This is a genomic window from Pseudomonas sp. 2FG, from assembly GCF_005502935.1.
GTDB lineage: Bacteria > Pseudomonadota > Gammaproteobacteria > Pseudomonadales > Pseudomonadaceae > Aquipseudomonas.
This window is the reverse complement of record NZ_SCMP01000015.1, coordinates 1-57671: the sequence shown is the minus strand read 5'-3', so window position 1 is coordinate 57671 and position 57671 is coordinate 1. Positions and strand designations below refer to the sequence as shown.

Here is a 57671-nt window from a genome sequence, read left to right as displayed (position 1 = left end):
AATGTAGGCGACCTGCGCTTTGGCGGTTATGCCGGCATGGACTCCGACACCGCCGCCTGGGCCTATCTCCCCAGTGGCGCGCCGGCTTCCGGTGATGTCTGGATCGGCCCGGCGACTTCTGAGGCCAATCCCACGACTGGAACTTACGACTACCTCACCTTCGTGCACGAGATCGGCCATGCCCTGGGCCTGAAGCATCCGTTCGAGAACGGTGACAGCAATTCCACCGTGCTTCCCGCGGAATACGACGACGTCCGCTATACGGTGATGAGTTATACCGACCCTTATTCCTACGAGCCGACGACGCCCATGTTGTTGGACATAGCGGCCATTCAGTACCTGTATGGCGCGAATATGCAGTGGCATACCGGGAACGACACCTACCAGTGGAGCGCCGGCAAGCCCGTTTTCGAAACCATTTGGGATGCGGGCGGCATCGACACCCTGAGTGCCAGCAACCAGAGCCAAGCGGTGACCCTCAACCTCAACCCCGGCACCTTCAGCAGTATCGGCGCTACCTTCTGGAGCGGCTCCGCCTATATCAATAATGGGTTGGCCATCGCCTATGGGGCGCAGATCGAGAATGCAGTGGGCTCGGCATATGCCGATACCCTGATCGGCAATACGCTGGCCAATATGCTGAACGGCGGCGCGGGCAACGACACACTGATCGGCGATCTCGGTAACGACACCTATGTGGTCGACAGCGCGTCTGATGTCATCAGCGAAACCAGCACCCTGGCCAGCGAAATCGATACGGTGCACGCCTCGGTGTCCTGGACCCTGGGCGCCAATCTTGAGAATTTGCTGTTGACCGGCTCCTTAGCCATCAATGGCACCGGCAACAGCCTGAACAATGTCATCTATGCCAATGCGGGCAACAATCTACTCGATGGCGGGGCGGGTCTCGATAGCCTCAGCTATGCCTATGCTGCTGCCGGCGTCACCGTCAGCCTAGCCAGCACCACAGCGCAGGCGACCGGTGGTTCCGCCAGCGATACCCTGCTGAACTTCGAGAACCTGATCGGCAGCAAATACAACGACACCCTGACCGGCAGCGCCATTACCAATGTGCTGAATGGCGGCGCGGGCAACGACACACTGATCGGCGGCCTCGGCAACGACACCTATGTGGTCGACAGCGCGTCTGATGTCATCAGCGAAACCAGCACCCTGGCCACCGAAATCGATACGGTGCACTCCTCGGTGTCCTGGACCCTGGGCGCCAATCTCGAGAAGCTAGTACTGAACGGCAGTGCGGCCATCAATGGCAACGGCAACGCCTTGAACAACTCCCTGACCGGCAATACCGCCGCCAACATCCTGAATGGCGGCAGCGGCAACGACACACTGGTCGGCGGCCTCGGTAACGACACCTACATAGTCGACAGCAGCGTCGACGTCATCAGCGAAACCAGCGTGTTGACCAGTGAAATCGACTCGGTGTGGTCGTCGGTAAACTGGACCTTGGGCGCCAACTTCGAGAGCTTGGTGCTGATCGGCTCTGCAGCCATCAACGGCACCGGCAATAACCTCAACAACACCCTCTATGCCAGCGCCGGCAACAATGTGCTGGACGGCGGGGCCGGGGTCGATCTGCTCAATTACGACCTTGCCACCACGGCCGTTAGCGTTAACCTGGCCAGCACCGCAGCACAAGCCACCGGCGGCTCTGGCTCCGATACTTTGTCGAACTTCGAAAACCTCACTGGCAGTCAGTACAACGACACACTGACGGGTAGCACTGTCGCCAACGTTTTAATTGGCGGTACAGGAAATGACACCCTATCGGGAGGCGCTGGCAACGACCTTCTGGTTGGCGGTGCAGGCGTAGACAGGCTCAATGGTGGCACCGGAGCAGATCGCTTCGACTTCAACGCCTTAACCGAAATGGGCCTGGGGTCGCTGCGCGATGTGCTGGGTGATTTCAAAAGCAGTGAAGGCGACAAGATTGACCTGTCGACCCTGGATGCCAACACGGCAACCGCGGCCAATGATGTCTTCGCCTTTATCGGTACATCCACATTCAGCAGTACCAACGCGGCCGGCCAACTGCGCTTCGCTGGCAGCGTGCTGTACGGCAGCACCGATACCGATGCGGCGGCTGAATTTGAAATCCAGTTGCTGGGCGTGACCTCTCTGAGCAACACCGATCTGCTTGCCTGATCGGCCTTGCGATGCAGCCTCTGTCCGCTTCACCTAGCGGCAGAGGCCCGCTAAAACAATCCCTGAACCTCTTGCAGCACGGCGTGGGTCATCTGGCCGGTGCGGGTATGCAGGTTAACGTAGCTTTGCAGCATCACCAGTTTGGTGTTGAGCAGGTCGCGCTTCGCGGCAAACAGGCGCTGCTGCGCATCGAGAATCTCCACGGTCGAACGCACGCCGGCCTGGTAGCCTTTTTCCGCAGAGGTCAGCGCCCGCTGGTTGGAACGCACCGCCGTCAGCATCGCCTTGCTCTTCTCGAAACCGCTCACCACCCCGAGGTAGTCGCGTTCGATATCCTCGGTTAACTGCTGTTGCTCGGCGTCATATTCCGAACGGGCGCCGTAGAGGGCCGAGTGGGCGCGCTCGGCCGAGGCGCTGACGGCGCCGCCCTGATAGAGGGGAATATCAACCAGCAGGCCCACATAGTAAGTGGACTGGCGCTGGGAGAATTCATTGAGATCGCTCTTGTCGGTGCGCGACAGCTGGCCGGTCAGCGCCACTGTCGGGTAGTGCCCGGCTTGCTGCAGCTTGAGATCGGCCTCGGCCAGCTGAACCGAGGCGCGCCTGGCCTCCAGCAGCGGGCTGGCCTGGTCGGCCTTGAGCAGCCAATAGCCTAGATCCGCATCGGCCGGCAGCAGGTTATTGGCCGGCAGCTGTTCCTGCATGTCGGCGATCCGCATCACCGCAATGCCGGCGCGCCCCGAGAGTTTGCGCAGCGCCGCTTGCCGCTGGGCCTGCAATTCGATTTCCTGGGCGCGGATCAGGTCCAGCCTGGCCTGGGCTTCCTCAGTATCGGTGATCGCCCCTTCGCCGGCCTCGAACAGCCGTTTCGTCTGCTTGGCCAGCCCTTCGATCGCGGATTTCTGCTGGGTCGCCAATTTCAGCTCGTTTTCCACTCGCGCCACGTCGAAATAGGCCTCGGCCACGCGCTCGAAGAGGCCCTGGCCGGCACCCTCGTACTGCACCTCGCCCAGTTGGCCACGCGCCTTGGACTGCTCGTAGAAGGCCCAGCGCCCCTTGTCGAAGAGCGGCTGACGCAGCGCCAGGGTGGCGGTGTCGGCGCTGAACTGATCGCTCTGGTTAGCGACTTGAGACTCACCGCCAAGCTCTCCGCCGCGGCCAAAGCGGGAGCTGATCCCGACCTGGGGCAACAGGCCCCCTCTGCCGATGGCTTCCTCCTGCTGGGAAGCCTGGTAGTCGTAACCCGCCACCTGATAGGTGGCATCGTTCTGCCGGGAGGCATCATAGAGCTCGGTCAGCGACAACTCGGAGTCGCTCGCCCAGATTGGACAGGCCCAGATCAGGGCGATAACGGCAGTCCTGCTTCGCACTCTTACTCTTCCTTAAAGGCACCCACTAAACGCTCGGTGACCGGTTTCATCAGGTAGTTCATCAAGGTGCGCTCGCCCGTCTTGATAATGACTTCGACCTGCATCCCCGGTTTGACGTCGAGACCGGCACGTCTAAGCTCGCTCACCACCTCGGGGCTGACCTCGACCTCTACCGAGAAGTAAGGCAGCCGTGAATGCTCGTCGATCAGCTGATCGGCCGATACGGTGGTCACCTTACCGCTCATGACCGGCGTATTGACCCGCTGCAGCGAGGCGAAGCGCACATCGACCGGCAACCCAGGCTTGAGCCGGTCGGCCACCAGCGGCGGAAACTGCGCCTTGACCACCCAGCTCGAACCTTGTGGCACCAGGTCCATCAGCCGCTGACCCGCCGGCACCACGCCCCCCACCGTATGCACGGCCAACCCCATCACCTGCCCGGCGACGGACGCGAGAATAGAGCCGTTGCGCACCTCGAAGTCGAGTGCCTTGATCCGGTCGGCCAGGCTCGAGGCTTCTGCGGCCACCTGGGTCAGCTGCGACTCCGCCTCGCTGCGAAAAGCCTGCGCCTGCTGCAGCGTCTTCAGTTTGCTCTCGTTGATCGCCTGCCGCGTCCGCCCGATATCGGAAATCGCCGCCGCCTGCTGGGCGCCGAGTTGCGCCGCATTGCGCTCCGCCTCGAACAGGCGGTTGCGCGGCACATAGCCCTCCTGCGCCAACTCGCGCAGACCTTCGAGTTCTTGCCGTTGGTATTTCAGCTGGGCGTCGTGGTTGCGCTTGATCTCTTCGAAACCGGCCAGTTGCTCGGCCAACGACTCCTCCTCGTGCTGGAGGATTTTCAGCCGGCTGGCCAGTTCGTCGCGGCGGGTGGCGAAGAGGTTGCCCTGCAACTCCATGGCCGCCTGTGCCCGCGGGTCGGCCGCCATGGCCAGCAGATTCTGCGGCCAGTCGATGCTATCGCGATCCAGGCGCTCGGCAATCAAGCGCGCCTCGACGCTGCGCGCACTCAGCCACTGCCCCAGCGCGACGTCGAGTTGGGACTGCGCCTGGATGGTGTTGAGTTGCACCACCACCTGGCCCTGGCGCACCTGCTCACCCTCGCGCACCAGGATGCGCTCGATGGCGCCGCCCAGTAGCGACTGCACGGTTTTGCGCTCGCCGGACACCACCACGGTGCCGCTGCCGACCACCCCCTGATCGAGGGGAGCCAGACCGGCCCAGAGCAGAAAACCGCCAAAGCCCAGGGCCAATAGCCACAAGCCAAAACGGGCGATACCCGCCGCATCGGTGTCGGGGGCAGGCGCTTGCGAGTCGGTCTGCAGGTCGTTCTGAATAGGCTTCATCGGCGCCTCAGGCTCCTTGGCTGGCAGATTCGGCGGTTGTATTCACCGCAGCTGGCGGCGGCATGAGGGCCTTGAGCACCTGATCCCGAGGCCCGAACAGTTGCTGCGCCCCGTCTTTGAGGAGCAACAGCTTGTCGACCACCCCGAGAATGCTCGGCCTATGAGTGACCAGTACCACCGTGGAGCCGGCCGCCTTCAACGTGCTGACGGCCCGCACCAGCGCCGCCTCGCCGGCCTCGTCCAGATTGGAGTTGGGCTCATCCAGCACCACCAGTGCCGGCTGACCATAGAGCGCGCGGGCCAGGCCGATGCGCTGCTTCTGCCCGCCGGACAGCCCCAGCCCACCGATGCCCAGCGGCGTGTCGTAGCCCTTGGGGAAATTCAGCACCATCTCGTGAATGCCGGCCAGACGCGCCGCCTCGATCACCTTGAGCGAATCCACCTCGCCAAAACGCGCGATATTCTCCGCGATGGTGCCGTCGAACAGCTCGATATCCTGGGGTAAGTAGCCCAGGTACGGGCCGATCGCCTCGCGTGACCATTGGCCCACTTCCGCGCCGTCCAGCCGCACCGAACCACGGATTGCCGGCCAGATGCCGACCATGGCCCGTGCCAAAGAGGACTTGCCGGAGGCACTGGGGCCGATCACCGCCAACACCTCGCCCTTGGCCAGCGCCACCGTCACCCCATTCACCGCGGGCTGCTGGGCACCGGGCGGGATGACCACCAGTTGATCGGTGCGCAGCGCGCCGGTCGGCGCCGGCAGGGCCATCCGCGGCTGCGGTTTGGGGAACTCTTCGAGGAGGCGGCTAAGGCGCTGGTAGCTGCTCTTGGCGCTGCCCATCTGCCGCCACGAGCCGATGACTTGCTCCACCGGCGCCATGGCTCGGCCCAACAACACCGACACGGCGATCATCACCCCGGCGGAGATCTGGTTCTCCAGCACCAACACGGCGCCCAGCCCCAACGACAGGGATTGCCACGTCACTCGCACGAAGCGGGTCATCGAGGAAATCCGCGCGCTGCGCTCGCTGGCCTCGGCCTGGGCCGTGATGATGCGCTGCTGCAAGGAGAACCAGCGACGGCGCAAGACATTCAGCATGCCCATCGCCTGGATGACTTCGGCGTTCTGCAAGGTGCTGTTCACATAGTTGGCGGAGGTGACGGACAACTGGTTGGCTTCCGCCAGACTCTTGCGCGTGGCCAGCTCGTTCCAGATCGCCAAGACCACCAGGATGGCGGCACCCAGCACGGTGAACAGGCCCAGCCAGGGGTGAAACAAGAAGGCGACGATCAGATAGATTGGCAGCCAGGGCGCGTCGAACAGCGCGATCAGGCCCTGGCCGGTGACGAACTGGCGAATGGCGGTCAGATCGCTCAACACCTGTGCCGGGTTGGCGCTGTGCTCCTTCAGGCTGAGTTCGAAAGCCGCGCCGAACACCCGCTCGCCGAGCTGGGAGTCGATGCCCGCGCTCATCTTGATCATCACCTGGCCACGGACCCATTCCAGCAGACTGCTCAGCAGATAGAGCCCGAGCAGAATCAGGGTCAGCATCAACAGCGTGGTTTCGTTGCGGCTGGTCAGGACCCGGTCGAACACCTGCATCATGTAGATCGAGGGCACCAGCATCAGCAGGTTGATCACGCCGCTGAACAGGGCCAACACCCCGAATAGGCGGCGATAGCACAGGAGCGCGGCATCGATATCCCGCCTGGGGTCAAGAATGAGTCGCATAGGATCCAAGAGTTAATAGATAGCTGGCGAAAGATTTGCGGCGGCGAAGCTTAACATGGCCCTATCGGTCGATATCCAGCCACTTCTTGCTAATGCGGCCTAGCGCCAAATAGAAGAGCTTCAGCAGCGCCAATGGCGGTCCCGCAACTGTCTTGCCTTTACCCCGGGTCCAATAGTGGCACTTTGGCACCAGAAATCTCAACCAGTAGAATCCCCCCTCATTCTGCAAAGGGAACTTGCTATGCCAGCCCTCGTCTACGGCGACACTAACGGCGTCTTCACCCAGCGCTAGCGGCGCCAAGTTGGGGCGAGAAACCCTGGTCAACACCACCTGGCGAGCAGGATGATCCCGAAATCACCGCCCTAGCCAATGACGCCTTTAGCTTTATCGGTTCAGCCGCGTTCAGCAGCACCAATGCGGCCAGACAACTGCGTTTCGCCAACGGCGTGCTGTATGGCAGCACCGACGCCGACTCGGCGGCCGAGTTTGAGATTTCCCTGCTTGGCGTGACCACCCTCAGCGGTGCCGACCTCGACGCCTGACCGGCACCTAAGAGCGGCTGCGCGGCAGGCTCGCGTAGGGTGCGGTGCAAACCGCACCACGGCGGTGAGCGGTGTGGTTCGCCAGCTCACCGCACCCTAAGGCCGCCCCGAAGAGCGAGGAAATTAAGAGCGGCGCCGCAACCACTCACCGAGCCCTTCAGGGAAAAGGACCAGGGGAGAGAGCGCTACTTCAGCTTATGCCGCGCGGCATACAGGCAGACCATCTCCATGGCGATGGTCGCCCCCGCCAACGCAGTCACTTCGGCGTTGTCGTAAGGCGGCGAGACTTCCACCACATCCATGCCGACCAGGTTGATGCCGCGCAATGCACGGAGGATCTCCAGCGCCTGATGGGTGCTCAAGCCACCGCAGACCGGCGTGCCGGTGCCAGGGGCGAAGGCCGGGTCGAGGCAGTCGATGTCGAAGGTCAGGTACACCGGGTTATCACCGACCCGCGCGCGAATCAGCTCGGCGATGGCCTCCGGCGAATTGCGATGCACCTGCCGGGCGTCGAGCACCTGGAAGCCCATGACGTCGTCGTTGGTGGTGCGCAGGCCGATCTGCACCGAGCGCGCCGGATCGACCAGGCCCTCGCGGGCGGCGTGATAGAACATGGTGCCGTGACTGATCCCCTGCACGCTGTCGTCGGCATCCGGCCAGGTATCGCTGTGGGCGTCGAAGTGCACCAGGGACAGCGCGCCGTGCTTCTTCGCATGGGCCTTGAGCAATGGGTAGCTGATGAAGTGATCACCACCCAGGGTCAGCATGCCGCAGCCGGCCTCGAGGATATGCTCGGCATGCGCCTCGATGGCCGCCGGCGTCTGTTGCGGCTGGGCGTGGTCGAAGTTGCAGTCGCCGTAGTCGATCACCGCCAGATGATCGAAGGGATCGAACTCCCAGGGATAGTGGCGCTCCCAGGCACTCTGGATCGAGGCTGCGCGGATCGCCCGTGGCCCGAAGCGGGTACCCGGGCGGTTGGTGGTGGCGGTGTCGAACGGCACGCCGCTGACCACCAGATCGACGCCACGCAGATCCCGCGTGTAGCGCCGGCGCATAAAGCTGGTGACGCCGGCGTAGGTCGGTTCGGAAAAGGTGCCATACAGGCTGTCGCGGGTGATGGCTAGATCGTTACCTTGAAATTCTTCCACGATGAAATCCTCAATATTGGCTGCGGAAACTGGTCCAGATGCGGGTGCGCTCGCGCTGCGTGCGCAGCGACAGCAACTGCTCGCTGAACAGCCGTGCGCGCACCTCCTGCGGCGGGTAGATGTCGGGGTCGCCGCTCACGGCCGGGTCGACCAGCGGGGTGGCGGCGCTGTTGGCGTTGGCGAAGAACACGCTGTTGGTCAGCTCGGCGATGGCCTCCGGGCGTAGCATGTAGTCGATGAAAGCGAGCGCAGCCTGCGGGTGCGGCGCGTCCACCGGGATCGCCATGGTGTCGAACCAGATCAACGTGCCCTCACGCGGAATGCGGTAGAGCACCTCGAACGGCTGCTTGGCCTCGCCGGCGCGGGCGGCGGCCATGGCGGCGTCACCGTTGTAGGTCAGCGCCAGGCAGATCTCGCCCTTGGCCAGGTCGTCGATATGCCGGCCGGTGCCGACATAACGCAGGTTAGGCTGCAGCTCGCTGAGCAGCTGTTGCACCTGTTTCAGCTCGGTTGCGTCGGTGCTGTAGGGGGCGTGACCGAGGTAGTTGAGGGCGATGCTGATCACCTCCTGCGGCGAATCCAGCACGGCGATGCCGCAGTCCTTGAGCTTGCTGGCATATTCCGGCTTGAACAGCAGGTCGAGGCTGTTCAGCGGCGCATCGGGAATGCGCTTGGTCACCGCCTGCTTATTGATACCCAGGCCGACCGTGCCCCAGGTGTAGGGCACGCCGTAGCGGTTGCCCGGATCGGCGCTGGCCAGCTTGGCCAGCAGCTCGGGATCGAGGTTGGCGTAATGCTTCAGTTGCGCCTGTTCGACCGGTTGCACGGCCTTGGCCTTGATCGCCCGCGCCAGCCCGCTGGAGGCCGGGAACACCACGTCGTAGCCACTGCCGCCGGTAAGCAGCTTGCTGTCCAGGGCCTCGGCGCTGTCGAAGATGTCGTATTTGACCTGGATGCCGGTCTCCTGCTTAAAGCTCTTGAGCGCCTGCTCCGGGATATAGGCGGACCAGCTGTAGAGGTTCAGGGCCTTGTCTTCCGCGTGCACGGGCAGCACGCAGCAGAGCAGTAAGGGCCAGAGGGCCATGCGCATGATAGGAATCCTCATTGGGTACTTTTTGTTTTGACGAGCCCATCCTGCGGTGCGCCTCGCTTCGGATAAATATGAAGTGTGCTACTTTGGCATTCATCCCCATCAATGTTTGGAGCTGCCATGCTCAGCCAAGTCCGCGACCTCGACCTGCAGCTGCTGCGGCTGTTCGTCAGTGTGGTGGAATGCGGCGGCTTCAGCGCGGCGCAAGGCGAGTTGGGGATTGGTCAGTCGACCATCAGCACCCAGATGGCCAAACTGGAGACACGGCTGGGTTTCCGTCTGTGCGAGCGCGGCAAGGCCGGCTTTCGCCTGACACCCAAGGGCGACGAGGTGTTGCAGGCCACGCGCAAGCTGTTCGCCGCCATCGAAACCTTCAAGGGCGAAGCCCAGGGCATGGCCGACAAACTGCTCGGCGAGCTCAGCATCGGCCTCTCCGAAGCCCTCGCTGCGCAGGTGCTGGAACGGGTTGGCGCCGCCATCCGGCACTTTCGCCAACGCAACCAGGCGGTGCAGATCGAGCTGATCAGCGCCATGCCCGCCGAACTGGAACGACGCCTGCTGCAGGATCAACTGCACCTGGCCATCGGCTACTTCTCCGGCAAGCAAACTGCCTTGGCTTTCCAACCGCTGTTCAGCGAGGAGCAGTTGCTCTACTGCGGCCGCGGGCATCCGTTATTCAGCCAACAGCAGATCGTCAAAGCCGACCTCGACAGCTGCGACCGCGTGCATCACCCCTATCGCTTCATCAATGCCGACGAACCCGGCCAGTCCAACCTCAGCAGCGCCCGCACCGAACAGGTCGAAGGCAGCCTGGCGTTTATCCTCTCCGGCGCCCATATCGGCCACCTGCCCCGGCATATAGCCACGCCCTGGGAAGCACGCGGGCTATTGCGCGCGCTATTGCCGGAGCAATTTGGCTTCACCGTACAATTCCACCTGGCCAGCCATCGCGGTCGCCAGCCGAGCGAGGCGCAACGGGCCTTCGTCGAGGACTTGCTCGGCGCGTTTGGCCAGTAGCCAGAATCATGCTGCCGGCTGCCCGCTCCAACTGCTGGAAACCGAGCAAGGAAGGGCGTCATTGCCAAGAATGGCAAAGCGACTGAGACGGCCTTCCACACGGGGCGCAGCTATAGTTTTCAGCTCAGGGCTTTTCCGTTCGCCCCTATCCATCGCGCTGCAAGGAGTCATCATGAGCAAGGTTCACCACGTCGCCGTCCTGGTCGGCAGCCTGCGCAAGGCCTCCATCAACCGCAAACTCGCCCTGGCCCTGGCCGACCTGGCACCGTCTTCGCTGAAGCTGGAAATCGTCGAGATCGGCGAACTGCCGCTGTACAACGAAGATATCGATATCGACCCGGCACCGGACGCCTACACCGCCTTCCGCGCCAAGGTCAAAGCAGCCGATGCGCTGCTGTTCGTCACCCCGGAATACAACCGCTCGGTGCCGGCACCGATGAAGAATGCCATCGACGTAGGCTCACGCCCCTATGGCAAGAGCGTGTTCGGCGGCAAGCCGGGCGCGGTGCTCAGCGCCTCGCCGGGAGCGGTGGGCGGCTTCGGCGCCAACCACCACCTGCGCCAGTCCATGGTGTTCCTCGATGTGCCGATGATGCAGCAGCCGGAGGCCTATCTGGGCGGCGCCGGCAGTTTCTTCGAAGAGGCCGGCATGCTCGGCGACGGCATCCGGCCGTTCCTACAGAAGTTCATCAATGCCTATGCGCAATGGGTGGAGCAGCACGTCAGGGGCTGAGTGACGCCAATGATTTGATGGTTTCCAGACCGGCACGTGGGAACCATCAAAAAATAACCGAAGGCATTGCTGGTCGCGAGTGAGAGTCAGGCGCGAGAGGCTGCGTTGGTGTAGCCAGAGAGAGTTGTTGCGCGAGGCGTCGGCTCAATGCCGAAAAAAGAGAACCCCGCCGAGGCGGGGCTTTGCAGACTGAATCCTGACATCCGTAATCGTTCCACCATCCTGGCGGAAATCCAGCGTATCCCTGTTCGTTCCTAGGCGCTTCCTGCGCGACGTCCATGCTTGCAGAGTAGCCGCGCACGGTATGGGGCGATAGCGGCGATCGGCAACACGTCATGTAAGCCTAGGCTTACACAACCAACCAAGCGTCCGCTTGGCTTTCTTTGGTGACGCAGGTCTTGTTAGACTCATCCCGTCCTACAAAAACAACAGACCCCGACACGGCGGTCCAAGGGCCAAGACCATGCGCGCAATTGTGATTGCCCTCTCTTGTCTAGCGGCCTGTGCCGCCTCCCCGGCCTTCGCCGGCGGACAAAACCAACTCTCCGATCCCAAAGTCGCCGTCGAGCAATACTTCTGGAAACAGCTCTACGCGGACGGCGGCAGCTCGCTCTATTGCGGCACGGCCTTCAGCGCCGAACGCGGCCAAGTCACCGCCAGCCTGGTGTACAGCAGCAAACAGATCAAATCGGCACTGCGTTGCCTCACCGACAACCAGTGCACGGTCTCGACCCCGCAATACCCCTATATGCTCGCCGACCTGCATAACCTTTACCCAGAGATGAGCCGGGTCGAACTGGCGCGGCGCAATGCGCTGTTCGGTGAACTCGACGACAGCGTACCGAGCAAGTTCAGCGACATTGGCTGCGACCTGAAGGCCAGCTTCCAACTGGTCGAACCTCGTGATGAGGCCAAGGGCAACGTGGCGCGGGCCATCTTCTATCTGCACAGCGAATATGACCTGCCGATTGTCGGCCAACTGCAGATGTACCAGCGCTGGAATCGGATGGACCCGCCGGATGCGCAAGAGCAAGCCCGGAATGCGCAGATCGAGACGCTTCAAGGCACCCGCAACCGCTTTATCGACGACCCGGCTGCCGCCGACCAGTTGACTCAGAAGTGAAGCCTGGGCGGGGGAGAAAACAGACGGAGCTGAGTGCTACTAGCAGCCTGCGCCCTCCCCAACCCTATCTCTAAAAGGGCAGGGGACTGAAAGCAAAAAGCCCCGCAATTGCGGGGCTTTTCTATCACGACAGGCTTAGAACTGCGCGGCATCCAACAGATACAGCGACTCGCTGCCGGCCTTCACCGAAGCCGTCAACGAGTGAATACGCGGCAGCAAGCGGGCGAAGTAGAAACGTGCAGTACCGAGCTTGCTGGCGTAGAACTCGTCCTGAGTTTCCTTGCCCAGCGCCGCCTTGGCCATCAGTGCCCACATATAGGCGTAAGCGGTGTAGCCGAACACGTGCAGGTACTCGACCGAGGCCGCGCCGATCTCGTTCGGATTGCCTTTGGCGCTGTGCAGCAGCCAATCGGTCAAATCGTCGAGGTTCGCCACCGCAGCTTGCAGCGGCTCGACGAACTCGGCCAATTCAGCGCCGGCGCTGCCGGCAAAAGCCTTGATCTCGTCCGCGAAGTGCTTGTAGAACGCGCCACCGCTGCCGACGATCTTGCGACCGACCAGATCGAGCGCCTGAATACCGTTGGTGCCTTCGTAGATCTGGGTGATGCGCACGTCGCGCACCAGTTGCTCCTGGCCCCACTCGCGGATAAAGCCGTGACCGCCGAATACTTGCTGGCCGTGCACGGTGGTTTCCAGGCCGAGGTCGGTGAGGAAGGCCTTGGCAATCGGCGTCAGCAGCGCCACCAGTTCTTCCGCACGCTTGCGGGTGGTCGGGTCTTCGCTGAACTTGGCGGTGTCCAGCTGCATGGCGACGTAAGTGGAAAACGCGCGCCCACCTTCGTTGCAGGCCTTCATGGTCAGCAGCATGCGGCGCACGTCCGGGTGCACGATGATCGGGTCGGCGACCTTGTCTTTCGCCACAGGGCCGGTCGGCGCGCGGCTTTGCAGACGATCGCGGGCGTATTCAATGGCGTTCTGGTAGGACCGCTCACCGGCCGCCAAGCCTTGGATGCCGACGCCCAGACGTTCGTAGTTCATCATGGTGAACATCGCCGCCAGGCCCTTGTTCGGCCCGTCGATGATGTAGCCGGTGGCGCCGTCGAAGTTCATCACGCAGGTTGCGGAGCCCTGGATGCCCATCTTGTGTTCGATCGAGCCGCAGGTAACGGTGTTGCGTTCGCCCAGGCTGCCATCGGCATTGACCATGAATTTCGGCACCAGGAACAGCGAGATGCCTTTCGAGCCCGCCGGGGCATCCGGCAGCTTGGCCAGCACCAGGTGGATGATGTTCTCAGTGAGATCATGTTCCCCACCGGTGATAAAGATCTTGGTGCCGCTGACCTTGTAGGAACCGTCCGCCTGCGGCTCGGCCTTGGTGCGGATGATGCCCAGATCGGTGCCGGAATGCGGCTCGGTCAGGCACATCGAGCCGGCCCAGACCCCGGCATACATGTTCGGCAGATAGGCTTGCTTGAGCTCTTCGCTGGCGTGCGCGTTGATCGACAGGCAGGCGCCGGCGGTCAGCATCGGGTACAGGCCAAACGACAGGTTGGCCGAGTTGAGCATTTCTTCCACCTGCGCGCCGAGGGCTTTCGGCATGCCCATGCCACCGTAGTTCGGGTCACCGCCCACACCGACCCAGCCACCTTCGCCGTAGATTGTGTAAGCCGCAGGGAAACCGGTCGGGGTGCTGACTGCGGTGTTGTTCCAGCGGCAACCTTCTTCGTCGCCGCTGCGATTCAGCGGGGCGATGGTTTTCGCGGTGACCTTGCCGGCCTCTTCGAGGATCGCCTCGGCGGTATCGGCATCGACGATTTCCGCCAGGGCCGGCAATTCGGCCCAGAGCTTGGCGACCTCGAATACCTCATTGAGGACGAAGCGCATATCGCGCAGGGGTGCTTTGTAGTCAGCCATGTAGCGATCCTCGAACGATCCAACGGAGCGGCCTGATGGCCGTTATGACGCAGGCTTAAGAGTTTACCCGAACAACTTTTCAGACACATAGGGTCGCGTTGTGACCAAAAAGTCACTTACGGCTCGCAGTGCCGCGCGGGCAAAAAGGCCCGCTCTTTAGCGGGCAAAAAGGCCCGCTCTTTAGCGGGCCTCTTACGCCTGGCGACCGTCGGTCAGAGGGCGAACTGCTCGGCCGGCAACTGCATCAGGCAATCACTACCCGCCTCTACCGCAGCCCGATGCGCGGCAGTCCGCGGCAGCAGGCGTTTGAAGTAGAACTCGCAGGTCGCCAGCTTGGCTTGGTAATACGCCGCTTCGCCGCCGCCAGCGCTGAGCCGGCCCTGGGCGACCACGGCCATCCGCAGCCAGAAATAGCCGAGGATGATGTAGCCGGAGTACATCAGGTAATCCAGGGCGGCGGCGCCGACTTCGTCCGGGTTTTTCATTGCCGCCATGCCGACCCTCTGGGTCAGCTCGCCCCACTCCTGGTTGAGCTTGGCCAACTGGGCGAAATAGGCCTGCAACTGCGGGTGTTCGGCATTCGCCGCGCAGAACTGATGCACCCGCTTGGTAAAGCCGCGCAGCAGCTTGCCTTGGCTACCGAGCACCTTGCGGCCGAGCAAGTCGAGGGCCTGGATGCCATTGGTGCCCTCGTAGATCGGCGCGATACGGCAGTCGCGCACCAGCTGCTCCATGCCCCATTCGCGGATAAACCCATGGCCACCGAACACCTGCATGCCCAGGTTGGTCACCTCCAGGCCGGTCTCGGTCATAAAGGCCTTGCAGATCGGCGTGAGGAAGGCCAGCAGGTCCTCGGCCTCCTGGCGTTGTTCGGCGTTGTCACCGCCGTGGGCGATATCCAGCAACTGCGCGGTGAAGTAGGCCAGCGCCCGGTTGCCTTCGTTGAAGGCCTTCATGGTCAGCAGCATGCGCCGCACATCCGGATGCACGATGATCGGGTCGGCTGCTTTGTCCGGCGCCTTCGGCCCGGTCAGCGCGCGCATCTGCAGGCGTTCGTTGGCGTACTTGATCGCGCCCTGGAAGCTCGCCTCACCCAGGCAAAGCCCCTGCATACCGGTGCCCAGGCGCGCGTGGTTCATCATGGTGAACATGCAGTTGAGGCCTTTATTGGCCTCGCCGATCAGGAAGCCCTTGGCGTTATCGAAGTTGATCACGCAGGTGGCCGAGGCCTTGATGCCCATCTTGTGCTCGATCGAGCCGCAGGACACGGCATTGCGTGCGCCCGCCTCGCCCTGGGCATCGGGCAGGAACTTCGGCACGATAAACAGCGAGATGCCCTTGGTGCCGGCCGGTGCGTCGGGCAACTTGGCCAGCACCAGGTGGACGATGTTCTCGCTCATGTCGTGCTCGCCGGCGGAGATGAAGATCTTGCTGCCGGAGATCGCATAGCTGCCGTCCGCCTGGGGCACGGCACGGGTCTTGATGATGCCCAGATCGGTACCGCAATGCGCTTCGGTCAGGCACATGGTGCCGGTCCAGCGGCCGGCGGTCATGCGCGTCAGGTAGGCCTGCTTCTGCTCCTCCGTGCCGTGGGCATGGATCGCCGCCATCGCGCCCTGCGTCAGCCCCGGGTACATACCCCAGGAGGTGTTGCTGGCGCCGACCATTTCGCTGATCAGCAGACCCAGCGAGTGCGGCAAGCCTTGGCCGCCGTAGGCCGGGTCGGCGGCCAGGCTCATCCAGCCGCCTTCGGCATACTGGGCGAAGGCCTCTTTGAAGCCTTTCGGGGTGGTCACCACGCCGTGGTTGAATTGGCATTCTTCCTCATCACCGGAGCGATTCAGCGGCGCCAGCACCTGCTCGCAGAACTTGGCGCCCTCTTCGAGGATGGCGCTGACCATATCCGGGGTCGCGTCGCTCGCACCCAGCGCGGCGTAACTGGCGTGGAAATCGAAGACTTCGTCGAGCAGAAAGCGCATGTCGCGCAGGGGAGCCTTGTAGTCGGGCATGGCAGTTCTCCGTCAGCAGGTACGCAGGAGGCGTAATCGAGTCGATCACGCTACTGCTGACAGCCCGTCGAGAACAATCACCGTGCAGGCGCTGAATGCGCCGCCATAAGCGCCCGGCGGCTCAGGCGCTGGTGGTCGCGACACGCACCGCCCCACGGCAGTTCTGCCCGTGCACCCTCACGCAGTTACGGCCGGCGGCCTTGGCCGTATAGAGCGCCTGGTCGGCGGCCTTGAGCACCTCTTCAGGGGTGCGCTGGTCACTTTCTTTCTCCGCCACGCCGATACTCACAGTCACCGAGACACGGCTCGCCGCGACGCCTGCGCGCCTTTGCCGGCCACACCGGTCATCCTGCGGCCGACTGCCTTGGTCGCGCAGCTGCACGCTGTAGGCTTCAATCGCCTGGCGCACCGTCTCCAGGTGGGGCCGGCACTCCTCCAGGCTCTTGCCCGAGAAGACCAGGGTGAACTCCTCGCCACCGAAACGGAACGCCTTGCCGCCCCCGCCAACCTTGCGCAGTTGGCTGGCGACCACGCGCAGCACCTGGTCGCCGACATCGTGGCCGTGGGTGTCGTTGAATTGCTTGAAATGATCGATGTCCGCCATGGCGATCACGTAGTTGCGCCCCAGCCGTGGCAGGCGCTCGTTCAGCGCGCGACGCCCAGGCAGGCCGGTCAGCTCATCGCGAAAGGCCATCTGATAGGCCTCGTGGGCCACCGCCGCGACCAGGATCAGCATCACCTGGCTGCTCATCAGGTTCAGCCCATGCGCCAGGAGGAAGGTCTTTGGCAGCATCCAGCACAGCCCGGGCAAGCCCAGCAGTTGCGCCGCATGCAGCGGCCGCGGCTGGTGTAGGTACTGCACCAGCAGCACCGCGAAGGCGAGCAGGAAGAGCGGATAGGCCGGTTGAATCATGCTCATCCACTCGGCCTGCAAGGTCGGCCAGCGGATTTGCGCCAGCCACGCCAGCACAGCATCGGGATAACGCCGCGCCAGGGCCAACGCGACAGCGCCGACCGCCAACAGCACGGCCGCGCGGGCAATCAGGTCGCGCAGCAGGTGAGTCCGCTCCAGCCACGCCGCATACAGGCCATAGAGCAAGGGCAGCAGCAGGCTGCAGAGTTGGAAGACCAACGCCGCGTCAGACCGGGCCTGGCCGTGCGCACGGTAGTAATCGGCCTGGGTGTCGAGCACGAAGTACGCGAGGTACACCACCAGCAGCAGGAACAACTCCCGCTGGCGCGCATAGATCAGGCAGAAAGCCCCACCCAGAGTCAGCAACAGAGTCGGTAACACGTTGAACAACGAAGTGAAAAACTCGTTCAGCGTATTCAGGCTGGCCGCCGCTATGCCAGCGCAGAGCAGCAGCGACGACGGCAAAAAATGACTGAGACGCAGCGCTTTGAACCGAGACAAGACGAAATTCCAGAGGCTGACGGACTGGATAGATCGTAGCTGGCATTTTGCCTGCTTGCGCTGGATTCGGCACCCGCTCCAGGCGCAAGTTCAGCAATGGCTCCGCGAACCGAGCCCGCGCCGGCACAATGCGCAGGCAAAAAAATGCCGCTCACCCGCGAGGGTGAACGGCGTTCTTTTGCCCTGAAGTCAGGTTACGACTCAGTAACCCAGGTCGAAGTGCTCTTCGTCCATCGCCATCAGGTTGCCGGCGCCGGACAGCATCGCCTCTACGTGCGCACGGGTACGCGGCAGAATGCGCTGGAAGTAGAAACGCGCGGTCTGCAGCTTGGCTTTGTAGAAGGCTTCTTCCGCAGTGCCCGCGGCCAGTTTCTCGGCCGCCAGACGGGCCATGTCCGCCCAGAAGTAGGCCAGGCAGGCGTAACCGGAATACATCAGGTAATCCACCGAAGCGGCACCGACTTCTTCGCGGTCTTTCATCGCCGCCATACCGACCTTCATGGTCAACTCGCCCCACTCCTTGTTCAGCTTGGCCAAGGGTGCCACGAACTCGGCGACCGCCGCGTTGGCTTCGTTGTTCTGGCAGAACTTGTGGACGATCTTGGTGAAGCCTTTCAGCGCTTCGCCTTGAGTCTGCAGCACCTTGCGGCCGAGCAGGTCGAGGGCCTGGATACCGGTAGTGCCCTCGTACAGCATGGAGATACGGCTGTCGCGCACGTTCTGCTCCATGCCCCACTCGGCGATGAAGCCGTGGCCGCCATAGATCTGTACGCCGTGGTTGGCGGCTTCGAAGCCGACTTCGGTCATGAACGCCTTGGCGATCGGCGTCAGGAACGCCAGCAGGGCGTCGGCTTGCTTCTTCTGCTCTTCGTCCTGGCTGTACTTGACGATGTCGACCTGCTTGGCGGTGAAGTACACCATCGCCCGGTTGCCTTCGGCGAAGGCCTTCATGGTCAGCAGCATACGGCGCACGTCCGGATGCACGATGATCGGGTCAGCCGCTTTGTCCGGCGCTTTCGGGCCAGTCAGCGAACGCATCTGCAGACGCTCGCGAGCGTATTTCAGGCCGCCCTGGAAGCCGATCTCGGCGTGGGCCAGCCCCTGCAGTGCGGTACCCAGACGCGCGGTGTTCATAAAGGTGAACATGCAGTTCAGGCCTTTGTTCGCCGGGCCGATCAGGTAGCCGGTGGCGCCATCGAAGTTCATCACGCAGGTGGCGTTACCGTGGATGCCCATCTTGTGCTCGATCGAACCACAGGACACGGCGTTGTGCGCACCGGCGCTGCCATCGGCGTTCGGCAGGAACTTCGGCACGATGAACAGCGAGATGCCCTTGGTGCCTTGCGGCGCATCGGGCAGGCGAGCCAGCACGATGTGGACGATGTTATCGGCCATGTCGTGCTCACCGGCGGAGATGAAGATCTTGGTGCCGGAGACCTTGTAGGAACCGTCGGCCTGAGGCTCGGCCTTGGTGCGCAGCATACCCAGGTCGGTGCCGCAATGCGGCTCGGTCAGGCACATGGTGCCGGTCCACTCGCCGGAAACCAGCTTGGTCAGGTAGGTGTGCTGCTGATCCGCGGTGCCGTGCTCGGCGATAGTGTTCATCGCACCGTGGGACAGGCCCGGGTACATGCCCCAGGACCAGTTGGACTCGCCGACCATTTCGCTCAGCACCAGGCCGAGGGATTCCGGCAGGCCTTGGCCGCCGTGAGCGACGTCGTGCGCCAGGCTCGGCCAGCCGCCTTCGACGTACTGTTGGTAGGCTTCCTTGAAGCCAGTCGGGGTCTTAACGCCGGACTCGCTCCAGGTGCAACCTTCGGTGTCACCCACACGGTTCAGCGGGGCCAGTACCTGCTCACAAAACTTGGCGCCTTCCTCGAGAATGGCGTTGACCATGTCCGGGGTAGCGTCTTGGCAAGCCGGCAGGCTCTGATAATGCGCTTCGTAGCCGAGCAGCTCGTCACGTACGAAACGGATATCACGCAAGGGGGCCTTGTAATCAGGCATAGCGGTAAACCTCTACGATGGGTTCCGAGATTGGGTGACCGGATTTTCGGTCGCTTACGGGATCGCTCCCGATTGCCCGCCGCTAGGATGCGGCCCAGCAATCAAACAGGCGTTTGAAACATACGTTTACGCCCAACCCTTGTCAAGCTCCGCTCGCCGGTCGCGCAAGCAACTCACCCAGCGGGCACGGCCTCTCAGCAGCAACCGCCATAGATTCAGTTTAGGTGTCCGCGACCCGGCGTGCTGGCCAGGCACGCGGCAGCGACGCCTGGCAGGCGCGAACAGGGTCGGGGAAAACCTCAGATCAGCCGAAGCGGGCCGGCAGTGCGGACGGCGGGGAATAATTCACTGGGGGTAATTGCAGCCGGTAACGCGCAGAAAAAGTACCCACAAAAGACTATAGCCAAGGGTTTATAGCGCCAACCCCAATAACGCCAGATTCAGGTGCTCGGCCACCGCCGCCGGCGTGGCGCTGGCCAGACGTGGCACCCGCCCCAGGCACGGCGCCGGCAGGCGCTCGCTGAGTGTCGCGAGATTCTCTTCCAGGCGCGAGGTGGCCGGATCGACGATATTCGCCACCCAACCGGCCAGGCGCAGGCCGTCCCGCAGTATGGCTTCCACGGTCAACAGCGCATGATTGATACAGCCCAGGCGGACACCGACCACCAGAATCACCGGCAACTCGAGGGCAATCGGCAGATCCGACAGCGATGCCTGCCCGGCCAAGGGCACTCGCCAGCCACCCGCGCCTTCCACCAAGGTGAAATCCGCACCTTTGGCGAGAATATGCTGCACCGGCCCGCGCAACGCCTCGACGCTCAACGTCACCCCTGCCTCGCGCGCCGCCAGATGCGGGGCGATAGCGGGAGCGAAGGCCCAAGGATTGACCTCGGCGTAACTCAACGGCAGCGAACATTCGCCGAGCAGCGCCAGCGCATCCTCGTTGCGCAGGCCCTCGCTGCTGGCGCTACAGCCGGACGCCACCGGCTTGGCCGCCGCCGTACTCAGCCCAGCCAGCCGCGCCGCGTGCAACAAACCGGCGGCGATGGTGGTCTTGCCGACTTCGGTATCGGTGCCGGCAATGAAAAAAGCCGCGGTCATCTCAGTGCTTCTTCTGCAAGACGGCATAGACCACTTGGTAGGTGGCCGGCAGGCCCCGGGGCTGACGGAAACCTTCATAGGCGTCGATCAGCGCGAGAATCCGCGCCCGCCCCGTCAGGCCACCGGGGCGACCGGGGTTCAGGTTGTGCGCGCCCAAGGCTTTCAGCTCATGGGTCAGGCTGCGCACATCCGGGTAATGCAGAACTTCCGGCCGGGTCTCCAGGCTCAGCACGCGCAGACCGCTGGCGGCACACAAGCGCTGGTAATCGGCGAACTGGCGGAAGCGATTGACGTGGACCAGGCCATCCACCGCCTGCCAGCTGGCGCGCAATTCCTGCAGCGTGCCGACGCATAGGCTGCTGAAGGCAAACAGGCCGCCCGGCTGTAAAACCCGTTCGGCTTCAGTCAATACCGCGGCGAAATCCGCGCACCATTGCACCGCCAGGCTGGAGAACAGCAGGTCGCGGCTCTGCGCCTGGAGCGGCAAGCGCTCGGCATCGCCGACGATGAACTGCTGGGCGCCCCCCAAGGGCCGCGCATGCCGGAGCATCCCCTCGGCGATATCCAACGCCGCGCCATGCGCATACGGAAACCGCTGCGCCAACGTCCGGCTGAAATGCCCGGTCCCGCAGCCCAGATCCAGCCAGGCGTGCGCCGGCAGTTCAAGCGGCAGACGCGCCAACAGCTGCGCGCCGACCGCGCGCTGCAACTCCGCCACGCTGTCGTAGCTCTCCGCCGCGCGGGAGAAGGAGGCCGCGACCTGGCGTTTGTCCGGTAGCCCGCCAAGCACGGAGGAATGGGCGAGATCAGTCATCGCCCGACTCGTGCAGAAACGCCTGGATGGCCGCCGCCACTTCATGGGGGCGTTCGACGACGAAGGCGTGGCTGGCCTGCTCGATCAAGCCGATCTCGATATCCGGTAGCAACGCCAGTAGCGCGCCGGCCGCCTCGGCCGGCACCAGCGCATCGGCGCCGGCAAACAGGTGCAGCTGCGGGCCACGGAAGGCTTGCAAGGCGCCACGGGTATCCAGGGCGGCGAGCACGTCCAAGCCCTGCTGCAGCGCGGCGCCAGCCGTGTGCGGAGCCCCGCCGGCGAGCAGCCGCGCCAGGCTGCGAGCCTCTGCCGCGCCCTGGGCGCTGAGCAGGCTGAAGCGTTTCAGGGTGGTCTCCGCATCGACCGCACAGCCCTCGCGGAAGGCGCCGAAGCTGGCCTTGGACATGGCGCTCGGCCAATCGCCGCGGGCGACGAAACAGGCGTTGCTCGCCAGGGTCAGCAGGCCACAGCAGCGCTCGGCGCGGCGCGCGGCCAATTCGGCGGCGAGCATGCCGCCGAATGACCAGCCGCCGAGCCAAACGTCCTCCGGCAGGTTGGCATCCAGCTCGTCCAGCCAGTCGGCCGGATCACTGGAGTTTGGCGTCGGCAGCGGTTCGATCTGCACCCGCAGGCGCTCATCCAAGCCTTGCAGGGCCGCCGCCAAGGGCTCCAGCGGTGCGCTCCCCAGGCCCCAGCCGGGTAAGAGAAATAGACGATTACGCATTGACGGTCTCCGCAGGCTCTAAACGCGGCCAGCATTCGGCCAGTGCCTCTAACAATAGCTGCAGCTGCGCCTCGCTATGGGCGGCGGAAAGGGTTACCCGCAGGCGCGCACTGCCGGCCGGCACCGTCGGCGGGCGGATCGCGGTGACCAGCAAACCGCGCTCGCGGAGCATCTGCGACAGACGCAGCGCACGGCCGCTGTCGCCGATCAGGATCGGCTGGATCGGCGTCAAGCTGTCCATCAGTTGCAGGCCGATGCTCTGCGCGCCGGCGCGAAAGCGCTGAATCAGCGCGGCCAGATGTGCCCGCCGCCAACTTTCCGTGCGCAGCAGCTCGAGGCTTTTCAGCGTGGCGCAGGCCAGCGCCGGCGGCTGGCTGGTGGTGTAGATGTAGGCCCGGGCGAACTGGATCAGGGTTTCGATCAACTCCTCGCTACCGGCGACGAACGCGCCCGCAGTGCCGAAGGCCTTGCCGAGAGTGCCGACCAGCACCTGCACATCCTCCAGCCCGAGGCCGAAGTGCTCGACGATGCCGCCGCCGTTGGCGCCCAGCGGGCCAAAGCCGTGGGCATCATCGACCAGCAACCAGGCACCTCGGGCTTTTGCCGCGGCAGCCAGCGCCGGCAGATCGGCCAGGTCGCCGTCCATGCTAAACACGCCGTCGGTCACCACCAGGGTGTTGCCGCTGGCTTTCTCCAACCGGCTGGCGAGGCTCGCCGCATCGTTGTGCAGATAGCGCGAGAAACGCGCGCCGCTGAGCAGACCGGCATCCAATAACGAGGCGTGATTGAGGCGGTCTTCCAGCACCGTATCGCCCTGCCCGACCAGCGCCGTAACGGCGCCGAGGTTGGCCATATAGCCGGTGGAAAACAGCAGTGCCCTCGGCCGCCCGCTGAACTCGGCCAAGGCTTCCTCCAGCTCGTGGTGCGGCGTGCTGTGGCCGATCACCAGGTGCGAAGCGCCGCCACCGACGCCCCAGCGCTCGGCACCGGCCCGCCAGGCGGCGATCACCTCGGGGTGATTGGCCAAGCCCAGGTAATCGTTGCTGCAGAACGCCAGCATGGGCCGGCCATCGACAATAACTTCCGGGCCTTGCGGGCTTTCCAGCAGGGGCCGCTGGCGATACAGATTATCTGCCTGGCGGGCGGCGAGGCGGGAAGCGAGATCGAAGCTCATGGCAGCTCGGATGCGGTATTGAGAAAAGGTGGATAACCGCGCTGCGGTTTATCCACCCTACGAAAAGGTCGAGGCCAGCGTAGGGTGGATAGCGCTCTATCTATCCACCAACCCAAACCTTCAGACCAAAGTCAGACCGACGCGGCGTCGTAGAACAGCTCGCTGCTCTTCTGCTCGACCAGGGCCTGTTCGATCGCGGCCTGGTGCACCTCGTCGGAATGCTCTTCGCGCGCTTCCGGTTTGATCCCCAGACGGCTGAACAGCAGCATGTCCTTGTCCGCCTGCGGGTTGGCGGTGGTCAGCAGTTTCTCGCCGTAGAAAATCGAGTTGGCGCCGGCGAAGAAGGCCAGGGCCTGCATCTGCTCGTTCATCGCCTCACGGCCGGCGGACAGGCGCACGTGCGACAGAGGCATCAGGATGCGGGCCACGGCGAGCATGCGAATGAAGTCGAACGGATCGACCTCCTCGGCGTTCTCCAGCGGCGTGCCCTGGACCTTCACCAGCATGTTGATCGGCACCGACTCCGGATGCTCCGGCAGGTTAGCCAGCTGAATCAGCAGGCCGGCGCGGTCGTCCAGCGACTCGCCCATGCCGAGGATGCCGCCGGAACAGATCTTCATCCCCGCATCGCGCACGTAGGCCAGGGTTTGCAGGCGCTCGCCGTAGGTGCGGGTGGTGATGATGCTGCCGTAGAACTCCGGCGAGGTGTCCAGGTTGTGGTTGTAGTAGTCGAGGCCGGCGCTGGCCAGGGCCGCGGTCTGCTCCTGATCCAGGCGGCCGAGGGTCATGCAGGTCTCCAGGCCCAGGGCCTTCACGCCTTTGACCATCTGCAGCACGTAGGGCATGTCTTTCGCCGAGGGATGCTTCCAGGCGGCGCCCATGCAGAAGCGCGTCGAGCCGATGGCCTTGGCCTCGGCGGCAGCTTGCAGGACCTTCTGCACTTCCATCAGCTTTTCTTTTTCCAGCCCGGTGTTGTAGTGGCCGGACTGCGGGCAGTACTTGCAGTCTTCCGGGCAGGCGCCGGTTTTGATCGACAGCAGGGTGGAGACTTGCACGCGATTGGCATCGAAATGCGCGCGGTGCACGGTCTGTGCCTGGAATAACAGGTCGTTGAACGGCTGCTCGAAGAGCGCCTTAACCTCGGCGAGGGACCAGTCGTGACGCAGGTTAGGGGTAGTGGTGGCGCTCATTCGGTGTTCCTTATTTAATAGCTTGCACCTGCTAAGAGCCTGTTCAATGCCTGCTGCGGGCTACGCGCGCCATACTGCGTTGCGCCTTGTGACCCACATGGATGTGGGGAATGCAGCTGACCCGCAGGGAGCGGGCGTCGCACTGACCTGCGCTCGCGACGACCTTGAACAGGCTCTAAAGTCCACAGGCGCGACACGGATGCTCGGCATAGTTAAGGAAGCGATATGCGCTGTCAACCAGGTAGCAACAAACCGGTTTACATCTGGTTAGAAAACAAACAATCCTGCCTGCTGTGTGACGAGCCCGCGGACGCCTCAGTGCCGCTATGCAGCAGTTGCGAGACGGAACTGCCCTGGCTCGGCGGGCACTGCCTGGTCTGCGCGCTGCCGTTGCCGACCTCCGGCCTGGTTTGCGGCGCGTGCCTGAAGCGCCCGCCGACCTTTAGCCGCGTCGAAGTGCCCTGGCGCTATGCGTTCCCGGTCGACACCCTGATCACGCGCTTCAAACATCAGGCCAAGTGGCCATTGGGACGCCTGCTGGCCGAGCTGTTGTCACAGCATCTGCTCGACTCGTTCGATCACGGCCTACCTCGGCCGGACGCCCTGCTGCCGGTGCCGCTGGCCAATCGGCGCTTGCGCCAGCGCGGCTTCAATCAGGCGGCGCTGCTGGCCCGCTGGCTCAGCCAGAGCCTGCAACTGCCCCTGGCGGAAGGCTGGCTGCTGCGCCCGCACGATACCCCGGCCCAGCAGCAGCTCGACGCCGCCGCGCGCAAACGCAATCTGCGCCACGCCTTTGCCCTGGCCGATCACGCCACGATCGAAGGTCGCCATCTGGCGCTGGTCGACGATGTGCTGACTACCGGCGCCACCGCCGAAAGCCTCGCCCGCCTGTTGAAAAAAGCCGGGGCCGCGCGAGTCGACGTGTATTGCCTGGCGCGCACGCCAAAACCCGGCGATGGGTAGAGCGGATTTCACCCAAAAACGGCTTTACCCAATTTAGTGCTCCGGTTTTCTAGCCGTGACTGCACCCACAATCGGCGCCCACTTGGCTTGTGGGCGTACACTGATACGCCCCGCCGTTTGGATTGCCCCATGACCCACCCTTTCGCCGCGCTCACTCCCGACCTCGTGCTCGATGCCGTCGAGAGCATTGGCTTTATCAGCGACGCCCGCGTGCTGGCGCTGAACAGCTACGAGAACCGCGTGTATCAGGTGGGTATCGAGGACGGCGAACCGCTGATCGCCAAGTTCTACCGGCCGGCGCGCTGGAGCGATGCGGCGATCCTCGAAGAGCACAGCTTCACCTTCGAACTGGCCGAGTGCGACGTGCCGGTGGTGGCGCCGCTCAAGCACAATGACCAGACACTGTTCGAGCACGCCGGTTTTCGCTTCACCCTGTTCCCCCGCCGCGGCGGCCGCGCGCCGGAGCCGGGCAATCTCGATCAACTCTACCGCCTCGGTCAGCTACTCGGCCGCCTGCATGCGGTCGGCGCGACCAAGCCATTCGAACACCGCGAAGAACTGGCGGTGCAGAACTTTGGCCATGACTCGCTGACCACTCTACTGGAAGGCAACTTCGTCCCGCGCAGCCTGTTGCCGGCCTATGAGTCGGTCGCCCGCGACCTGCTCAAGCGCGTCGAAGAGTTATATGCCGCGACGCCCTATCAGACGATCCGCATGCACGGCGACTGCCACCCCGGCAACATGATGTGCCGCGACGAGGTCTTCCATATCGTCGACCTCGATGACTGCCGCATGGGCCCGGCGGTCCAGGATCTGTGGATGATGCTCGCCGGTGAGCGCCAGGAACGCCTGAGCCAACTCTCCGAACTGATGGATGGCTACCAGGAATTCCACGATTTCAATCCCCGCGAGCTGCCGCTGATCGAAGGCCTGCGGGCGCTGCGGCTGATGCACTACAGCGCCTGGCTGGCGCGGCGCTGGGACGACCCGGCCTTCCCCCACAGCTTCCCCTGGTTCGGCAGCGAGCGCTATTGGGGCGAGCAGGTGCTGGTGCTGCGCGAACAGTTGTCGGCCCTCGACGAAGAGCCGCTGCGGCTGTTCTGAACCCTGTTCGCAGCGCCCCCAACCACCGCCGTAAAGCAAAGCTTACGCCTGGCGTGTTTTAGCCAACGTAGAAAACCCTGAACTGACAGACAGGCCGGCCACGCGGCCCTTAGAATGGCCAACGAACTCGTTAGCTGCCTAAGCAAGGATTCAGCATGCACGCCGCCAACCCGCGCCGCGGGTACCTCCTCGGCCTCAGCGCCTATAGCATCTGGGGCCTATTCCCGCTCTATTTCAAAGCCATCGAGCAGGTGCCGGCGCTCGAGATCATCGTCCATCGCGTGCTCTGGTCGGCGCTCTGCGGAGCTTTGCTGTTGCTGGTCTGGAAGCATCCAGGCTGGCTCGCCGAGTTGCGCAACCACCCGCGGCGCTTCGCCGTGCTGGCCGCCAGTGGCACGCTGATCGCCGTGAACTGGTTGACCTATGTCTGGGCGGTGAATAACGGTCGCATGCTGGAAGCCAGCCTCGGCTACTACATCAACCCATTGATCAACGTACTACTGGGTCTGGTGCTGCTGCGCGAGCGTCTGCGCCCGCTGCAATGGCTGGCCGTCGCCCTCGCCGTGATCGGGGTGGCGCAGCAGGTCTGGCAGGTCGGCAGCCTGCCCTGGGTCTCGCTGGTGCTGGCCTTTACCTTCGGGTTCTACGGGCTGATTCGCAAGCAGGCGCCGGTCGCGGCGCTGCCGGGCTTGGTCGTGGAGACCTGGATGCTGGTACCGCTGGCCCTCGGCTGGCTGCTGCTGAACCCCACCGCGGCGAGCAGTCAGGCAAACTTCTGGACCACCTCGCAGGCGCTCTGGCTCGCCGCGGCGGGGCCGATCACCCTGGTGCCGCTGGTTTGCTTCAATGCCGCCGCCCGCCACCTGCCCTACACCACCCTGGGTTTTCTGCAGTACCTGGCACCGACCTTGGTGCTGCTGCAGGCGCTGTTCCTGTTCGCCGAGCACCTGGCGCCCAGCACGCTGGCGGCCTTCGGTTTTATCTGGGCAGGGTTGCTGCTGTACAGCATCGATGCCTGGTTCAATCTGCGCCGCGCAGCGTAGGGCATACTCGCGAAGCAGTACGCCAGACACACGGCGGACTCTTCGCTGCGCTCCGAAGTCCGCCCTACGCGGTTCAACGGGCTTCGAGGCGCGGCCCGGCCAACCTACGCCTCGCTGCGCAGGTTGAGTTCCACCATCATTTCATCGGCCAGGGCTTCCAGGCGGGTCTGCAGCAGCTCCAGCGACAGCGTCAGCGGCACCGCCAGCACCGCCTTGGCATGGAACAACGGCTCGCTGCTCATCGGCGCCGGCATCACCTCGGTGGTCAGACTCTCCACGTTGATCCCGTGCTCAGTCAGCAACCGCGTGATATCGCGGACGATGCCCGGCCTATCGTTGCCCACCAGATCGAGCAGGATCGGCTTCCAGGTGCAGGACGGCTCGATGCCGCTTTCCGCCAACAACACGCGAATGCCCTGGCTGTTCAACCCTTGCAGGGCATCGACCAGCTCATCGTAGGCCTCAGCCGGCACCCCGACCCGGAGGATGCCGGCGAACTGCCCGGCCATCCGCGACATGCGACTTTCCAGCCAGTTGCCACCGTGCTCGGCGATGCACTCGGCAATGTGTTCCACCAGGCCAGGCTTGTCCTGGGCGATGATAGTGAGTACCAGATGATTCACACGCGACTCCTTTTCTAAAGCCAGGCGAACCCGATTCAGCTACGCGCCAGGCTCAGCCAATAGGTATAAAAAACCTCATCTCTTACATAGCCTAGGCGCTCATACAGCGCCTGCCCGGCCAAATTAGTCTTCGCCGTTTCCAGTTGCAGGCCACAAGCGCCGCTCGCCTGTGCATGCGCGCGCGCCGCATTCATCAGCGCCTCGCCAACGCCCTGACGGCGGGCCTGCGCCGACACATACAGATCGCTCAGCAACCACGCGGGCTCGAGCGCCAAGGAGGAGAAAAACGGGTAAAGCTGGACGAAACCCAGCGCCGCACCGGCAACATCCCGGGCGAGCAGCAGCGTTGAATCGCCTCGCTCCATACGTGCCGCAAGAAAGCTGCGGATGACCGTTAGCGGCTTGGGTACTTGGTAGAACTCGAGGTAGCCGGCAAACAGCCGCACCAGGTCGTCGAGGTCTTCGGGGGCGGCAGCATGGATAGGCATTCGCTAGGCTCCAACGGGGGTTGCCCGAGTATAGGCAGAACTTATTGAGCGCTGCTCATGGCCGCCGCGACTGCCTGTCGCAGGTGCACTAACGAACTAATCGTGTACTGTTTGAAGATTTATCTGGAACAATCTGTAGCATTTTTGAGAACATCCGCGCCCCCGCTGTGACTGCAAGGCACGCTCAGGTCGCAGGGCGACGCGTGCCCACTGATTTTCACAACATCTTGATGTAGTATGCCGCGCCTCGGACTACAAGACGGTCAACGTCGGGTCCGTTGTGGGCTATTGAGTAGAGCTGAAGAGCTGAGCAGAGTGAGGCAAGTGATGACTGAGCGCGTTCAAGTCGGTGGCCTGCAGGTCGCCAAAGTCCTGTTCGACTTCGTAAATAACGAAGCCATCCCCGGTACCGGGATTTCTGCCGAGCAGTTCTGGGCCGGTGCCGAAAGCGTCATTAATGACCTGGCGCCGAAGAACCAAGCCCTGCTCGCCAAGCGCGACGACTTCCAGGCCAAGATCGATGCCTGGCACCAGTCGCGTGCTGGCCAGGCGCATGACGCCGTGGCTTACAAAGCCTTCCTGCAAGAGATTGGTTACCTGCTGCCAGAAGTCGCAGATTTCCACGCCACCACCCAGAACGTCGATGAAGAAATCGCCCGCATGGCCGGCCCGCAGCTGGTCGTCCCGGTGATGAACGCGCGCTTCGCCCTGAACGCCTCCAACGCCCGCTGGGGCTCGCTGTACGATGCCCTGTACGGCACCGATGTGATCAGCGAAGAAGGCGGCGCCGAGAAAGGCAAGGGTTACAACAAGGTTCGCGGCGACAAGGTGATCGCCTTCGCCCGCGCCTTCCTGGATGACTCCGCTGCGCTGGAAAGCGGCTCCCACGTCGACGCCACTGCCTATGTCGTGAAGAACGGCGCGCTGACGGTCAGCCTGAAAGACGGCAGCAGCAGCGGCCTGAAAAACGCCGCCCAGTTCATCGGCTTCCAAGGCGACGCCGCGGCACCGACAGCCGTGCTGCTGAAAAACAACGGCCTGCACTTCGAAATCCAGATCGACGCCAGCAGCCCGATCGGCCAGACCGATGCCGCCGGCGTCAAAGACCTGCTGATGGAAGCGGCGCTGACCACCATCATGGACTGCGAAGACTCGGTCGCCGCGGTCGATGCCGACGACAAGGTGGTAGTCTACCGCAACTGGTTGGGCCTGATGAAAGGCGACCTGGCCGAGAGCGTGTCCAAGGGCGGCGAGACCTTCACCCGCACCATGAACCCGGACCGCGTCTACAGCGCGGCCAACGGCGGCGAGCTGAGCCTGCACGGCCGTTCCCTGCTGTTCGTGCGCAACGTCGGCCACCTGATGTGCATAGACGCCATCGTCGACGGCAAAGGCAACGAAGTGCCGGAAGGCATCATGGACGGCCTGGTCACCGCGCTGATCGCCGTGCACAACCTGAACGGCAGCAGCAGCCGCAAGAACAGCCGTACCGGCTCGATGTACATCGTCAAGCCGAAGATGCATGGTCCGGAAGAAGCCGCGTTCACCAACGAGCTGTTCGGCCGCATCGAAGACGTCCTGAACCTGCCGCGCAACACCCTGAAAGTCGGCATCATGGACGAGGAGCGGCGCACCACAGTCAACCTCAAGGCCTGCATCAAGGCCGCCAGCGAGCGCGTGGTGTTCATCAACACCGGTTTCCTCGACCGTACCGGCGACGAGCTGCACACCTCCATGGAAGCCGGCGCCATGGTGCGTAAAGCCGCCATGAAGTCCGAGAAGTGGATCGCCGCCTACGAAAACTGGAACGTCGATATCGGCCTGGCTACCGGCCTGCAAGGTCGCGCGCAGATCGGCAAAGGCATGTGGGCCATGCCCGACCTGATGGCCGCCATGCTCGAGCAGAAAATCGCCCACCCGCTGGCCGGCGCCAACACCGCCTGGGTGCCGTCGCCGACTGCTGCTGCACTGCACGCCCTGCACTACCACAAGGTCGACGTGTTCGCCCGTCAGGCCGAGCTGGCCAAGCGTGAGCGCGCATCCTTGGACGACATCCTCAGCATCCCGCTGGCGGCGAATACCAACTGGTCGGCCGAGGAAATCCAGAACGAACTGGACAACAACGCCCAGGGCATCCTCGGTTACGTGGTGCGCTGGATCGACCAGGGCGTCGGCTGCTCCAAGGTGCCGGACATCAACGACGTCGGCCTGATGGAAGACCGCGCCACCCTGCGCATCTCCAGCCAACTGCTGGCCAACTGGCTGCGGCATGGCATCGCCACCGAGGAGCAGATCGTTGCCAGCCTCAAGCGCATGGCACCGGTGGTCGACCGGCAGAACGCCAACGACCCGCTGTACCGCCCGCTGGCACCGAACTTCGACGACAACATCGCCTTCCAGGCTGCTCTGGAACTGGTGGTCGAAGGCGCCAAGCAGCCGAACGGTTACACCGAGCCGGTGCTGCACCGCCGCCGCCGCGACTTCAAGGCCAAGAGCAAGGCCAAGAACGGCCTGTAATTCGTACTGCGATTAAAGAACCGCCCTTCGGGGCGGTTTTTATGGGCGCTGGCAACACTTCGGCCGGCTATAGGTCGCCCGGTAATGGCCTCAACTCGACCGTTTGGCCGCAGTCGGCTTGAAGACCTGCTTGAATGCTTGAAAACAGCGAAGTTCAGGAGCAACCGGATTCGGCTAAAAGCTATCAGTCGGAAGTGTCGACGAAACCAGGGGCGATTCAGCTACAGTTCCTGCAGCGTCCCCACCGCTCATCCGCCCAAGGAGGGCCCCAATGCGATTGATCTGTGCAGCACTACCCCTACTGGCGCTGGCCGGTTGTTCATCCTTTCGCGCCGCCCCTGAGCAAGTGACCCAGGTCTCCGATGACCGCCTGCTGGCCTATCAGCAGCCTATCGAAGGCGGTGGTCAGATCCTGGTGAACCGCGACCTCGGCATGCTCGGCGGTGGTTGCTACGTGGCCTTCCTGATCGACCGCCAGGTGGCCGCGCGTATCGGCATCGGTGAGGAGGCCAACTTCCACGTGCCAGCGGGCGCCCACATAGTCGGCATCGGCATCGATGAACAGGACGACACACTCTGCAGCAAGGGCCGCCTGCGCCGCGAACTGGTCGTTCAACTGGAGAAAGGCGAGAGCCAGCATTTCCGCATCGTCAGTGAGAACAAGGGTGGGTTTGCGATTCGGGCGGAGGCACGCTGAGCCTCATCCGCAGGTGATTGCAGGAGGATGGCACCAGCATGCAATCCCTCCTGCGCACGCTTCCCCTGGCTCACCGTCTCCCGCCAGACTCTGTGTCGCTGTATGAGGTAGCGGGCGCGGCATTGCGCACCGCTAATGAGGCCTGACCCACCGGGATAATGGCTTTCACAGAAATATTGGGCCTATGGCACAAGCCTGGTTGGGATATCCGTGGCCGGCTGAGATCGGCCAAATGCAGTCAGCGGACATGGCGATTAAAAACCGAAGCAATGAACCCGGCCAACGTACTCACGCAAAGCGAAGATGTGCTTGCCGAGAAAATAATCGTCGATCTTGCCAGCTCTGTCCGCTCGCCAGGAGGGTCACCCATGCTGCTCCAAGGTTCCTGCCATTGCGGTGCGGTGGTTTTCAGTCTGACCAGCGCCAATCCCTATCCCTATCAACGTTGCTACTGCTCGATCTGCCGCAAAACTCAGGGCGGTGGCGGTTACTCAATCAACCTTGGCGGCGATGCGCACAGTCTGAAAGTCACGGGTCGCAAGCAGATATCCATCTATCACGCCAAGATCAAACATGAAGGTGACCGCCGCGCCCATACCAGTAGTGCCGAGCGGCATTTCTGCCGGCTCTGCGGCAGCGCCCTCTGGCTATTCAGCCCGGAGTGGCCTGAACTCATTCATCCCTTCGCATCAGCCATCGACACGCCTCTGCCGGTGCCGCCGGAGCACACCCATCTGCTGCTCGATTCGAAAGCGTCCTGGGTCGAAGTCGATGCGCGGCTCGGCGATAAACAATTCGACGGCTACCCCGAAGAATCCATCGCCCAGTGGCATGAACGGCTTGGCTTGAGTCGATGACCGCAGGCAAGCTATGGCGTTTAAAATGTGGCGAAACGGATAACTGATAATTAGCTATGAATTCAAACGCCATCGCTACCTTGCAACACCATTTAATCTCCGAGTTAAGCGCTGCACCCAGCGACACTCGTCGCCTATTTCACGGTAGGGGGCGACGCTGGCTGGGGCTTGAGGACATCACCGTTGACTGGTTACAAGGCGTGCTGTTGGTCTCGCTATTCAGGGCGCCGAATGAACCCGACCTAGTCGCGCTGACGCAAATGCTGATGGCATTGACCCAATCACCCGAGTGGCTGCAAACCCAAGCGCATACACTCTTGCTGCAGCACCGTTACCTCCAGGACAGCACAATGGAATGGCTGCTGGGGGAGCCAGTCGATGAGTGGCTTATCACTGAGGACGGCCTGCGCTTTAAATTGGATCTGGGCAAAAAACAAAATTCGGGTTTGTTTTTAGATATGCGCTATGGCCGCCGCTGGGTTCACGCCCAGGCTAAGGATAAGCGTGTGCTGAATCTATTTGCTTACACCTGCGGTTTCTCTGTGGCGGCCATTGCCGGGGGCGCTGAGCATGTGGTGAATCTGGACATGTCCAAAGCGGCCTTGAGCCGTGGGCGGGACAATCACCGACTAAATCAGCATGATCTGAGTCGAGTGAGTTTTTTAGGACATGAGTTGTTTAAATCTTGGGGGAAAGTAAAAAAATACGGCCCCTATGACCTGATCATCATCGACCCACCCTCGTTCCAGAAGGGTAGCTTTGTACTGAGTCAGGATTATCAAAGAGTCCTGCGCCGTCTGCCTGATTTGCTCACCGCGCAAGGTGAGGTACTGGCTTGCACAAATGACCCGGCCATAGGCCCTGACTTTTTAATCCAAGGCGTAGCCAATGAGGCGCCGAGCCTGCGCTTTGAGCAGCGCCTAGAAAACCCGCCAGAGTTTGCCGACATCCACCCCGACGGCGGGTTGAAAGCATTAGTGTTTACACAAAAACAGCGCATCTGCGCAAACGCGTAGCTCCGCCAGGAAGGGGGCAGATTTATCTATGCGCTCGGCCGTCCGCCTGGGGAAAGCGGTCATTCAATACGGAGCAGGCGCTGAGCTACAAGCCATTCCCTCTCGCCAGAATCAAGCGAGCCGCAATTGCGCCAGTGGATAGCAGAAAGGTGGCCTGCGCACTGCATTCCCCCCTTGAGAGCCTGTTCAGGATTTCGCCTTGCCTGACCTTAGCTCGCGAGAGCGTGAACAGGTTCTGAGGTCAGGAGTACGGCAAAACCCGTCTTTTAGACTTACGTCCAATGTGCCCCCGGCGCCATACGGCCGACCATGGGCCAGTCGATGGCTCTGGAAGTACGTGATGAGCAAAGCGGATGACTTCGCCCAGGCGGGCAAGGTGGCGGTGCAGCAGAACATCCATGGCTTGATGGAGTTCCTGCAAAAATTCCCGCCGTTCAACCTGATGGAAGGCGCCCACCTGGCCTATCTGCTGGAGCACTGCCAGCTGCGCTTCTATGGCGCCGGCGAGAGCATCCTGCAACCCAGTGCCGGGCCGGTACAGCACTTCTATATCGTCAAGCAGGGCCGGGTTGTCGGCGAACGGCCGCACTCGGCCAAGCGCGGCAGCGAGACGACCTTCGAGATCAGCACTGGCGAGTGCTTTCCGCTGGCGGCACTACTCGGCGAACGCGCCACCCGCACCGAGCACCTGGCCGCCGAAGACAGCTTCTGCCTACAGCTGAGCAGGCCGGCCTTTATCAAGCTGTTCGCCCTCTCCAACCCGTTCCGCGACTTCGCCCTGCGCGGGGTCAGCAGCCTGCTCGAGCAGGTCAACCAGCAGGTGCAACTGCGCGCGGTGGAAACCCTCGGCGCGCAGTATTCGCTGGATACCCGCCTGGGCGAGCTGGCCATGCGCCAACCGGTGGTCTGCCTGCCGGGCACGCCACTGTGCGAGGCGGTCAGGCTGATGCACGAACAGCAGGTCGGCAGCATCGTCATAGTCGATCCACGGCGGCGGCCGCTGGGGATCTTCACCCTGCGCGATTTGCGCCGCGTGGTGGCCGCGGGCAACGGCGACCTCGGCCAAGCGATCGAGCGACTGATGACCCCGGCGCCCTTCCATCTGCCGCCGGAAGCCAGCGCCTTCGACGCCGCCATCGCCATGACCGAGCGGCATATCGCCCATGTCTGCCTGGTGCAGGACGGCCAACTCTGCGGGGTGGTTTCCGAACGCGATCTGTTCTCCCTGCAACGGGTCGACCTGGTGCATCTGGCGCGCACCATCCGCCACGCCGGCAAGCTCGACACCCTGGTGGCACTGCGCAGCGACATCCGCCAGTTGGTCGACCGCATGCTCGCCCACGGTGCCTCCTCGACGCAGATCACCCAGATCATCACTTTGCTCAACGACCACTGCGTCTGCCGGGTGATCGAGCTGAGCCTGGAAGAACTCGGCGACCCCGGCGTGCCCTTCACCTGGCTGTGCTTCGGCAGCGAGGGCCGGCGCGAGCAGACGCTGCATACCGATCAGGACAACGGCATGCTGTTCGACGCCGCGGATGCGCCGGAGGCCGCGCAGATTCGCGGGCGTTTGCTGCCGCTGGCGGCGCGGATCAACCAGAGTCTGGCGCGCTGCGGTTTCAGCCTGTGCCGAGGCAACATCATGGCCGGCAACCCCGAGCTGTGCCTATCGCGGGCCGAATGGTCACGGCGGTTCAGCGGCTTTATTCGTGAGGCCACGCCGGAGAACCTGCTGAGTTCCAGCATCTACTTCGACCTGCGGGCCGTCTGGGGGCCGGAAGACGGCTGTGAGCAGCTGCGCCAGCAGTTGCTGATGGACGTCGCCGACAACCGGATCTTCCAACGCCTGCTGGCCGCTAACGCCCTGCGCCAACGGCCGCCGGTCGGGCGCGTTCGCGACTTCGTGGTGAGCCGCAAAGGCGCCGAAAAGCACACCCTGGACCTCAAGGTGCAGGGCCTGATGCCCTTCGTCGATGGCGCCCGGCTGCTCGCCCTGGCCCACGGCATCGCCGCCGGCAACACCTTGCAGCGCCTGCGCGAGCTGACCGCCCAAGCGCTGATCGATCCACTGGATGGCGCCGCCTATGCAGAGGCCTACCACTTCATCCAGCAAACCCGCATGCAACAGCACCAGCACCAGGCGCGGCAGCAGCTGCCCTATTCCAATCGCCTGGACCCGGACAGCCTCAACCATCTGGATCGGCGCATCCTGCGCGAATCCTTCCGCCAGGCCCAGCGCCTGCAGAGCAGCCTGGCGCTGCGCTACCAGCTATGAACGCCTTCTCCTGGCTCAGCCGGCGCGCCGGACCGCAGCCGAGCAGTGCCGTTGCCGCACGGCGCGATCTGTTGGCGACACCCTCGGCGCTGAATGATCGGCCCCTGCGCGAGCAGCGCTTCGTGGTCCTCGACCTGGAAACCAGCGGGCTGAACATGAGCCGCGACCTGGTGCTGTCGATCGGTGCGGTGGTGATCGAGGACGGCGCCATCGACCTCTCCCAGCAGTTCGAATGCACCCTGCGCCGGGCCACGCACAAGCTCGGCGCCAGCGTGCTGATCCACGGCCTGGCCCCCAGCGCCATTGCCGCGGGGCGCGAACCCGCCGAGGCGCTACTGAGCTTTATGGAGTTTCTCGGTGACAGTCCGCTGCTGGCGTTCCATGCCAGCTTCGACCAACGCATGCTCGGCCAGGCACTGAAAGAGACGCTCGGCTATCGGCTGCAGCACCCCTTCTTCGACGTCGCCGAGCTGGCGCCGCTGCTCTGCCCGCACGCCGCCATCCGCCACGGCGGGCTGGACGACTGGACCCAGCACTTCGGCCTGCAGGTGCAACAACGCCACCACGCCAGCGCCGATGCGCTGGTCACCGCCGAACTGGCCTTGATCCTGTTCGGCCGCGCGCGCCAGCAGGGCCTCGACAGCCCCGCCGGACTGGCCGACGCCGGTGCCCGCTGGCGCCGCCGACGGCAGGCCCCGGCGCTTTAGCCGCGGCTCATTACCCCGCGCACCGGCTCGGTGCGGCCATGGCTCTGCGCACTGATGGGCGCGCCGGCCGTGCGCAGGGCCTCACGTTGCTGGGCAATCGGCGTGCGCGCGCAGATCGCCTCGAAGGCCGCCAACTTGCTGAACGCCGGCAGCTTCAGGGTCGTGTCCATGCAGGCCGTCAGCCGCGGCCAGCGGGCGGCATCCAGTTGATAGCGGGCGAATTGGGCGTTGCGCATGAAGCAGGCGAGGCTGATCTCGCCGATCGACGGCGTGCCGAACAGCCAGCCCTGTGCCGGCAACTGACCCTCGAGGTAGTCGAAGATGGCCGGCAGGTCCTCGTTATAGGTGCGCTCCAGCAGCGCCTGATCCGGCTCCTTGCCCCACACCGCACGACGGATCACCAACTGGTTGAACAGCTGCCAGATGATCACCTGGCCCATCCGCGTGTCGGCGTACTCCTCCAGCCAGCGGGCCCGCGCGCGTTGGGCGATATCCGCCGGATAAAGCGCAGGCGTGGGGTAACGCTCCTCCAGGTACTGGCAGATCACCGTGGAGTCGTTCAGCACCAGCTCGCCGTCCACCAGCACCGGCACCTGGCGCAGCGGGCTGAGGCGGCCGAAGTCGTCGTTGCCGAAGAACGGCACTATCGGGTCGACTTCATAGGCCACGCCCTTGCTCTCCAGACAGACCAGCACCTTGCGCACGTAGGGAGACAGATAGGAACCGACGATCAGTAGGGGCGCACTCATGCGGCTTCTCCTTGGTTTTGGCTGAGGGCACGGCTCGGCATACAACCAGCTGCCGCCGCACCCTCGGCAGTTTCCGGCAGTCCGCATTGAGTGTCCACCGAGCGGAATTCACCCGCAGTGCTCCCCTACTGCAACGCTTGGGTGTCGCCATTGAATGCCCACTTCGCCCATCCTGGCGATGAGTTCTTGCTGCATGGCCAGTTGACAGCAGTGCGGGTTATGCCAAGAGATAAGAAACTTGCCCACCCGGCATCCGCGTTTTCCTACGGAGTGACACCCATGACCTCGATGACCCTGTTCCACAGCCCCGCCTCCCCCTTCGTGCGCAAGGTGATGGTGCTCCTGCATGAGACCGGCCAACTTGAGCGCGTGGCCTTGCACTGCGTGACGCTGAGCCCGGTCAGCCCGAGCCCGGAAGTGAATGCCGGCAACCCGGCCGGCAAGATTCCCGCCCTGCGCCTGGCCGATGGCAACCTGTTGCACGACAGCCGGGTGATCTTCGAGTACCTCGACCAGCAACATGTCGGCGAGCCGCTGATCCCCCGCGAAGGTCCCGCGCGCTGGCGGCGCCTGACCCTGGCCTCGCTGGCCGATGCGATTCTCGATGCCGCCGTGCTGATCCGCTACGAGACCTTTCTGCGCCCGGCGGAAAAGCACTGGGACCTTTGGCTGGCCGCACAACAGGACAAGATCAGCCGCGCCCTCAGCCAGCTCGAAGAGCAAGCCATCGCCGAGCTGGCCAGCCATTTCGATGTCGCCGCCATCGGTGTCGCCTGCGCCCTGGGCTACCTGGACTTCCGCCAACCCGAACTGGACTGGCGCAGCCGCTATCCGAAACTGGCCGGCTGGTATGCCGAGGTCAGTCAACGGCCGTCGTTGCTGGCCACCCAGCCGCCGGCCTGATCGAACATGGCGCGACTGGTGTCGCGCCATGTTCGATCAGGCCGGGTGGTCGTTGGCCGAAGCTTGCGCCTTGCCGAGGCCGTACCAGTCCAGCTTGCGGGTCAGCAGCATCACACCGGCCAGCAGGCCGAAGACCAGCAGCGAGCCCATCAGCAGCGCGTAGTCCTCGGCGCTGAGCAAGCCGTAGAGCAGCCCGTAGAGCGCGGCCAGGGCAGCGCCGAAACCGGCTCCGCGCAGCACGTTCTGCAGCACCGCAGAGAGGTACAGGCCGAGCAGCAGCACGCAGGCCGTGGCGGCCACCCCGTAGGCCGTAGCGAAGGGCAGGTGCTCGGACAGCGACAGCAACAGCAGGTAGAACAGTGCCAGGGCCAGGCCGACCAGGCCGTACTGCACCGGGTGCACCGCCAGGCGCTTGAGCACCTCGAAGAGGAAGAAGCCGGCGAAGGTCAGGGCGAGGAACAGCAGCGCATATTTGATCGCACGGTCGGTCTTCAGGTATTGGTCCACCGGGTCGACGAAGCTCACGCCGAAGTTGCGGTTGTTGAAGACCTGGCAGTCGCGCTGGCTGACGCAGTCATCCAGCACTTCCTCGAAATTGGTGGCGAAGAAACTGGTCTGCCAGTGCGCCGTGAATCCGCCGGCCGTCACTTCCCGCTGCACCGGTAGGAACTCGCCAACGAAGCTCGGGTGTGGCCAGTCGGACCGCAACTGCACCCGGGTGTCGCGGCCGACCGGGGTCACCGCCAGCTGCGCGGTGCCTTGCAGTTTGAGACTGAAGGCGAAGTCCAGGCGCTGGCCGTTGACGCTGTCCAGCGCCGGCAGTGGCGCATGCACGCCGTTGGCCAGCAGGCGGTCGGCACTGCCGGCGGCAAAGGGTAACTCCGCGCCATTGAGGCGCAACTTGAGGTCGTTCTCGATGCCGCGGATGTCACTGATGCCGACACTGAGGAAGGCGGGCTCGAAGCGGTAATCGCTATAGTCCTCACGAATGCCGTACTGCGCCGGCAACCTGAAGTGGCCGCCGATCTGGTTGTCGCTGTGGTACAGGCGCGCCCGGTAGATGCCCCGGCTGCGCTCCTCGGTAGCGACCGTGCCGTTGAGTTCGAAACGCTCCGGCAGGAAGTACAGGCGCCCACGCTCTTCGCGCTCCTCGAGGTAACGCGCGCCGCTCTTCTCGTGGGTTTTCCACTCCCGCAGCGTCTTGCGGTAGGGCACCACCAGAATCGGCCCGGTCAACTGCTGCTGCGCACTGGAGCTGCGCGCAATGTCCGCCAACACAGCATCACGCAACGACTGCCGCTCACCGACCAGCCCGCCGATCAGCAGCAGCGGAATCATCAGCAGCACAATCAGCAGGGCAATCACGCCCAGCTTGAGGCCCAGGTTTCGGTTCATCGTCATCTCTCCCTGTGGGTGGCCGGGTGGCCGATGGGGAGAGTCTGGGCAGGCCGAGTGGAGGCTCGGTGGAGCCAATATGGAGATTGTGTGGAGATTGATGAAGACAGCGCCCCGCAGCGGGGCGGCCAGCAAGATTCGGCCCCAGGTCAACGACCCGGCAGAGACGGCGGGTGGGCTCATCTGCCCGGCCGGCAGATGAGCGGCAGCGCGCTACTCGCCGCGGATGTACTGCTCCAGATGATGAATCAGGCTTTCCTGCTCGGAGATGATGTCCTTGACCAGATCGCCGATGGACAGCAGGCCGATCAACTTGCCGTCTTCCATCACCGGCAGATGGCGCAGGTGACCTTCGGTCATTATCTCCATGCAGTGCCGGTTACCCTGTTTCGGACTCACCGTGATGACCTTCGCCGTCATGATTTCGCTGACTTGCGCAGTAAACGACGAGCGCTCCAGCAGCGCGACCTTGCGTGCATAGTCACGCTCACTGACGATCCCGACCAGTTGCTCGCCCTCCAGCACCACCAGTGCACCGATGCCCTTCTCGGCCATCAGGGTGACGGCATCTAGAACCGAGGTCGTGGGGCTGACGCTGAAGATCGTTGAATGCGACTTGGACTTGAGGATTTCGGCAACCGTTTTCATTCAGCTACTCCTGGGGGGCTTTCAGTTTTTGTAGCAGAACTTTGCGACTTGCACGATTTCTGCCAACGCCAACCAAACTCTCGGGCGGCTAACCCAACAATGCCTGAGCATCCACTGTAGGTTATCCCGCTGGCGACCCTGCCTATTCAAGCCGCGGCAGAGTCAACCGCACCGCGACCCCGCCCGAGACGTTGCCCACTGTTATAGCACCGCCATGCAGGCTGGCCACTTCCTGCACGAAATTCAACCCCAGCCCGGTGCTCTTGCAGCCACTGAGCGGGCGCGGCAGGGAGTAGAAGCGTTCGGTCAGCCGCGGCAAGGCGTAATCGGGGATAGGTTCGCCCTGGTTGAATAGGCTCAGCTCAACATAGCCCGCACGCGTCTCGGCGCTGAAGCGCAGCAGCCCGCCGGTTGGGGTGAAGTCCAGCGCGTTGTCGAGCAGATTGGCCAGTGCCTGCTGGAGCAGGAAGCGCTCGCCCAGTAGCTGCACGCCCTCGGCCACCTGGTTCTCGACGCGCAGCTGCGCGCCCTCGATACGCGCGGCCTGGGCCTGCAACTGTTCGTCCAGCAGCGCCCGCAGCGGCAGCGCGATGCGCTCCTCCAGCCCCTGGCGCTGCTCCACCAGGGCCAGGTTCAGTAGTCGCTCGATCAGTTGCTGCAGGCGCGCGCTTTCGCTCTGGATATTGGCGACGAAACGCTGGCGCTGCGCGGCCGGCATCTCGCCTTCGAGCAGTTCGGCGGCACCGCGGATGGCCGCCAGCGGGCTCTTCAATTCGTGGGTCAGGGTGTGCACATAGCGCTCGACATAGGCCTTGCCCTCCAGTTCGTTGCGCATGTGCTCAAGCGCCTCGGCCAGCTGCGCCAGCTCGCCGCCGCGCAGCCTGGGCAGCTCGCCACGCTCACCGGCCGAGACCGCGCGGGCATAGCGGGTCAGCCGGCGCAGCGAGCCGCTCAGCCACCAGGACAGCAGGCCGCCGACCAGCAGGCCGAGGGCGATCAGCCCGGCGCCGAACCAGGCCAGGCGCCGCTGCGAACGTTCGATATAGGGCTGCAGGGTGCGGCTCGGCTTGCTCACCGACACCACGCCGATGATCCGCCCGTGGTCATTGATCGGCGCCGCCACGTACATCACCGAGGAATCGGGGTCATCCGCGCTCTCGCGGGTCGAACGAGCCCCGTACTGACCGCGCAGGGTCAGGTAGACATCGTTCCAGCGCGAGTAATCCTGGCCCACCGCCTGGCCGCTGGAGTCCAGCAGGACCACGCCCCGGGCGTCGGTGACGTAGATGCGGTGGCTCACCGCCGTCTTGGTCACGTCCCAGATCTGCGCCTGCGGCTGGCGTAAACCATAGGCCTGGAACAGTTCCTGCCAGCGGCTCTGATCCAGACGCCCGGCACCCAGGTCATCGCGCAGCAACTCGGCCAAGAGGTTGGCGGTATCCACCAGGGTTTCCTCGGTGGACTGGCGCACGCCGGGACGAATCTCGTCCATCACCGTGCTCAACACAAACCAGCCGGACAGGCCGACGAAGAGGAAGTAGACCAGGAAGATCCGCACGCCTAACGGCATCAGACCAGCCTCAGGCTGTACCCCAGGCCACGATGGGTCTGGATCGGTTCGGCCTCAGGTGCCACCTGGCGCAGCTTGGCGCGCAGGCTCTTGATATGGCTGTCGACGCTGCGCTCGTAACCGGCATCGCTGGCCACGCCGGCGGCATCCAGTAGCTGCTCGCGGGAAAACACCCGCTCCGGCTGGCCGAACAGGGCCTGCAACAGGCAGAACTCGTGGCGAGTCAGGCCGAGCAACTGGCCGTGGTAGTGGATCTGGTAACGCCCCAGGTCGAGGCGAAACGGCCCGGCCTGGCTCCACGCGGCAGGCTCCGCCGGACGGGGTTGCACGCGTTTGAGGATGGCCTTGACCCGGGCTGCCACCTCGCGCGGGCTGAAGGGTTTGGTCACGTAATCGTCGGCGCCGATCTCCAGGCCCACCACCCGGTCGATTTCGGCATTGCGCGCGGTGAGGAACAGCACCGGTACCTCGGAGAAGCGCCGCAGTTGCTTGCACGCCTCGAAGCCGCTCATGTCCGGCAGGCCGACATCGAAAATCAGCAGGTCCGCCGGCGTCGCCTGCTGAAACGCCAGCGCCGCGCCGGCCAGCGTCACCCAGTGGGTACTGAAGCCCTCACTGTGCAGGGCATAGATCAGGGTGTCGGCGATCGCGGCTTCATCTTCAACGATCAGAATCAGTGGCATAAGCAAGCAATCCGGCAGCAACACGATAGCCGCACGGTGCCGAAACCGGCGCCAAGGGTCAACCGCTAGGCCAGGCGCATGCCCACTGCACTCAGCACTTGGGCTTGCCGGCGGTGAAGCGCCGCGCCGGGTTGATCGCCGCGTCGAACTCGCGCAAGGCCTTGGCGCCGATCAGCAATGGATAGTTGAAGCTGCTGCGGTCGGTCAGGTTGACCTCAATGGTGCGCGTCACGCCAGCCAGGCACATCTTCAGATCGACCACCGGGCGCTTCACCGCCTCGGGCTCTTCCTCGCCATCCTCCTCATCGGCACGGCTCTTGATCTTGCTGATGCGCGCCAGGCGATGCTCGTAGACGGTGTCGTCGGCGCCCTTGGTCGCCAGGCGGAAGCGCACCCACTCTTCGCCATCGCGCTGGAAACGCTCGATATCCTTGGCCGACAGCGAGGCGGTCAGCGCGCCGGTGTCCATCTTGGCTTTGAAGGTCTGCTTGATTTCCGGCAGCTTGATGTATTCGTAGCGACCATAAATAGTCGGCTCGGCGGCCAGGGTCGGCAGTGCGACCAGGGTCAACAGGGCAAGAACGGCTCTCACGCGTAGGCTTCCTCGACGACGGGGATGGGAGTGTAGGTCGCTGATCGGGCTTTTTAACCCAGCGCCGGTGAAAAATTCGTTCCGCCAGCGAGACGCGCCCGAGTACTGCGGCCCGCCCCGGCGCCGGACTCAGGCGCCGCCGACACCCCAGAGGCTGCCCAGGTTGCCCAGCAGCGAACCCGCAACGCCCTGTTGGCCGAGGTACTGCAGCAGCAGCGGGGCGAACTGGCCAATCATCCCGCTGTCCATGCCCAGGGCGCTGAACGCCTGATTCAGGTCCTGCAGGCTGCTCACATTCGCCAGCGCGGCACTGGCCTCGCCGCTCACCGGAGCTCCCGCCGACTGGCCGAGCAGACCGCCGAGGGCGCTCAACTGGCTCAGGCCATTGTTACCCTCGAGTTTCTCCAGGCCTGGAACGGTCTGGGTCAGCTGACTGTACTCGGCGCCCGGCAGCTGATTCTTCGCCAGCCCGAGCAAGGCCCCCGTGCCACCCACCGCCTGTTGCGGCGTCAACTTGAGACTGCTCAGCGTCTGCAGCAAGGCAAGGTTCTGCGGGTTGCCCAGCAGGCTTGCCGTGTCACTGCCGCTGCCGTTGCCGTTGTCGCCGGTAGCGGCCGACAGCACATTGGCGGCGTCGCTCAAGCTGAAAGCAAAGGCCGGGCAGGCCGCCAGGGTAAGAACTGCAACCAGGGCAAGGCTACGTGGAGCGTTCATCGGTAAAACCTCTTCGGGGAAAGTCCTGCCGAGGCGATGCCGCCGGCAGGTAAATGAGCCACCGGTTTGACTGGGCCGGTGCAGACGATGTTCCCGTCTGGCGCAAGATTATCTGTTGCCCGGCCGCGGAAGGCGACGGGTGGGAAGCGGCGTAAGGTGGAAAATCCGCAAAGCGGTTTTCCACCATGGGGTATCCAGGCTGCTTCATTGGTGGATAAAAGAACGCTATCCACCCTACGACTAATCCCTATACGTCTCGCGCCCATAAAAAAGGGCAGCTCAACGCTGCCCTTTTTCCCAACCTGCTACTTAGCCCGCGTTAGGCCGCACTGAACAGCTTGTGCGGGTCCATAACGAATTTCTTCGGCACCCCGGCATCGAACTCGTGGTAGCCCTTGGGCGCGTCGTCCAGGCTGATCACCTGCACGCCGACGACCTCGGCGATGTTGATCCGGTCCCACATGATCGCCTGCATCAGCTGACGGTTGTACTTCATGGTCGGGGTCTGGCCGGTGTGGAAGCTGTGGGACTTGGCCCAGCCGAGGCCGAAGCGGATGTTCAGGCTGCCATGCTTGGCAGCGTTATTCACCGCACCCGGGTCTTCGGTGACATACAGGCCGGGGATGCCGATATTGCCGGCCACCCGTACCACGCCCATCAACGAGTTGAGCACGGTCGCCGGCGCCTCGTGTTGCGCCCCTTCGTGACCATGGCCGCGGGCTTCGAAGCCGACCGCATCGACCGCGCAATCGACTTCCGGCTCACCGAGCAGGTTAGCGATCTGCTCATGCAGCGGAGTGTCCAGGGACAGGTCGACGATCTCGAAGCCTTGCGCCTTGGCATGCACCAGACGCACCGGGTTGACGTCGCCGACTATCACCACCGCCGCGCCCAGCAGGCGGGCGGAAGCGGCAGCGGCCAGGCCGACCGGGCCGGCACCGGCGATATACACCGTGCTGCCCGGGCCGACACCGGCGGTCACCGCGCCGTGGTAGCCGGTCGGCAGGATGTCGGAGAGGCAGGTCAGGTCGCGGATCTTCTCCATCGCCTTGTCGCGGTCCGGCAGCTTCAGCAGGTTGAAGTCGGCATAGGGCACCAGCACGTATTCGGCCTGGCCGCCGACCCAGTCGCCCATGTCGACGTAGCCATAGGCACCGCCGGGGCGCGCCGGGTTAACCGTCAGGCAGACGCCGGTGTTCTGTTCCTTACAGCTACGGCAACGGCCGCAGGCGACGTTGAACGGCACCGAGACCAGGTCGCCGATCTTCAGGTTCTCCACGTCACGGCCCTTCTCGATCACCTCACCGGTGATCTCGTGGCCGAGCACCAACCCGACCTGGGCCGTGGTCCGACCACGCACCATGTGCTGATCGGAACCGCAGATATTGGTCGAAACCACGCGCAGGATCACGCCGTGGTCGATGCGCTTGCCGCGCGGGTCTTCCATTTTCGGATAGGGAATGGTCTGCACCTCGACCTTGCCTGCGCCGAGATACACGACACCACGATTACCAGACATGCTTTCACCTCGCTTTTGTTGTTGTGAGAGCACGGCCCTTGGACTGCGAAGGGTCGCGCGGCCTTACAGTGCAGCGGTATAGGTCTTGCGCTTGCGTAGGGTGGATAACGCTCTGTTTATCCACCAATCCGGTAAACGGTGGATAGAACAGCGCTATCCACCCTACGGTCGCTTACAAAATCACGGTGCGATTGGCGTTGAGGAACACCCGCCGCTCGATATGGAAGCCGATGGCCTTGGCCAGGGTCAGGCACTCGATGTCGCGGCCCTTGGCGATCAGGTCTTCGGGGTAGTCGGTGTGGTCCACCGGCTCGACGCCCTGGGCGATGATCGGGCCTTCATCCAGGTCGTTATTGATGTAGTGCGCCGTCGCGCCGACCAGCTTGACGCCCTTCTGATAGGCCTGGTGATAGGGCTTGGCGCCCTTGAAACCGGGGAGCAACGAGTGGTGGATATTGATCGCCCAGCCATCCAGCTTGCGGCACAGCTCCGGCGACAGCACCTGCATATAGCGGGCGAGAATCACCAGCTCGGCGCCGGACTCCTCTATCACCTGCCAGACCTTGCGCTCCTGCCCGGCCTTGTCGTGCGGGTCGAGGGCGAAATGGTGATAGGCAATCCCATGCCAGCGCGCCAGCGGCTCGAGATCCGGGTGATTGGAGACCACCGCCACCACGTCCATCGGCAGTTGGCCGATGCGTTGGCGATAGAGCAGGTCATTCAGACAGTGATCGGCCTTGGAGACCATGATCACCACCTTGCTGCGGTAGTTCGGCGGGCATAGCTCGAAGCTCATATCGAACGCCGCGACACGCTCGGCCAAGCCCTCGCGGAATGTCTGCTCGGCGAAGCTATCCGGCTGGCGGAATTCGATGCGAATGAAGAAGCGGCTCGACAGCCGGTCATCGAAGCTATGGTGCTCGGTGACATAGCAGCCCTGTTCGAACAGGTAGCGCGTCACCGCATCCACCGTGCCCAACAGGCTCGGGCAGTCGGCGGTGAGAATCCAGGTATCGGGTGTGCGGCTCATATGCGGCTCCGATGGTTGTCTCCCCTCTCCCAAGAGGGGGAGAGGGAATGTGCGACTTACGCCTGGATCGCCAACCCATACTCGGCGCTGGCATCCTGCAGCCACAGCCAGTAGTAGTCGGAGAAGCTGCGGCGTACCAGCAGTTCCCAGGTCTCTTCGCCGGTGCGGCGAATCACCAGTTGCGACTTGGCGAACACAGTGCCGACCGCTTTACCGACCGGGAAGTTTCTCGGGTGGACGTCATAGCTGCTGGACTTCATCAGCAATTCGCGGACCTTCGGCCCGCTCAGCTCGAGAATCGTCTGCCCACCACTGACGTTGACCACCTGATGGTGCTGCCCGGCCAGCGCCTCGCGCAGGCGTTGCTCGGCGGCCAGCTCCTGGCCACTCGGGACTATCAGCAGCCACTCATCCGGGCCCATCCACTGCAACGAGGTTTCGCCCTGGCTGACCAGCATCAGCGCGCCGGGCAGTTCCAGCCCGGTGGCCTTGTGCACGCCACCGGCAAATGCCGGGTCATGGCCATCGCCACGAATGGTCAGGTGCCCGAGCAACTTCTTCTCGCGCAGGCGGATACCGGCGTTAGCCTTGCCCTTGCCCGCCAGCTCATGGAGACCGGCGTGGAACAACGGCGACTCGGCGTGAGCCGCATCCGGGCGCTGTTTGTAGACGTTTACGGAACTCATAGCGGCCTCGCTTGCTTGGGCATCGGGCGATGGAAATAGGTGGCAAAGACATCAGACATTCTGCTGATCCCCTTTCGGGTCGAAGAACACCGAGCTAACGATCTCGGCCTCGATCACGCGGCCATCCGCCAGCGGAGCGAAGACCTTCTCGCCCATGCGTTTCAGCCCGCCTTTGACCAAGGCCAGGGCGAAGCTGTAGCCCATGCTGGTGCTGTAGTAGCTGGACGTGACGTGGCCGACCATGGTCATCGGGATCTGCTGCTTAGTGTCGAACACCAGCTGCGCGCCTTCCGGCAGCACCGCGTTGGTATCGACCGGCTTGAGGCCGACCAGCTGCTTGCGGTTGTCCTTCACGCAGTCTTCGCGGTTCATCCCGCGCCAGCCGATCCAGGAGAACGGCTTGGTGCGACCGACACACCAGCCCATGTTCAGGTCGTCCGGGGTCACCGAGCCGTCGGTGTCCTGGCCGACTATGATGAAGCCCTTCTCGGCCCGCAGCACGTGCATGGTCTCGGTGCCGTAGGGGGTCAGGTTGTACTGCTTGCCGGCGGCGACGATCTTTTCCAGCACGCCCATGGCGTAGTCGGCCTGCACGTTGACTTCGTAAGACAGCTCACCGGTGAAGGAGATACGGAACACCCGCGCCGGCACGCCACCGACCAGACCCTCTTTCCAGGTCATGAAGGGGAAGCCATCCTTATCCAGATCGATGTCCGTCACTTCGGCCAGCAGTTTGCGGCTGTTCGGCCCGGACAGGGTCATGGTCGCCCAGTGGTCGGTGACCGAGGTGAAGTACACCTTGAGGTCCGGCCACTCGGTCTGGTGGTAGAGCTCCAGCCACGACATGACGCGCGCGGCGCCGCCGGTGGTGGTGGTCATCAGGAAGTGGTTGTCGGCGAGGCAGGCGGTCACGCCGTCGTCGAAGACCATGCCGTCTTCCTTGCACATCAGGCCGTAGCGGGCCTTGCCCACATCGAGCTTGGTCCAGGCGTTGCTGTACACGCGGTTGAGAAATTCACGGGCATCCGCGCCCTGGATGTCGATCTTGCCGAGGGTCGAGGCATCGAGAATGCCGACGCTGTCGCGCACTGCCTTGCATTCGCGGCCGACCGCGGCGTGCAGGTCTTCACCGGCTTTCGGGAAATACCAAGGACGCTTCCACTGGCCGACATCTTCGAACTCGGCGCCAGCCTTCAGATGGAAGCTGTGCAGCGCGGTATAGCGCACCGGATCGAACAGCGCGTCGCAGTTGCGTCCGGCCACCGCACCGAAGGTCACCGGGGTGTAGTTCGGGCGGAACATGGTGGTGCCCATCTGCGGGATGCTGATGCCCATCGAACGCGCGGCGATGGCCAGCCCGTTGATGTTGCCCAGCTTGCCCTGATCGGTACCGAAGCCCAGGGCGGTGTAGCGCTTGACGTGCTCAACCGACTCGAAGCCCTCGCGGGTCGCCAGTTCGATACCGGCGGCGGTGACGTCGTTCTGCAGGTCGACGAATTGCTTCGGCCCGCGAGCCGTCGGTTTTTCGTGCGGCACCTGGAACAGCGCCAGGCCGGCCTCCTCATGGCGGCCGAAGACTTTCGGCAATTCGCTGCTGACCGGGCTGAAGCCAGCATCACTGGCGGCCTTGACGCCCGCCTCGAAGCCATCCGCGAGCACGTCGCCGAGGGCGAACACACCGTTCATCGCACCGGCGCACACGCGCTGCTGGAAACCTTCACCGGGCACAAAGGCGAGGATATCTTCGCGCCAGGTCGGCTTGCCACCCAGGTGTGAAGCCAGGTGTACCACCGGGCTGTAGCCGCCGGAGGTGGCGACCAGGTCGCACTCCAGCCACTCGCCGGGGCTGGTGACTTTGTGCGCCAGCGGATCGATCGCCGCCACCCGCGCCGCGCTGACGCGCTTGCTGCCACGGGTTTCGATGACCGCGCTGCCCGTGAGGACCCGCAGGCCTTTCGCCCGCGCTTCCTCGACCCAGGCACCGCGCGGGTTGGGGCGGGCATCGGCGATGGCGACCACTTTCAGGCCGGCTTCCAGCCAATCCAAGGCGACGCGGTAGGCGTAATCGTTGGTGGTCGACAGCACCAGTTGCTTGCCCGGCGCCACGCCATAGCGGCGCACATAAGCCGATACCGCGCCGGCCAGCATGTTGCCGGGCACATCGTTGTTGCCGTAGACCAGCGGCCGCTCATGGGCGCCGGCAGCCAGCACCACCCGCTTGGCCCGCACGCGGTGCAGGCGTTGACGCGCTTCCGGTTGACCGAAGGCGCCCAGCGGCGCGGTTTCACCGAGGTGGTCGAAGCGCCGCTCGTGAATGGTCAGGAAATTGTGGTCGTGGTAGCCGTGCACCGTGGCGCGCGGCAACAGCACGACCTCGGGCATGGCCTTGAGCTCGGCGATGGCCTTGGCCACCCAATCGGCGGCCGGCTTGCCGTCGAGGCTCTCGCGGCTGTCCAGCAGGTGGCCGCCGAACTCTTCCTGTTCGTCCGCCAGAATCACCCGCGCCCCGGCGCGACCGGCGGCCAAGGCGGCAGCCAGGCCCGCAGCACCGCCGCCGACCACCAGCACATCGCAGTGCTGATTCAGGTAGTCGTAGCGATCCGGGTCGTTTTCTTTCGGCGCGCGGCCCAGGCCTGCGGCCTTGCGGATGTACTTCTCGTAGGTCATCCACATCGACTGCGGATACATGAAGGTCTTGTAGTAGAAACCGGGCGCCATCATGTCGCCGCCGACCTTGCCGAGAATGCCCATCAGGTCGTTGTTGACGCTCGGCCAGCCGTTGCAGCTGTTGGCCACCAGGCCGCTGTACAGCGCCTGTTGGGTGGCGCGCACGTTGGGGATCTGGGTCGCTTCACGCGAGCCGATCTGCAGCACCGCGTTCGGCTCTTCGGCGCCGGCGGCGACTATGCCGCGTGGCCGTGAGTATTTGAAGCTGCGGCCGATGATGTCGACGCCGTTGGCCAGCAACGCGGCGGCCAGGGTGTCACCGGCATAGCCTTGATAGGTCACGCCGTTGAAGCTGAAGGTCAGAGGCTGGTTGCGGTTGATCCGCCCACCCTTGCTCAGGCGATTGATCTGGCTCATGCCTTTCCTCCTGCCGCGCGGCTGGTCTGCGGAGCGCTCTTGGCTTTAGCGGTCACGCTCGGCTTCTCGCCAATTTTGTAGGTTTCGAAAATTTCGTAGCTGATCGTGTCGCGGGTGGCGTTGAAGTACTGCCGGCAGCCGGCCGCGTGAATCCACAGCTCGTGGTGCACGCCGCGCGGGTTATCGCGGAAGAACAGGTAATCGCCCCACTCTTGATCGGTGCAGGCAGCCGGATCGAGCGGGCGCGGGATGTGCGCCTGGCCGGCCGAGTGAAATTCCTCTTCGGAGCGCAGCTCGCCACAATGGGGACAGAAGATGTTCAGCATGTCGGATTTCTCCTGTTAGTGGGCGACGCCGGCGGCGCCGTGCTCGTCGATCAAGGCACCGTTATAGAAACGGTCCATGGCGAAGGGTTGAGCCAGCGCGTGCATTTCGCCGGTGGCGAGGCTCGCGGCAAACACATGGCCGGAACCCGGGGTAGCCTTGAAGCCACCGGTGCCCCAACCGCAGTTGAAGAACAGGTTCGGCACCGGGGTCTTGCTGATGATCGGGCAGGCATCCGGCGTGGTGTCGACGATGCCGCCCCACTGACGGTTCATGCGCACGCGCGAGAGCACCGGGAACATCTCGACTATGGCTTGCAGGGTGTGTTCGATGGTCGGGTAGGAACCGCGTTGGCCGTAACCGACATAACCGTCGATGCCGGCGCCGATCACCAGGTCGCCCTTGTCCGACTGGCTGATGTAGCCGTGCACGGCGTTGGACATGATCACGCTGTCGATAATCGGCTTGATCGGCTCGGACACCAGCGCCTGCAGCGGGTGCGACTCGATCGGCAGGCGGAAGCCGGCGAGCTTGGCCATATGCCCGGAGTTGCCGGCAGTGACCACACCAACGCGCTTGCCGCCGATAAAGCCGCGGCTGGTTTCGACGCCGATCACCACCCCGTCCTGCTTGCGGAAGCCGGTGACTTCGGTCTGTTGAATCAGGTCGACACCCAGGGCGTCGGCCGCGCGGGCATAACCCCAGGCCACCGCATCATGACGGGCGACGCCGCCGCGACGCTGCAGGGAGGCGCCCATCACCGGGTAGCGGGTGTTCTTCGAGCAATCCAGGTAGGGGATCAGCGCCTCGACTTCTTTGGCGTTGAGCACTTCGCCGTCGATGCCATTCAGGCGGTTGGCGCTGACCCGCCGCTCGATGTCGCGCATGTCCTGCAGCGAATGGCCGAGGTTGAACACCCCGCGCGGCGAGTACATGACGTTGTAGTTGATGTCTTGCGCCAGCCCTTCCCACAGTTTCATCGCGTGCTCGTAGATCCGCGCCGACTCGTCCCACAGGTAGTTGGAACGCACGATGGTGGTGTTGCGCGCGGTGTTACCGCCGCCCAGCCAGCCCTTCTCGACCACCGCGACATTCTTGACGCCGTGAACCTTGGCCAGGTAGTAAGCGGTGGCCAGGCCGTGACCGCCACCGCCGACTATGACCACGTCATACACCGGTTTCGGCGTGGGGTTACGCCACATACGCTGCCAGTTTTCGTTATGGCTGAGCGAGTGTTTGAGCAGGCCGAAGCCGGAATAACGTTGCATCAGTGGTACTCCTGATACGTGAAAGCTGAAACCTGTAGGAGCGGGCCATGCCCGCGATCCGTACAGTTCGCGGGCATGGCCCGCTCCTACTGAATGTCTGTGCTCAGCGATAGACCGGGAAGTCGGCGCACAACGCGGCGGCCTGCCGGGCGACTTGTGCCTCGACATCGGCATCGCCGAGGTGATCGAGGATGTCGCAGATCCAGCCCGCCAGCTCGACGCTCTGGGCGACCTTGAGACCACGGCTGGTGATCGCCGGGGTGCCGATGCGCAGGCCCGAGGTGACGAACGGCGATTGCGGGTCGTTCGGCACGGCGTTCTTGTTCACGGTGATCCCGGCACGACCGAGGGCGGCGTCGGCGTCCTTGCCGGTCAGGCCCTGACGGATCAGGCTGACCAGGAACAGGTGATTGTCGGTACCGCCGGAGACCACGTCGTAGCCACGCTCGATAAAGACTTTAGCCATCGCCTGGGCGTTGTCGATCACCTGCTGCTGGTAGGCCTTGAAGCCTGGCTCCAGCGCTTCCTTGAAGCACACGGCCTTGGCGGCGATCACGTGCATCAGCGGGCCGCCCTGGGCGCCGGGGAAGACCGCGGCATTGAGCTTCTTCTCGATCTCCGGGTTCGCCTTGGCCAGGATCAGGCCGCCGCGCGGGCCGCGCAGGGTCTTGTGGGTAGTGGTGGTGACCACATCGGCGAAGGGCAGCGGGTTCGGGTACAGACCGGCAGCCACCAGCCCGGCGACATGGGCCATGTCGACGAACAGATAGGCGCCGACCTTGTCGGCGATGGCGCGAAAGCGCGGGAAATCCAGGGTCTTGGAGTAGGCGGAGAAGCCGGCGACGATCATCTTCGGCTGGTGCTCGACGGCCAGGCGCTCGACTTCGTCGTAGTCGATCAGCCCGGTGGTGGTGTCGATGCCGTACTGCACGGCGTTGTACAGCTTGCCGGAGGAGCTGACCTTGGCGCCGTGGGTGAGGTGGCCGCCGTGGGCCAGGCTCATGCCGAGGATGGTGTCGCCGGCCTGCAGCAGCGCCAGGTAGACCGCGCCGTTGGCTTGCGAGCCGGAGTGCGGCTGGACGTTGGCGTAGTCGGCGCCGAACAGCTGTTTGGCGCGATCGATGGCCAGCTGCTCGACCACATCGACGTGCTCGCAGCCGCCGTAGTAGCGCTTGCCCGGGTAGCCTTCGGCGTATTTGTTGGTCAGCCCGCTGCCTTGGGCTTCCATCACCCGCTGGCTGGTGTAGTTTTCCGAGGCGATCAGCTCGATGTGGTGCTCTTGCCGCGCTTCCTCGGCATTCATCGCCGCCAGCAGTTCGTCGTCGTAGCCTTTGATCTGGTCGTGCTTGCTGAACATCTCGGATCTCCTGCGACAATCGTGTGTCACGTTGAATTGTTGGGGCCGCCCTACCCAGGTTGATTCGACACCCGCCGAGCCTGATACAAGTCGGCGACGGTGACGCGGCCAGCGGTGGTCGGCCTGGGGTTCTGCGTTGTTATCGATTCTGCGAAATACCCAGGCACCGCGTTTGCCTGTTTACGACGTCAAAATGCTCAAACTGACCAAGCGCGGCTGCCGCTGGGCGAATTTACCGCCCCGGAGGCCGGCTATTGGCGACAAGCCGCTTGAGCCTAGCGCGCAAAAGTTTCCCCGGCCGCCAGAACCCGCGCCTGACGCTGCCCAATCCAGGGTGGATGGGGGGCAAGCGCGGCCTTGCCGGGATGACCTTCCATGCCCTGAAAAGAATAAAAACATCACCACTGTCTTAGGCCATCGGCAGGGGCCCTGTATCCCAAATGCGACAGCTCAGCCTGCGGGTCGACTCGAGCGCTTAGCCCTTGACCAGCGCTGGGCTGGCACCGGAGAGCCGATGGCTATGTACGTTGCAGGCCGTCGCTGGTGGCATGACTGCGGAGAACGGCTAGGTCGGCACGCCCAGAGCAGGCAACGGCAGGCAGGACAGCGCGGGTTCTACACCTGACAGAGCCATGAAGGAGCGCCGAGACAGCCACGCCGCCCCTTGCCGGCAGGTCAAGATCGTCGAAATAATATTTCTTCATTACAGGCACTTAGGTAGTGCAAATATGCTTTAAGAAGAAAAATGTCAGCGCATTGACAGCCCTGTTCAACAGAACTTAAGTCTAATTGTAAATGTGTGTGACAGCTGGCGAGGAGTGCTGCGCAGGAGAGGGCGAGGCGTCTTGTGCCACGTCTATCGCTAGCTAGGGAGACCATCATGGACAAAGCAGCGTTCAGCTACAGGGTGATCGTGCTTTTCCCTTCTGCCAGTTTCTCACCCCAACTGCATGGCCCACCGCCAACCTGACGAGCAACGCCGCCCTCTGGCGCGCGGTCAGCGCGGGCAAAATCACCCGTCCTTGACCACTGGCTCTTGACCACTGAGTAGGCGCAAGCCATTCAGCCGCGTTCAGCCGAGGCGTTAGCCCAATCCCCTGACATTCAATCTTCTTCGTTTACGCACGGAGGGGGTCTTTGCGGCCATGAATTAAGCATGTCCGCAACCAGTATTGAGGAATGCGCAACAAGGAGTAGAGCCGCCATGAAATCGAAACTCTTGGCCAGCTGGACAGGCAAACTGCAAGCGGGCAGTTGGGGCATATCCATCCAGGCGGGTGGTTGGAAACCTCTCGCCCCCGCCCCCTTGGACGAACCTAACATCGAACCCGACGGCGCAGGCCGCCGCGCCTTTCTGAAGCTCGGCGCCGTGGCAATGGCCGCACCCTTGCTCTTGCAGTCGCGAATGAGCACTGCCGGGGACGATGATGATGAGGTAGCCCCGCCGGTGTTCCCCCCCAGCCCGCCGACCAGGCCGTGGCAGGAGAGGCTGCCCGAGGCGATCACGCCACTCGCCCCAGTCGACCAGCTAACCCCGTCCCCCAGCGTGACGGCGAATACTGCGGGCGGCGAAGAATGCGGCCGGGGCCCACACCAGCGCCATGACGAGCTCACTGGCGCGCTGGGCGCACCGCTTCTCTACGCGCTGAATGCCGTGGAGCGGCCCGATTGGCAGTTCCATCCGGACTATCCGAAACAGCCGGTCTGGGTCTTCGAGAGCGACAACCCGGATAAGAGCCAATTCAGCCCGGTGTTCTTCGCGCGTTATGGCCAGCCCATTCTCTGCCGCATTCGCAATAAGCTGCCACAGAATCACACCGGCTTCGGCACACCGGAGATCTCCGTCCACCTGCACAATTTGCACACACCCTCGGAGAGCGACGGCTTCCCCGGCGACTACTTCAGCCCGAACAAGGCCGGCCCGACCCTGACTGCGCCTGGGTCATTCAAAGACCACTTCTACCCCAATATCTATGCCGGCTACGACCAGCAGAAAACCCCCCTCGGCGATCCGGACGAGGCCCTCGGTACGCTATGGTTTCACGACCACACCCTGGACTTCACCGCGCCGAATACCGTCCGCGGTTTGTTCGGCTTTTACCTGCTGTTCGACAGCCTGGACTCTAATAACGAAGGCCCGCAAAGCAGCGGACTGAGGCTGCCGAGCCATCCCTACGACTACACCCTGAGCTTTGGCGATCGGCGCTTCGACGCCAACGGCCGGCTGTTCTTCGACCAGTTCAATCCCGAGGGGGTGCTCGGCGACAAGGTGATAGTCAATGGCAAGATCGAGCCGGTGTTGCGCGTCGCCAAGCGCAAGTATCGCCTGCGCCTGCTGAATGCCGGCCCGAGCCGCAATTACGAGCTGTATCTGGCGCGGGCGAACGGCGTCGTGCAGACCTTCACCTATATCGGCAACGACGGCAACCTGCTGCCGGCCCCGCTGCGCAACCAGGTCAAGGTGCGCATCGGCGTGGCCGAACGCGCCGACATAGTGGTGGACTTTTCCAGGTATCCGCTCGGCACCGAGCTGTACATAGTCAACCGCCTCGAGCAGATCACTACGCGCAAGCCAGGGAACGTAAAGGCGCCGGGTACCCAGCTGCTGAAGCTCATAGTCGACCGCACCGCGGCGGATGTCAGCGTGGTGCCGAATGTGCTGCGCCCGCTGCCGGCGCTACCCACTGCCGCGGAAATCGCGGCATTCCCGGTGCGCCGCTGGGTGTTTGCCCGCAGCGGTGGCATGTGGACGATCAACGATCAGCTGGTCGACGTGCAAACTCCGCGCGCGCAGATCCCCCAAGGTGCCTACGAGGTCTGGGAGCTGGTGAATATCGACGACGGCTGGATCCACCCGATCCACATCCACTTCGAGGAGGGCCGCATCCTCAGCCGGAATTTTGAGGGGATAAACGTCCCGCTAGCGGCGCACGAGCGAGGCCGCAAGGACGTCTACGTGCTCCGCGGCCCCGAAACCATTCGGGTGCTGTTGCGCTTCCGCGATTTCAAGGGGAAATACCCCATGCACTGTCACAACATGATCCACGAGGATCACGCGATGATGCTGCGCTGGGACATCGTCTGATGTGCGCGCCAACCCCGTCCGCGACACTGGAGGTACGAAGATGAACACTCGCAGGAATGTCTTGGTTGGCCTCGGCACCGCCGCGCTCGGCTTGCTCGCCTGGCGCAGCAGCAGCGACGGTGGCCTGATCGAAGCGGCGGGCGCCGACACGACCGGCGCCAGCCATTTCCCCAACGTCACGCTCTACACCCATGAAGGCAAGGCGGTGAAGTTCTACGACGACCTGATCCGCGGCAAGGTGGTCGCCTTCAACATGATGTATACCTCGTGCGCGGGGATTTGCCCGACCGCGACGGCGAACCTGCGGGGCGTGCAGAAGCTGTTGGGCGAGCGCGCCGGGCGTGACGTCTTCATGTACTCGATCTCGCTGCAGCCGGAGCTGGACACGCCGCAGATCCTCAAGGCCTACGCCAAACAGCATCGTGTTGGCCCCGGCTGGTCGTTCTTGACCGGGGCGCCGGCCGACATCGAGTTGGTGCGCCGGCGCCTCGGCTTCTACGATATCGATCCGCTAGTCGACGGCAACAAGGCGAGCCACTCCGGTATGGTCCGCATCGGCAACGACCGCAGCAACCGCTGGACCATGGCCGCGGCACGCGCGGTTCCCGAACAGATCCTTGCCACCCTCAACCATGTCGACGATAGCGTCGTGCACACGGCTTAGGGCAGCAGTGGTTAGATCGATTCCTTAAGGAGGCTCGGGACGACCACCTTAATGGCTTGAGTTCGGCAGCGGGGCGGCTCTGAATGGTTCGCACCGCTGGCCGTTTGCTTAAATCCGACGAAAGCGCCGGTTTACCGGCGGATTCGACTTTACAACCCCTAGGCGTTGGACTTTAGTCTGATCATTGACGTTATGAGCGGCATGGGAGAACGGGCCGCAGGACAGTCACCGTCAAGCTAGCGCTGGGGAGGACAACCGCCATGAACCAAACCTTCAGGCTGAGTTGGCAGCGCAAACTGGCAAGGGGGGAGGTGGTTATGCCCCATGAAAACCAAGGGTTGGCAAGCTAGGTCGAAGCGCTCCAGGGATTTACCCGACGGCGCAGCGAGACGCGCATTCCTCAAATTATCCGCCACGGTAATGGCGGCGCCGCTGCTCCTAAGCGCGCGTAACAGCGCTGCCGTGGAGTGGGTCACCACCCCCCAGCCGATCTTC

46 protein-coding genes (1 of these 46 running past the window's edge) are annotated in these 57671 nt (G+C 63.7%); 16 read left to right on the top strand and 30 right to left on the bottom strand.

Annotation, left to right across the window (positions count from 1 at the left end; genetic code table 11):
- On the top strand, positions 1 to 2166 hold the 3' portion of the coding sequence (locus FFS13_RS15600) for a M10 family metallopeptidase (protein ID WP_137820004.1). The gene continues 294 nt to the left of window position 1, outside the view; 2166 of the gene's 2460 nt are visible here — the last part of the coding sequence; the start codon falls outside the window, past its left edge; the stop codon is at positions 2164 to 2166.
- A gap of 50 nt (positions 2167 to 2216) precedes the next feature.
- Here the strand turns inward: FFS13_RS15600 and FFS13_RS15595 are convergent, their stop codons facing one another.
- The 5 genes from FFS13_RS15595 to FFS13_RS15575 form a co-directional block, all read right to left on the bottom strand.
- Positions 2217 to 3536 (bottom strand): TolC family outer membrane protein, encoded by a 1320-nt coding sequence (locus FFS13_RS15595; RefSeq protein ID WP_137820003.1) that lies wholly within the window; start codon positions 3534 to 3536, stop codon positions 2217 to 2219.
- Between the two features lie 2 nt (positions 3537 to 3538).
- Complete coding sequence (locus FFS13_RS15590) at positions 3539 to 4879, bottom strand: HlyD family type I secretion periplasmic adaptor subunit (protein WP_137820002.1); 1341 nt, start codon at positions 4877 to 4879, stop codon at positions 3539 to 3541.
- Between the two features lie 7 nt (positions 4880 to 4886).
- Positions 4887 to 6614 (bottom strand): type I secretion system permease/ATPase, encoded by a 1728-nt coding sequence (locus FFS13_RS15585; protein WP_137820001.1) that lies wholly within the window; start codon positions 6612 to 6614, stop codon positions 4887 to 4889.
- Between the two features lie 728 nt (positions 6615 to 7342).
- Positions 7343 to 8305 carry an agmatinase gene (speB, locus tag FFS13_RS15580; protein ID WP_137820000.1) on the bottom strand — a complete coding sequence of 321 codons (963 nt, stop codon included), beginning with the start codon at positions 8303 to 8305 and terminating at the stop codon, positions 7343 to 7345.
- 10 nt (positions 8306 to 8315) lie between these two features.
- Positions 8316 to 9395, bottom strand: a complete 1080-nt coding sequence (locus tag FFS13_RS15575; protein ID WP_171006501.1) for a polyamine ABC transporter substrate-binding protein — start codon at positions 9393 to 9395, stop codon at positions 8316 to 8318.
- Positions 9396 to 9515: 120 nt separating this feature from the next.
- Here FFS13_RS15575 and FFS13_RS15570 point away from each other — a divergent pair, with 120 nt between their 5' ends.
- The 3 genes from FFS13_RS15570 (at position 9516) to FFS13_RS15560 (ending at position 12268) form a co-directional block, all read left to right on the top strand.
- Positions 9516 to 10412: a LysR family transcriptional regulator gene (locus FFS13_RS15570; protein ID WP_137819998.1), complete on the top strand. Its 897-nt coding sequence runs from the start codon at positions 9516 to 9518 to the stop codon at positions 10410 to 10412.
- Between the two features lie 172 nt (positions 10413 to 10584).
- Positions 10585 to 11145, top strand: coding sequence for an NADPH-dependent FMN reductase (locus FFS13_RS15565; protein ID WP_137819997.1), 561 nt, complete (start codon positions 10585 to 10587; stop codon positions 11143 to 11145).
- A gap of 463 nt (positions 11146 to 11608) precedes the next feature.
- Positions 11609 to 12268 carry an endonuclease gene (locus tag FFS13_RS15560; protein ID WP_137819996.1) on the top strand — a complete coding sequence of 220 codons (660 nt, stop codon included), beginning with the start codon at positions 11609 to 11611 and terminating at the stop codon, positions 12266 to 12268.
- A gap of 135 nt (positions 12269 to 12403) precedes the next feature.
- Here the strand turns inward: FFS13_RS15560 and FFS13_RS15555 are convergent, their stop codons facing one another.
- The 9 genes from FFS13_RS15555 to bioB form a co-directional block, all read right to left on the bottom strand.
- On the bottom strand, positions 12404 to 14182 hold the full coding sequence (locus FFS13_RS15555; RefSeq protein WP_137819995.1) for an acyl-CoA dehydrogenase C-terminal domain-containing protein: 1779 nt from the start codon (positions 14180 to 14182) through the stop codon (positions 12404 to 12406).
- 212 nt (positions 14183 to 14394) lie between these two features.
- A complete protein-coding gene (locus FFS13_RS15550; RefSeq protein ID WP_137819994.1) occupies positions 14395 to 16191 on the bottom strand; it encodes an acyl-CoA dehydrogenase C-terminal domain-containing protein in 1797 nt (598 codons plus the stop codon).
- 121 nt (positions 16192 to 16312) lie between these two features.
- Positions 16313 to 17605 carry a diguanylate cyclase gene (locus FFS13_RS15545; RefSeq protein WP_137819993.1) on the bottom strand — a complete coding sequence of 431 codons (1293 nt, stop codon included), beginning with the start codon at positions 17603 to 17605 and terminating at the stop codon, positions 16313 to 16315.
- Between the two features lie 201 nt (positions 17606 to 17806).
- Entirely contained in the window at positions 17807 to 19612 is a 1806-nt protein-coding gene (locus FFS13_RS15540; RefSeq protein ID WP_137819992.1) for a phenylacyl-CoA dehydrogenase, read from the bottom strand.
- A gap of 411 nt (positions 19613 to 20023) precedes the next feature.
- Entirely contained in the window at positions 20024 to 20713 is a 690-nt protein-coding gene (gene bioD / locus FFS13_RS15535; protein ID WP_137819991.1) for a dethiobiotin synthase, read from the bottom strand.
- Position 20714: 1 nt separating this feature from the next.
- Positions 20715 to 21527 (bottom strand): malonyl-ACP O-methyltransferase BioC, encoded by an 813-nt coding sequence (gene bioC / locus FFS13_RS15530; RefSeq protein WP_137819990.1) that lies wholly within the window; start codon positions 21525 to 21527, stop codon positions 20715 to 20717.
- Entirely contained in the window at positions 21520 to 22251 is a 732-nt protein-coding gene (locus tag FFS13_RS15525) for an alpha/beta fold hydrolase (RefSeq protein WP_137819989.1), read from the bottom strand. The genes bioC and FFS13_RS15525 overlap by 8 nt, the downstream gene beginning before the upstream one ends.
- Positions 22244 to 23425, bottom strand: coding sequence for an 8-amino-7-oxononanoate synthase (gene bioF, locus FFS13_RS15520; protein WP_137819988.1), 1182 nt, complete (start codon positions 23423 to 23425; stop codon positions 22244 to 22246). Before bioF ends, FFS13_RS15525 begins: the two co-directional genes overlap by 8 nt.
- 131 nt (positions 23426 to 23556) lie before the next feature.
- A complete protein-coding gene (bioB, locus tag FFS13_RS15515) occupies positions 23557 to 24615 on the bottom strand; it encodes a biotin synthase BioB (protein ID WP_137819987.1) in 1059 nt (352 codons plus the stop codon).
- 225 nt (positions 24616 to 24840) lie between these two features.
- Between bioB and FFS13_RS15510 the strand changes: the two genes are divergently transcribed.
- From FFS13_RS15510 to rarD, 3 genes are all read left to right on the top strand, one after another.
- Positions 24841 to 25578 carry a ComF family protein gene (locus tag FFS13_RS15510; RefSeq protein ID WP_137819986.1) on the top strand — a complete coding sequence of 246 codons (738 nt, stop codon included), beginning with the start codon at positions 24841 to 24843 and terminating at the stop codon, positions 25576 to 25578.
- Between the two features lie 129 nt (positions 25579 to 25707).
- Positions 25708 to 26682, top strand: a complete 975-nt coding sequence (locus FFS13_RS15505; RefSeq protein WP_137819985.1) for a serine/threonine protein kinase — start codon at positions 25708 to 25710, stop codon at positions 26680 to 26682.
- A 155-nt stretch (positions 26683 to 26837) separates the two neighbouring features.
- Positions 26838 to 27725 (top strand): EamA family transporter RarD, encoded by an 888-nt coding sequence (gene rarD, locus FFS13_RS15500; protein WP_137819984.1) that lies wholly within the window; start codon positions 26838 to 26840, stop codon positions 27723 to 27725.
- A gap of 104 nt (positions 27726 to 27829) precedes the next feature.
- On the opposite strand, the gene FFS13_RS15495 is transcribed toward rarD, so the two are convergent.
- Positions 27830 to 28348 (bottom strand): glycine cleavage system protein R, encoded by a 519-nt coding sequence (locus FFS13_RS15495; RefSeq protein ID WP_137819983.1) that lies wholly within the window; start codon positions 28346 to 28348, stop codon positions 27830 to 27832.
- A 35-nt stretch (positions 28349 to 28383) separates the two neighbouring features.
- A complete protein-coding gene (locus FFS13_RS15490) occupies positions 28384 to 28836 on the bottom strand; it encodes a GNAT family N-acetyltransferase (RefSeq protein WP_137819982.1) in 453 nt (150 codons plus the stop codon).
- Positions 28837 to 29163: 327 nt separating this feature from the next.
- Between FFS13_RS15490 and FFS13_RS15485 the strand changes: the two genes are divergently transcribed.
- The 6 genes from FFS13_RS15485 (at position 29164) to FFS13_RS15460 (ending at position 36905) form a co-directional block, all read left to right on the top strand.
- Positions 29164 to 31353 carry a malate synthase G gene (locus FFS13_RS15485; protein ID WP_137819981.1) on the top strand — a complete coding sequence of 730 codons (2190 nt, stop codon included), beginning with the start codon at positions 29164 to 29166 and terminating at the stop codon, positions 31351 to 31353.
- A 271-nt stretch (positions 31354 to 31624) separates the two neighbouring features.
- Positions 31625 to 32050 carry a 3-isopropylmalate dehydratase gene (locus FFS13_RS15480; protein WP_137819980.1) on the top strand — a complete coding sequence of 142 codons (426 nt, stop codon included), beginning with the start codon at positions 31625 to 31627 and terminating at the stop codon, positions 32048 to 32050.
- 368 nt (positions 32051 to 32418) lie between these two features.
- Positions 32419 to 32907 carry a GFA family protein gene (locus FFS13_RS15475; protein WP_137820054.1) on the top strand — a complete coding sequence of 163 codons (489 nt, stop codon included), beginning with the start codon at positions 32419 to 32421 and terminating at the stop codon, positions 32905 to 32907.
- Positions 32908 to 32963: 56 nt separating this feature from the next.
- The gene (locus FFS13_RS15470) at positions 32964 to 33923 is read left to right on the top strand and encodes a class I SAM-dependent methyltransferase (RefSeq protein ID WP_137819979.1); all 960 of its coding nucleotides are present in this window, start codon (positions 32964 to 32966) and stop codon (positions 33921 to 33923) included.
- 340 nt (positions 33924 to 34263) lie between these two features.
- Entirely contained in the window at positions 34264 to 36198 is a 1935-nt protein-coding gene (locus FFS13_RS15465) for a DUF294 nucleotidyltransferase-like domain-containing protein (RefSeq protein WP_137819978.1), read from the top strand.
- Positions 36195 to 36905, top strand: a complete 711-nt coding sequence (locus FFS13_RS15460; RefSeq protein WP_137819977.1) for a PolC-type DNA polymerase III — start codon at positions 36195 to 36197, stop codon at positions 36903 to 36905. The genes FFS13_RS15465 and FFS13_RS15460 overlap by 4 nt, the downstream gene beginning before the upstream one ends.
- On the opposite strand, the gene FFS13_RS15455 is transcribed toward FFS13_RS15460, so the two are convergent.
- On the bottom strand, positions 36902 to 37654 hold the full coding sequence (locus FFS13_RS15455; protein WP_137819976.1) for a glutathione S-transferase family protein: 753 nt from the start codon (positions 37652 to 37654) through the stop codon (positions 36902 to 36904). The two genes, FFS13_RS15460 and FFS13_RS15455, sit on opposite strands and share 4 nt — an antisense overlap.
- Before the next feature lie 279 nt (positions 37655 to 37933).
- On the opposite strand from FFS13_RS15455, the gene FFS13_RS15450 reads away from it, so the two are divergent.
- Complete coding sequence (locus FFS13_RS15450; protein WP_171006500.1) at positions 37934 to 38557, top strand: glutathione S-transferase; 624 nt, start codon at positions 37934 to 37936, stop codon at positions 38555 to 38557.
- Positions 38558 to 38593: 36 nt separating this feature from the next.
- Here the strand turns inward: FFS13_RS15450 and creD are convergent, their stop codons facing one another.
- From creD to glyA, 13 genes are all read right to left on the bottom strand, one after another.
- Positions 38594 to 39952: a cell envelope integrity protein CreD gene (creD, locus tag FFS13_RS15445; RefSeq protein WP_137819975.1), complete on the bottom strand. Its 1359-nt coding sequence runs from the start codon at positions 39950 to 39952 to the stop codon at positions 38594 to 38596.
- A gap of 213 nt (positions 39953 to 40165) precedes the next feature.
- The gene (locus FFS13_RS15440) at positions 40166 to 40600 is read right to left on the bottom strand and encodes a CBS domain-containing protein (RefSeq protein WP_137819974.1); all 435 of its coding nucleotides are present in this window, start codon (positions 40598 to 40600) and stop codon (positions 40166 to 40168) included.
- A gap of 142 nt (positions 40601 to 40742) precedes the next feature.
- A complete protein-coding gene (creC, locus tag FFS13_RS15435; protein WP_137819973.1) occupies positions 40743 to 42170 on the bottom strand; it encodes a two-component system sensor histidine kinase CreC in 1428 nt (475 codons plus the stop codon).
- Positions 42170 to 42853 carry a two-component system response regulator CreB gene (gene creB, locus FFS13_RS15430; RefSeq protein ID WP_137819972.1) on the bottom strand — a complete coding sequence of 228 codons (684 nt, stop codon included), beginning with the start codon at positions 42851 to 42853 and terminating at the stop codon, positions 42170 to 42172. Before creB ends, creC begins: the two co-directional genes overlap by 1 nt.
- 91 nt (positions 42854 to 42944) lie before the next feature.
- Positions 42945 to 43445 carry an ATP-dependent zinc protease gene (locus FFS13_RS15425; protein ID WP_137819971.1) on the bottom strand — a complete coding sequence of 167 codons (501 nt, stop codon included), beginning with the start codon at positions 43443 to 43445 and terminating at the stop codon, positions 42945 to 42947.
- A gap of 129 nt (positions 43446 to 43574) precedes the next feature.
- The gene (locus FFS13_RS15420; RefSeq protein WP_137819970.1) at positions 43575 to 44159 is read right to left on the bottom strand and encodes a DUF2780 domain-containing protein; all 585 of its coding nucleotides are present in this window, start codon (positions 44157 to 44159) and stop codon (positions 43575 to 43577) included.
- 319 nt (positions 44160 to 44478) lie between these two features.
- Entirely contained in the window at positions 44479 to 45678 is a 1200-nt protein-coding gene (gene fdhA, locus FFS13_RS15415; RefSeq protein WP_137819969.1) for a formaldehyde dehydrogenase, glutathione-independent, read from the bottom strand.
- 172 nt (positions 45679 to 45850) lie between these two features.
- Entirely contained in the window at positions 45851 to 46708 is an 858-nt protein-coding gene (gene purU, locus FFS13_RS15410) for a formyltetrahydrofolate deformylase (RefSeq protein WP_137819968.1), read from the bottom strand.
- 56 nt (positions 46709 to 46764) lie between these two features.
- A complete protein-coding gene (locus FFS13_RS15405) occupies positions 46765 to 47394 on the bottom strand; it encodes a sarcosine oxidase subunit gamma (RefSeq protein ID WP_137819967.1) in 630 nt (209 codons plus the stop codon).
- A 51-nt stretch (positions 47395 to 47445) separates the two neighbouring features.
- Entirely contained in the window at positions 47446 to 50478 is a 3033-nt protein-coding gene (locus FFS13_RS15400; RefSeq protein ID WP_137819966.1) for a sarcosine oxidase subunit alpha, read from the bottom strand.
- Complete coding sequence (locus FFS13_RS15395; RefSeq protein ID WP_137819965.1) at positions 50475 to 50804, bottom strand: sarcosine oxidase subunit delta; 330 nt, start codon at positions 50802 to 50804, stop codon at positions 50475 to 50477. Before FFS13_RS15395 ends, FFS13_RS15400 begins: the two co-directional genes overlap by 4 nt.
- Before the next feature lie 15 nt (positions 50805 to 50819).
- Positions 50820 to 52070 carry a sarcosine oxidase subunit beta family protein gene (locus FFS13_RS15390; RefSeq protein WP_137819964.1) on the bottom strand — a complete coding sequence of 417 codons (1251 nt, stop codon included), beginning with the start codon at positions 52068 to 52070 and terminating at the stop codon, positions 50820 to 50822.
- Between the two features lie 103 nt (positions 52071 to 52173).
- Positions 52174 to 53427 carry a serine hydroxymethyltransferase gene (gene glyA, locus FFS13_RS15385; protein ID WP_137819963.1) on the bottom strand — a complete coding sequence of 418 codons (1254 nt, stop codon included), beginning with the start codon at positions 53425 to 53427 and terminating at the stop codon, positions 52174 to 52176.
- 1204 nt (positions 53428 to 54631) lie between these two features.
- On the opposite strand from glyA, the gene FFS13_RS15380 reads away from it, so the two are divergent.
- Both FFS13_RS15380 and FFS13_RS15375 read left to right on the top strand, forming a co-directional pair.
- Complete coding sequence (locus FFS13_RS15380) at positions 54632 to 56512, top strand: multicopper oxidase family protein (protein ID WP_256657910.1); 1881 nt, start codon at positions 54632 to 54634, stop codon at positions 56510 to 56512.
- A gap of 40 nt (positions 56513 to 56552) precedes the next feature.
- A complete protein-coding gene (locus tag FFS13_RS15375; protein ID WP_137819962.1) occupies positions 56553 to 57176 on the top strand; it encodes an SCO family protein in 624 nt (207 codons plus the stop codon).
- Positions 57177 to 57671: the final 495 nt, after the last annotated feature.

Excerpts from the sequence above, each read along its gene's own strand:
- FFS13_RS15590 (WP_137820002.1), bottom strand. The coding sequence starts at position 4,879 with ATGAAGCCTATTCAGAACGACCTGCAGACCGACTCGCAAGCGCCTGCC.
- FFS13_RS15585 (WP_137820001.1), bottom strand. The coding sequence starts at position 6,614 with ATGCGACTCATTCTTGACCCCAGGCGGGATATCGATGCCGCGCTCCTG.
- FFS13_RS15575 (WP_171006501.1), bottom strand. The coding sequence starts at position 9,395 with ATGCGCATGGCCCTCTGGCCCTTACTGCTCTGCTGCGTGCTGCCCGTG.
- FFS13_RS15570 (WP_137819998.1), top strand. The coding sequence starts at position 9,516 with ATGCTCAGCCAAGTCCGCGACCTCGACCTGCAGCTGCTGCGGCTGTTC.
- FFS13_RS15565 (WP_137819997.1), top strand. The coding sequence starts at position 10,585 with ATGAGCAAGGTTCACCACGTCGCCGTCCTGGTCGGCAGCCTGCGCAAG.
- FFS13_RS15560 (WP_137819996.1), top strand. The coding sequence starts at position 11,609 with ATGCGCGCAATTGTGATTGCCCTCTCTTGTCTAGCGGCCTGTGCCGCC.
- FFS13_RS15555 (WP_137819995.1), bottom strand. The coding sequence starts at position 14,182 with ATGGCTGACTACAAAGCACCCCTGCGCGATATGCGCTTCGTCCTCAAT.
- FFS13_RS15550 (WP_137819994.1), bottom strand. The coding sequence starts at position 16,191 with ATGCCCGACTACAAGGCTCCCCTGCGCGACATGCGCTTTCTGCTCGAC.
- FFS13_RS15540 (WP_137819992.1), bottom strand. The coding sequence starts at position 19,612 with ATGCCTGATTACAAGGCCCCCTTGCGTGATATCCGTTTCGTACGTGAC.
- bioD (WP_137819991.1), bottom strand. The coding sequence starts at position 20,713 with ATGACCGCGGCTTTTTTCATTGCCGGCACCGATACCGAAGTCGGCAAG.
- bioC (WP_137819990.1), bottom strand. The coding sequence starts at position 21,527 with ATGACTGATCTCGCCCATTCCTCCGTGCTTGGCGGGCTACCGGACAAA.
- FFS13_RS15525 (WP_137819989.1), bottom strand. The coding sequence starts at position 22,251 with ATGCGTAATCGTCTATTTCTCTTACCCGGCTGGGGCCTGGGGAGCGCA.
- bioF (WP_137819988.1), bottom strand. The coding sequence starts at position 23,425 with ATGAGCTTCGATCTCGCTTCCCGCCTCGCCGCCCGCCAGGCAGATAAT.
- bioB (WP_137819987.1), bottom strand. The coding sequence starts at position 24,615 with ATGAGCGCCACCACTACCCCTAACCTGCGTCACGACTGGTCCCTCGCC.
- FFS13_RS15510 (WP_137819986.1), top strand. The coding sequence starts at position 24,841 with ATGCGCTGTCAACCAGGTAGCAACAAACCGGTTTACATCTGGTTAGAA.
- FFS13_RS15505 (WP_137819985.1), top strand. The coding sequence starts at position 25,708 with ATGACCCACCCTTTCGCCGCGCTCACTCCCGACCTCGTGCTCGATGCC.
- rarD (WP_137819984.1), top strand. The coding sequence starts at position 26,838 with ATGCACGCCGCCAACCCGCGCCGCGGGTACCTCCTCGGCCTCAGCGCC.
- FFS13_RS15490 (WP_137819982.1), bottom strand. The coding sequence starts at position 28,836 with ATGCCTATCCATGCTGCCGCCCCCGAAGACCTCGACGACCTGGTGCGG.
- FFS13_RS15485 (WP_137819981.1), top strand. The coding sequence starts at position 29,164 with ATGACTGAGCGCGTTCAAGTCGGTGGCCTGCAGGTCGCCAAAGTCCTG.
- FFS13_RS15480 (WP_137819980.1), top strand. The coding sequence starts at position 31,625 with ATGCGATTGATCTGTGCAGCACTACCCCTACTGGCGCTGGCCGGTTGT.
- FFS13_RS15475 (WP_137820054.1), top strand. The coding sequence starts at position 32,419 with ATGCTGCTCCAAGGTTCCTGCCATTGCGGTGCGGTGGTTTTCAGTCTG.
- FFS13_RS15470 (WP_137819979.1), top strand. The coding sequence starts at position 32,964 with ATGAATTCAAACGCCATCGCTACCTTGCAACACCATTTAATCTCCGAG.
- FFS13_RS15465 (WP_137819978.1), top strand. The coding sequence starts at position 34,264 with ATGAGCAAAGCGGATGACTTCGCCCAGGCGGGCAAGGTGGCGGTGCAG.
- FFS13_RS15460 (WP_137819977.1), top strand. The coding sequence starts at position 36,195 with ATGAACGCCTTCTCCTGGCTCAGCCGGCGCGCCGGACCGCAGCCGAGC.
- FFS13_RS15455 (WP_137819976.1), bottom strand. The coding sequence starts at position 37,654 with ATGAGTGCGCCCCTACTGATCGTCGGTTCCTATCTGTCTCCCTACGTG.
- FFS13_RS15450 (WP_171006500.1), top strand. The coding sequence starts at position 37,934 with ATGACCTCGATGACCCTGTTCCACAGCCCCGCCTCCCCCTTCGTGCGC.
- creD (WP_137819975.1), bottom strand. The coding sequence starts at position 39,952 with ATGAACCGAAACCTGGGCCTCAAGCTGGGCGTGATTGCCCTGCTGATT.
- FFS13_RS15440 (WP_137819974.1), bottom strand. The coding sequence starts at position 40,600 with ATGAAAACGGTTGCCGAAATCCTCAAGTCCAAGTCGCATTCAACGATC.
- creC (WP_137819973.1), bottom strand. The coding sequence starts at position 42,170 with ATGCCGTTAGGCGTGCGGATCTTCCTGGTCTACTTCCTCTTCGTCGGC.
- creB (WP_137819972.1), bottom strand. The coding sequence starts at position 42,853 with ATGCCACTGATTCTGATCGTTGAAGATGAAGCCGCGATCGCCGACACC.
- FFS13_RS15420 (WP_137819970.1), bottom strand. The coding sequence starts at position 44,159 with ATGAACGCTCCACGTAGCCTTGCCCTGGTTGCAGTTCTTACCCTGGCG.
- fdhA (WP_137819969.1), bottom strand. The coding sequence starts at position 45,678 with ATGTCTGGTAATCGTGGTGTCGTGTATCTCGGCGCAGGCAAGGTCGAG.
- purU (WP_137819968.1), bottom strand. The coding sequence starts at position 46,708 with ATGAGCCGCACACCCGATACCTGGATTCTCACCGCCGACTGCCCGAGC.
- FFS13_RS15405 (WP_137819967.1), bottom strand. The coding sequence starts at position 47,394 with ATGAGTTCCGTAAACGTCTACAAACAGCGCCCGGATGCGGCTCACGCC.
- FFS13_RS15400 (WP_137819966.1), bottom strand. The coding sequence starts at position 50,478 with ATGAGCCAGATCAATCGCCTGAGCAAGGGTGGGCGGATCAACCGCAAC.
- FFS13_RS15395 (WP_137819965.1), bottom strand. The coding sequence starts at position 50,804 with ATGCTGAACATCTTCTGTCCCCATTGTGGCGAGCTGCGCTCCGAAGAG.
- FFS13_RS15390 (WP_137819964.1), bottom strand. The coding sequence starts at position 52,070 with ATGCAACGTTATTCCGGCTTCGGCCTGCTCAAACACTCGCTCAGCCAT.
- glyA (WP_137819963.1), bottom strand. The coding sequence starts at position 53,427 with ATGTTCAGCAAGCACGACCAGATCAAAGGCTACGACGACGAACTGCTG.
- FFS13_RS15380 (WP_256657910.1), top strand. The coding sequence starts at position 54,632 with ATGAAATCGAAACTCTTGGCCAGCTGGACAGGCAAACTGCAAGCGGGC.
- FFS13_RS15375 (WP_137819962.1), top strand. The coding sequence starts at position 56,553 with ATGAACACTCGCAGGAATGTCTTGGTTGGCCTCGGCACCGCCGCGCTC.